The sequence below is a fragment of the Dorea sp. OM07-5 genome (assembly GCF_003481355.1).
Lineage (GTDB): Bacteria > Bacillota > Clostridia > Lachnospirales > Lachnospiraceae > Dorea_D > Dorea_D hominis.
Window position 1 is genome coordinate 117,249 of the sequence record NZ_QUKZ01000007.1, and the last position, 55,536, is coordinate 172,784.

The 55,536-nt window shown below is 43.6% G+C and carries 72 protein-coding genes (2 of these 72 running past the window's edge); 30 read left to right on the forward strand and 42 right to left on the reverse strand.

Annotated features, from left to right (window positions below):
- The 7 genes from DXC04_RS08595 to DXC04_RS08625 all read left to right on the forward strand — a co-directional run.
- Positions 1 to 2,134 carry the 3' portion of a VaFE repeat-containing surface-anchored protein gene (locus DXC04_RS08595; protein ID WP_243111593.1) on the forward strand. The gene continues 1,136 nt to the left of window position 1, outside the view, so 2,134 of the gene's 3,270 nt are visible here — the last part of the coding sequence; the start codon falls outside the window, past its left edge; it ends in the stop codon at positions 2,132 to 2,134.
- Between the two features lie 61 nt (positions 2,135 to 2,195).
- The gene (locus tag DXC04_RS08600; RefSeq protein WP_136017835.1) at positions 2,196 to 2,564 is read left to right on the forward strand and encodes a hypothetical protein; all 369 of its coding nucleotides are present in this window, start codon (positions 2,196 to 2,198) and stop codon (positions 2,562 to 2,564) included.
- A 62-nt stretch (positions 2,565 to 2,626) separates the two neighbouring features.
- Entirely contained in the window at positions 2,627 to 2,902 is a 276-nt protein-coding gene (locus DXC04_RS08605; protein WP_008373818.1) for a hypothetical protein, read from the forward strand.
- Between the two features lie 160 nt (positions 2,903 to 3,062).
- Positions 3,063 to 3,482 (forward strand): DUF3268 family zinc-finger domain-containing protein, encoded by a 420-nt coding sequence (locus DXC04_RS08610; protein WP_005333505.1) that lies wholly within the window; start codon positions 3,063 to 3,065, stop codon positions 3,480 to 3,482.
- Positions 3,483 to 3,495: 13 nt separating this feature from the next.
- Positions 3,496 to 4,083 (forward strand): sigma-70 family RNA polymerase sigma factor, encoded by a 588-nt coding sequence (locus DXC04_RS08615; protein ID WP_005333504.1) that lies wholly within the window; start codon positions 3,496 to 3,498, stop codon positions 4,081 to 4,083.
- A gap of 20 nt (positions 4,084 to 4,103) precedes the next feature.
- On the forward strand, positions 4,104 to 4,790 hold the full coding sequence (locus DXC04_RS08620) for a cell division protein (RefSeq protein ID WP_117718925.1): 687 nt from the start codon (positions 4,104 to 4,106) through the stop codon (positions 4,788 to 4,790).
- A gap of 13 nt (positions 4,791 to 4,803) precedes the next feature.
- The gene (locus DXC04_RS08625) at positions 4,804 to 5,250 is read left to right on the forward strand and encodes a hypothetical protein (protein WP_005333500.1); all 447 of its coding nucleotides are present in this window, start codon (positions 4,804 to 4,806) and stop codon (positions 5,248 to 5,250) included.
- A gap of 188 nt (positions 5,251 to 5,438) precedes the next feature.
- Here the strand turns inward: DXC04_RS08625 and DXC04_RS08630 are convergent, their stop codons facing one another.
- The 10 genes from DXC04_RS08630 to DXC04_RS08675 all read right to left on the reverse strand — a co-directional run bounded on the left by DXC04_RS08630 (position 5,439) and on the right by DXC04_RS08675 (position 11,784).
- Entirely contained in the window at positions 5,439 to 5,771 is a 333-nt protein-coding gene (locus tag DXC04_RS08630; RefSeq protein ID WP_005333498.1) for a DUF5301 domain-containing protein, read from the reverse strand.
- Entirely contained in the window at positions 5,728 to 6,564 is an 837-nt protein-coding gene (locus DXC04_RS08635) for an EcsC family protein (protein WP_005333496.1), read from the reverse strand. Before DXC04_RS08635 ends, DXC04_RS08630 begins: the two co-directional genes overlap by 44 nt.
- Before the next feature lies 1 nt (position 6,565).
- Positions 6,566 to 6,925 carry a YccF domain-containing protein gene (locus DXC04_RS08640; protein WP_005333494.1) on the reverse strand — a complete coding sequence of 120 codons (360 nt, stop codon included), beginning with the start codon at positions 6,923 to 6,925 and terminating at the stop codon, positions 6,566 to 6,568.
- Between the two features lie 3 nt (positions 6,926 to 6,928).
- Entirely contained in the window at positions 6,929 to 7,363 is a 435-nt protein-coding gene (locus tag DXC04_RS08645; RefSeq protein WP_005333491.1) for a hypothetical protein, read from the reverse strand.
- A 229-nt stretch (positions 7,364 to 7,592) separates the two neighbouring features.
- Complete coding sequence (locus DXC04_RS08650) at positions 7,593 to 7,925, reverse strand: hypothetical protein (RefSeq protein ID WP_005333489.1); 333 nt, start codon at positions 7,923 to 7,925, stop codon at positions 7,593 to 7,595.
- A gap of 3 nt (positions 7,926 to 7,928) precedes the next feature.
- Positions 7,929 to 8,219: a hypothetical protein gene (locus tag DXC04_RS08655; RefSeq protein ID WP_022415108.1), complete on the reverse strand. Its 291-nt coding sequence runs from the start codon at positions 8,217 to 8,219 to the stop codon at positions 7,929 to 7,931.
- A gap of 121 nt (positions 8,220 to 8,340) precedes the next feature.
- Positions 8,341 to 9,237: a sensor histidine kinase gene (locus DXC04_RS08660; RefSeq protein ID WP_005333486.1), complete on the reverse strand. Its 897-nt coding sequence runs from the start codon at positions 9,235 to 9,237 to the stop codon at positions 8,341 to 8,343.
- A complete protein-coding gene (locus tag DXC04_RS08665; RefSeq protein ID WP_005333484.1) occupies positions 9,238 to 10,089 on the reverse strand; it encodes an ABC transporter permease in 852 nt (283 codons plus the stop codon).
- On the reverse strand, positions 10,082 to 11,008 hold the full coding sequence (locus DXC04_RS08670) for an ABC transporter ATP-binding protein (RefSeq protein ID WP_008373911.1): 927 nt from the start codon (positions 11,006 to 11,008) through the stop codon (positions 10,082 to 10,084). The genes DXC04_RS08665 and DXC04_RS08670 overlap by 8 nt, the downstream gene beginning before the upstream one ends.
- A 77-nt stretch (positions 11,009 to 11,085) precedes the next feature.
- Positions 11,086 to 11,784 carry a response regulator transcription factor gene (locus tag DXC04_RS08675; RefSeq protein WP_005333481.1) on the reverse strand — a complete coding sequence of 233 codons (699 nt, stop codon included), beginning with the start codon at positions 11,782 to 11,784 and terminating at the stop codon, positions 11,086 to 11,088.
- A 325-nt stretch (positions 11,785 to 12,109) separates the two neighbouring features.
- On the opposite strand from DXC04_RS08675, the gene DXC04_RS08685 reads away from it, so the two are divergent.
- From DXC04_RS08685 to DXC04_RS08740, 12 genes are all read left to right on the forward strand, one after another.
- Positions 12,110 to 12,811, forward strand: a complete 702-nt coding sequence (locus DXC04_RS08685) for a single-stranded DNA-binding protein (RefSeq protein WP_005333477.1) — start codon at positions 12,110 to 12,112, stop codon at positions 12,809 to 12,811.
- A 141-nt stretch (positions 12,812 to 12,952) separates the two neighbouring features.
- Positions 12,953 to 13,729: a hypothetical protein gene (locus tag DXC04_RS08690; RefSeq protein WP_022415111.1), complete on the forward strand. Its 777-nt coding sequence runs from the start codon at positions 12,953 to 12,955 to the stop codon at positions 13,727 to 13,729.
- Between the two features lie 16 nt (positions 13,730 to 13,745).
- On the forward strand, positions 13,746 to 15,557 hold the full coding sequence (locus DXC04_RS08695; protein ID WP_055155796.1) for an AAA family ATPase: 1,812 nt from the start codon (positions 13,746 to 13,748) through the stop codon (positions 15,555 to 15,557).
- Positions 15,558 to 15,566: 9 nt separating this feature from the next.
- On the forward strand, positions 15,567 to 15,833 hold the full coding sequence (locus DXC04_RS08700) for a helix-turn-helix domain-containing protein (RefSeq protein ID WP_005333471.1): 267 nt from the start codon (positions 15,567 to 15,569) through the stop codon (positions 15,831 to 15,833).
- Positions 15,830 to 17,947, forward strand: a complete 2,118-nt coding sequence (locus DXC04_RS08705; RefSeq protein WP_005333469.1) for a vWA domain-containing protein — start codon at positions 15,830 to 15,832, stop codon at positions 17,945 to 17,947. The genes DXC04_RS08700 and DXC04_RS08705 overlap by 4 nt, the downstream gene beginning before the upstream one ends.
- Positions 17,948 to 17,963: 16 nt before the next feature.
- A complete protein-coding gene (locus DXC04_RS08710) occupies positions 17,964 to 18,650 on the forward strand; it encodes a hypothetical protein (protein WP_005333468.1) in 687 nt (228 codons plus the stop codon).
- A 62-nt stretch (positions 18,651 to 18,712) separates the two neighbouring features.
- Positions 18,713 to 19,231: an AbrB/MazE/SpoVT family DNA-binding domain-containing protein gene (locus DXC04_RS08715; RefSeq protein ID WP_117470410.1), complete on the forward strand. Its 519-nt coding sequence runs from the start codon at positions 18,713 to 18,715 to the stop codon at positions 19,229 to 19,231.
- A gap of 19 nt (positions 19,232 to 19,250) precedes the next feature.
- Positions 19,251 to 19,499, forward strand: a complete 249-nt coding sequence (locus tag DXC04_RS08720) for a hypothetical protein (protein WP_117718927.1) — start codon at positions 19,251 to 19,253, stop codon at positions 19,497 to 19,499.
- Between the two features lie 5 nt (positions 19,500 to 19,504).
- Positions 19,505 to 20,083 (forward strand): hypothetical protein, encoded by a 579-nt coding sequence (locus DXC04_RS08725; protein ID WP_117470479.1) that lies wholly within the window; start codon positions 19,505 to 19,507, stop codon positions 20,081 to 20,083.
- Positions 20,064 to 20,441 (forward strand): hypothetical protein, encoded by a 378-nt coding sequence (locus tag DXC04_RS08730; protein ID WP_117470412.1) that lies wholly within the window; start codon positions 20,064 to 20,066, stop codon positions 20,439 to 20,441. Before DXC04_RS08725 ends, DXC04_RS08730 begins: the two co-directional genes overlap by 20 nt.
- Positions 20,441 to 21,055: a hypothetical protein gene (locus DXC04_RS08735; RefSeq protein ID WP_117470413.1), complete on the forward strand. Its 615-nt coding sequence runs from the start codon at positions 20,441 to 20,443 to the stop codon at positions 21,053 to 21,055. Before DXC04_RS08730 ends, DXC04_RS08735 begins: the two co-directional genes overlap by 1 nt.
- 52 nt (positions 21,056 to 21,107) lie before the next feature.
- A complete protein-coding gene (locus DXC04_RS08740) occupies positions 21,108 to 21,392 on the forward strand; it encodes an elongation factor Ts (RefSeq protein ID WP_117470414.1) in 285 nt (94 codons plus the stop codon).
- 34 nt (positions 21,393 to 21,426) lie between these two features.
- Here DXC04_RS08740 and DXC04_RS08745 read toward each other — a convergent pair whose 3' ends face one another.
- From DXC04_RS08745 to DXC04_RS08805, 13 genes are all read right to left on the reverse strand, one after another.
- Complete coding sequence (locus tag DXC04_RS08745) at positions 21,427 to 21,747, reverse strand: winged helix-turn-helix domain-containing protein (protein WP_243111592.1); 321 nt, start codon at positions 21,745 to 21,747, stop codon at positions 21,427 to 21,429.
- A 143-nt stretch (positions 21,748 to 21,890) separates the two neighbouring features.
- Positions 21,891 to 22,763 (reverse strand): ABC transporter ATP-binding protein, encoded by an 873-nt coding sequence (locus DXC04_RS08750; RefSeq protein WP_117718928.1) that lies wholly within the window; start codon positions 22,761 to 22,763, stop codon positions 21,891 to 21,893.
- 4 nt (positions 22,764 to 22,767) lie between these two features.
- Positions 22,768 to 23,424, reverse strand: coding sequence for a hypothetical protein (locus DXC04_RS08755; protein WP_022415113.1), 657 nt, complete (start codon positions 23,422 to 23,424; stop codon positions 22,768 to 22,770).
- Entirely contained in the window at positions 23,421 to 24,485 is a 1,065-nt protein-coding gene (locus DXC04_RS08760) for an ABC transporter permease (protein ID WP_005333443.1), read from the reverse strand. Before DXC04_RS08760 ends, DXC04_RS08755 begins: the two co-directional genes overlap by 4 nt.
- Positions 24,486 to 24,555: 70 nt before the next feature.
- Complete coding sequence (locus tag DXC04_RS08765) at positions 24,556 to 25,758, reverse strand: HAMP domain-containing sensor histidine kinase (RefSeq protein WP_117718929.1); 1,203 nt, start codon at positions 25,756 to 25,758, stop codon at positions 24,556 to 24,558.
- Complete coding sequence (locus DXC04_RS08770; protein ID WP_023921570.1) at positions 25,746 to 26,420, reverse strand: response regulator transcription factor; 675 nt, start codon at positions 26,418 to 26,420, stop codon at positions 25,746 to 25,748. Before DXC04_RS08770 ends, DXC04_RS08765 begins: the two co-directional genes overlap by 13 nt.
- A gap of 94 nt (positions 26,421 to 26,514) precedes the next feature.
- A complete protein-coding gene (locus DXC04_RS08775; protein WP_226851781.1) occupies positions 26,515 to 26,832 on the reverse strand; it encodes a winged helix-turn-helix domain-containing protein in 318 nt (105 codons plus the stop codon).
- Between the two features lie 313 nt (positions 26,833 to 27,145).
- Complete coding sequence (locus DXC04_RS08780; protein WP_117718945.1) at positions 27,146 to 28,351, reverse strand: ABC transporter permease; 1,206 nt, start codon at positions 28,349 to 28,351, stop codon at positions 27,146 to 27,148.
- A complete protein-coding gene (locus DXC04_RS08785) occupies positions 28,335 to 29,225 on the reverse strand; it encodes an ABC transporter ATP-binding protein (RefSeq protein WP_008373946.1) in 891 nt (296 codons plus the stop codon). The genes DXC04_RS08780 and DXC04_RS08785 overlap by 17 nt, the downstream gene beginning before the upstream one ends.
- Entirely contained in the window at positions 29,209 to 29,973 is a 765-nt protein-coding gene (locus DXC04_RS08790; RefSeq protein WP_117718930.1) for a hypothetical protein, read from the reverse strand. The genes DXC04_RS08785 and DXC04_RS08790 overlap by 17 nt, the downstream gene beginning before the upstream one ends.
- The gene (locus DXC04_RS08795; RefSeq protein ID WP_117470420.1) at positions 29,970 to 30,485 is read right to left on the reverse strand and encodes an RNA polymerase sigma factor; all 516 of its coding nucleotides are present in this window, start codon (positions 30,483 to 30,485) and stop codon (positions 29,970 to 29,972) included. The genes DXC04_RS08790 and DXC04_RS08795 overlap by 4 nt, the downstream gene beginning before the upstream one ends.
- A 103-nt stretch (positions 30,486 to 30,588) precedes the next feature.
- Entirely contained in the window at positions 30,589 to 31,314 is a 726-nt protein-coding gene (locus DXC04_RS08800; RefSeq protein ID WP_008373954.1) for a M15 family metallopeptidase, read from the reverse strand.
- 73 nt (positions 31,315 to 31,387) lie between these two features.
- The gene (locus tag DXC04_RS08805; RefSeq protein ID WP_005333435.1) at positions 31,388 to 31,642 is read right to left on the reverse strand and encodes a hypothetical protein; all 255 of its coding nucleotides are present in this window, start codon (positions 31,640 to 31,642) and stop codon (positions 31,388 to 31,390) included.
- Between the two features lie 277 nt (positions 31,643 to 31,919).
- Between DXC04_RS08805 and ligA the strand changes: the two genes are divergently transcribed.
- The 4 genes from ligA (at position 31,920) to DXC04_RS08825 (ending at position 36,444) form a co-directional block, all read left to right on the forward strand.
- Positions 31,920 to 33,914 (forward strand): NAD-dependent DNA ligase LigA, encoded by a 1,995-nt coding sequence (gene ligA / locus DXC04_RS08810; RefSeq protein WP_117718931.1) that lies wholly within the window; start codon positions 31,920 to 31,922, stop codon positions 33,912 to 33,914.
- Between the two features lie 77 nt (positions 33,915 to 33,991).
- Positions 33,992 to 34,495, forward strand: a complete 504-nt coding sequence (locus DXC04_RS08815; RefSeq protein WP_199671947.1) for an NADAR family protein — start codon at positions 33,992 to 33,994, stop codon at positions 34,493 to 34,495.
- A gap of 21 nt (positions 34,496 to 34,516) precedes the next feature.
- Positions 34,517 to 34,990, forward strand: a complete 474-nt coding sequence (locus tag DXC04_RS08820) for an LPD11 domain-containing protein (RefSeq protein WP_117718933.1) — start codon at positions 34,517 to 34,519, stop codon at positions 34,988 to 34,990.
- An 89-nt stretch (positions 34,991 to 35,079) separates the two neighbouring features.
- Entirely contained in the window at positions 35,080 to 36,444 is a 1,365-nt protein-coding gene (locus DXC04_RS08825; protein ID WP_117470422.1) for an ATP-binding protein, read from the forward strand.
- Positions 36,445 to 36,504: 60 nt separating this feature from the next.
- Here DXC04_RS08825 and DXC04_RS08830 read toward each other — a convergent pair whose 3' ends face one another.
- The 6 genes from DXC04_RS08830 to DXC04_RS08855 form a co-directional block, all read right to left on the reverse strand.
- Positions 36,505 to 36,867, reverse strand: coding sequence for a type II toxin-antitoxin system HicB family antitoxin (locus DXC04_RS08830; protein ID WP_005333424.1), 363 nt, complete (start codon positions 36,865 to 36,867; stop codon positions 36,505 to 36,507).
- Positions 36,851 to 37,108, reverse strand: coding sequence for a type II toxin-antitoxin system HicA family toxin (locus DXC04_RS08835; protein ID WP_005333422.1), 258 nt, complete (start codon positions 37,106 to 37,108; stop codon positions 36,851 to 36,853). Before DXC04_RS08835 ends, DXC04_RS08830 begins: the two co-directional genes overlap by 17 nt.
- 2 nt (positions 37,109 to 37,110) lie before the next feature.
- A complete protein-coding gene (locus DXC04_RS08840; protein ID WP_117470423.1) occupies positions 37,111 to 37,467 on the reverse strand; it encodes a hypothetical protein in 357 nt (118 codons plus the stop codon).
- A gap of 9 nt (positions 37,468 to 37,476) precedes the next feature.
- The gene (locus tag DXC04_RS08845) at positions 37,477 to 37,698 is read right to left on the reverse strand and encodes a DUF5348 domain-containing protein (RefSeq protein WP_117470424.1); all 222 of its coding nucleotides are present in this window, start codon (positions 37,696 to 37,698) and stop codon (positions 37,477 to 37,479) included.
- A gap of 52 nt (positions 37,699 to 37,750) precedes the next feature.
- Positions 37,751 to 38,404 carry a recombinase family protein gene (locus tag DXC04_RS08850; protein ID WP_117537011.1) on the reverse strand — a complete coding sequence of 218 codons (654 nt, stop codon included), beginning with the start codon at positions 38,402 to 38,404 and terminating at the stop codon, positions 37,751 to 37,753.
- 239 nt (positions 38,405 to 38,643) lie between these two features.
- Positions 38,644 to 39,162 carry a nitroreductase family protein gene (locus tag DXC04_RS08855; protein ID WP_117470426.1) on the reverse strand — a complete coding sequence of 173 codons (519 nt, stop codon included), beginning with the start codon at positions 39,160 to 39,162 and terminating at the stop codon, positions 38,644 to 38,646.
- Positions 39,163 to 39,304: 142 nt separating this feature from the next.
- On the opposite strand from DXC04_RS08855, the gene DXC04_RS08860 reads away from it, so the two are divergent.
- Positions 39,305 to 39,655 (forward strand): winged helix-turn-helix transcriptional regulator, encoded by a 351-nt coding sequence (locus tag DXC04_RS08860; protein ID WP_330414900.1) that lies wholly within the window; start codon positions 39,305 to 39,307, stop codon positions 39,653 to 39,655.
- Between the two features lie 71 nt (positions 39,656 to 39,726).
- On the opposite strand, the gene DXC04_RS08865 is transcribed toward DXC04_RS08860, so the two are convergent.
- Entirely contained in the window at positions 39,727 to 39,915 is a 189-nt protein-coding gene (locus tag DXC04_RS08865) for a helix-turn-helix domain-containing protein (RefSeq protein WP_117718934.1), read from the reverse strand.
- Positions 39,915 to 40,355, reverse strand: coding sequence for a sigma factor-like helix-turn-helix DNA-binding protein (locus tag DXC04_RS08870; protein ID WP_023921559.1), 441 nt, complete (start codon positions 40,353 to 40,355; stop codon positions 39,915 to 39,917). Before DXC04_RS08870 ends, DXC04_RS08865 begins: the two co-directional genes overlap by 1 nt.
- 413 nt (positions 40,356 to 40,768) lie before the next feature.
- On the opposite strand from DXC04_RS08870, the gene DXC04_RS08875 reads away from it, so the two are divergent.
- Entirely contained in the window at positions 40,769 to 41,098 is a 330-nt protein-coding gene (locus DXC04_RS08875) for a helix-turn-helix transcriptional regulator (RefSeq protein ID WP_005333402.1), read from the forward strand.
- Between the two features lie 150 nt (positions 41,099 to 41,248).
- Here DXC04_RS08875 and DXC04_RS08880 read toward each other — a convergent pair whose 3' ends face one another.
- Complete coding sequence (locus tag DXC04_RS08880; RefSeq protein ID WP_005333400.1) at positions 41,249 to 41,620, reverse strand: hypothetical protein; 372 nt, start codon at positions 41,618 to 41,620, stop codon at positions 41,249 to 41,251.
- A gap of 4 nt (positions 41,621 to 41,624) precedes the next feature.
- Entirely contained in the window at positions 41,625 to 42,563 is a 939-nt protein-coding gene (locus tag DXC04_RS08885; protein WP_070097296.1) for a ParM/StbA family protein, read from the reverse strand.
- A 181-nt stretch (positions 42,564 to 42,744) separates the two neighbouring features.
- Between DXC04_RS08885 and DXC04_RS08890 the strand changes: the two genes are divergently transcribed.
- Entirely contained in the window at positions 42,745 to 43,089 is a 345-nt protein-coding gene (locus tag DXC04_RS08890; protein ID WP_008373991.1) for a MazG nucleotide pyrophosphohydrolase domain-containing protein, read from the forward strand.
- 18 nt (positions 43,090 to 43,107) lie between these two features.
- A complete protein-coding gene (locus tag DXC04_RS08895) occupies positions 43,108 to 43,581 on the forward strand; it encodes a hypothetical protein (RefSeq protein WP_226875173.1) in 474 nt (157 codons plus the stop codon).
- Positions 43,582 to 43,683: 102 nt separating this feature from the next.
- On the opposite strand, the gene DXC04_RS08900 is transcribed toward DXC04_RS08895, so the two are convergent.
- From DXC04_RS08900 to DXC04_RS08940, 8 genes are all read right to left on the reverse strand, one after another.
- Entirely contained in the window at positions 43,684 to 44,130 is a 447-nt protein-coding gene (locus DXC04_RS08900; protein ID WP_008373995.1) for a hypothetical protein, read from the reverse strand.
- Positions 44,131 to 44,162: 32 nt separating this feature from the next.
- Positions 44,163 to 44,945, reverse strand: coding sequence for a class B sortase (gene srtB / locus DXC04_RS08905; protein ID WP_055155758.1), 783 nt, complete (start codon positions 44,943 to 44,945; stop codon positions 44,163 to 44,165).
- On the reverse strand, positions 44,942 to 46,162 hold the full coding sequence (locus DXC04_RS08910) for a CHC2 zinc finger domain-containing protein (RefSeq protein WP_005333381.1): 1,221 nt from the start codon (positions 46,160 to 46,162) through the stop codon (positions 44,942 to 44,944). The genes srtB and DXC04_RS08910 overlap by 4 nt, the downstream gene beginning before the upstream one ends.
- A 54-nt stretch (positions 46,163 to 46,216) precedes the next feature.
- The gene (locus DXC04_RS08915) at positions 46,217 to 47,164 is read right to left on the reverse strand and encodes a hypothetical protein (RefSeq protein WP_005333375.1); all 948 of its coding nucleotides are present in this window, start codon (positions 47,162 to 47,164) and stop codon (positions 46,217 to 46,219) included.
- An 83-nt stretch (positions 47,165 to 47,247) separates the two neighbouring features.
- On the reverse strand, positions 47,248 to 49,485 hold the full coding sequence (recD2, locus tag DXC04_RS08920) for an SF1B family DNA helicase RecD2 (protein WP_117718935.1): 2,238 nt from the start codon (positions 49,483 to 49,485) through the stop codon (positions 47,248 to 47,250).
- 51 nt (positions 49,486 to 49,536) lie between these two features.
- Complete coding sequence (locus DXC04_RS08925; RefSeq protein WP_005333354.1) at positions 49,537 to 50,595, reverse strand: YqaJ viral recombinase family nuclease; 1,059 nt, start codon at positions 50,593 to 50,595, stop codon at positions 49,537 to 49,539.
- Positions 50,589 to 51,728, reverse strand: coding sequence for a hypothetical protein (locus tag DXC04_RS08930; RefSeq protein WP_005333353.1), 1,140 nt, complete (start codon positions 51,726 to 51,728; stop codon positions 50,589 to 50,591). The genes DXC04_RS08925 and DXC04_RS08930 overlap by 7 nt, the downstream gene beginning before the upstream one ends.
- 398 nt (positions 51,729 to 52,126) lie before the next feature.
- Positions 52,127 to 52,315: a 2-ketoisovalerate ferredoxin oxidoreductase gene (locus tag DXC04_RS08940; protein WP_425458801.1), complete on the reverse strand. Its 189-nt coding sequence runs from the start codon at positions 52,313 to 52,315 to the stop codon at positions 52,127 to 52,129.
- A gap of 192 nt (positions 52,316 to 52,507) precedes the next feature.
- On the opposite strand from DXC04_RS08940, the gene DXC04_RS08945 reads away from it, so the two are divergent.
- The 3 genes from DXC04_RS08945 to DXC04_RS08955 all read left to right on the forward strand — a co-directional run bounded on the left by DXC04_RS08945 (position 52,508) and on the right by DXC04_RS08955 (position 54,617).
- The gene (locus tag DXC04_RS08945) at positions 52,508 to 52,825 is read left to right on the forward strand and encodes a helix-turn-helix domain-containing protein (protein ID WP_005333350.1); all 318 of its coding nucleotides are present in this window, start codon (positions 52,508 to 52,510) and stop codon (positions 52,823 to 52,825) included.
- 381 nt (positions 52,826 to 53,206) lie between these two features.
- Positions 53,207 to 53,401 carry a DUF3173 domain-containing protein gene (locus tag DXC04_RS08950; RefSeq protein WP_005333349.1) on the forward strand — a complete coding sequence of 65 codons (195 nt, stop codon included), beginning with the start codon at positions 53,207 to 53,209 and terminating at the stop codon, positions 53,399 to 53,401.
- A gap of 34 nt (positions 53,402 to 53,435) precedes the next feature.
- Positions 53,436 to 54,617: a site-specific integrase gene (locus DXC04_RS08955; protein WP_005333347.1), complete on the forward strand. Its 1,182-nt coding sequence runs from the start codon at positions 53,436 to 53,438 to the stop codon at positions 54,615 to 54,617.
- 77 nt (positions 54,618 to 54,694) lie between these two features.
- On the opposite strand, the gene guaA is transcribed toward DXC04_RS08955, so the two are convergent.
- Positions 54,695 to 55,536 carry the 3' portion of a glutamine-hydrolyzing GMP synthase gene (gene guaA / locus DXC04_RS08960; protein WP_118660823.1) on the reverse strand. It continues 706 nt past the right edge of the window, so 842 of the gene's 1,548 nt are visible here — the last part of the coding sequence; the start codon falls outside the window, past its right edge; its stop codon occupies positions 54,695 to 54,697.

Below are 55,536 nucleotides of genomic sequence, written 5' to 3' on the forward strand. Positions count from 1 at the left end.
GCTCGGTACCATAACTGTACAGGAAAGCAAAGCCCCTGCCGGATACCAGCTCAATCCAACTGTCTTCGTACAGAAAATTACAGGTGACGGTAAGCAGGAAATGGTTTCGGTATACCAGTCTTCTACCATAGAAGAATCTGTCATCCGTGGCGGAGTGAAGATCCAGAAACGTGACAGCGAGACCGGAGAAGCAAAACCGCAGGGTTCTGCCACTTTGGAAGGTACTGTCTTTGCGATCACTACGTTAAATGAAAATCCGGTATTAGTAGACGGAACATCCTACACGAAAGATCAGGTTGTCCTTACACTTACTGCCGATAAATCCGGTTCTGCTGCAACTGCAAAAGATGCTCTCCCATTCGGACATTACCGTGTGGATGAAACAACTGCACCTTCCGGTTATCTGAACAGCGGAAAGATCTCTGTAGAATTTGACATCACAGAACAGGGAAAAATCGTGGAACTGACTGCAAAAGACAATTCCATCTCCAATCAGGTCATCCGCGGGGATCTGGAATTTGTCAAGATTGCTGACGGCAGCCAGAACCGTCTGGCAAATGTGCCATTTAAGATCACTTCCAAAACAACAGGCGAAAGCCATGTGATTGTGACAGATGCCAACGGTTATGCCAGCACTTCCTCCAAATGGAACAAACATACCGCAAATACCAACCGGGGTGAGTCTTCGGAAGACGGCATCTGGTTCGGCACCTCCAAACCGGATGATTCCAAAGGCGCTCTCATTTACGATACTTACACTCTGGCGGAACAGCGTTGTGATTCCAACAAAGGCATGGATCTTTTAACCTTTGAAGTCAAGGTTTATAAGGATTCTGTTCTGATACAGGTTGGAACTCTGACCGATGATGCCATTGAGATCGGCACGACTGCTCTGGATGCCGAGACCGGTACACACATGAGCCAGCCGGCAAAAGAAGTGACCATTGAAGACGTTGTGGAATACGAAGGACTGAAAAAGGGCCAGAAATACAAACTGACTGGAACCTTAATGGATAAAAAAACCGGGGAACCAATCCTTGTGGATGAAAAACCGGTGATTTCTGAAACTGAATTTACTGCAAAGAAATCCTCCGGCTCCGTCAAAGTAACCTTTACCTTTGATGCAACTTCCTTAAAGGGAAAAACAACCGTTGTCTTCGAGGAATTATATCAGGATGAGATGCAGCTTGCAGTCCATACCGACATCAACGATGAAGACCAGACCATCTATTTCCCGGAAATCAAGACTACTGCGAAAGATGCGGACACGAACTCCAATATTTCCTGTGCAAAGGAAGAAATCACGCTGGTGGATACGGTTTCCTTTAAGGGGCTGGTTCCTAACCAGAAATATGAAGTGACTGGAACTCTGATAGATAAAGAAACAAAGAAACCAGTCGAAGCAGACGGAAAACCGGTGACAGCAAAAGCATCCTTCAAGCCAAAAGAATCCGCTGGTACGGTAGATGTTACCTTTACCTTTGATGCCAGCTCCTTAAAAGGGAAAACGGTAGTTGTCTTTGAATCCCTGGCTTACAAAGACAAGGAAGTTGCCGTACACGCAGACATTGCAGATGAAGGACAGACTATTTACTTCCCGGAAATCAAAACCACAGCCAAAGACGGCAGTGACGGGGATCAGGATGTCTCTGCTTCCAAGGAAGCGACTATCGTAGATACGGTCACTTATCATGGTCTGATGCCTGGATCTGAGTACAAAGTCATCGGAACCCTGATGAATAAGGAAACCGGAGAGGCTTTGTTAAAAGACGGAAAACCAGTTACCGCTCAGGCAGAATTTAAAGCAGAAAAAGCTGGCGGCTCTGTGGAAGTTACCTTTACCTTCGACGCTTCTGCTCTTGCCGGACAGGATGTGGTTGTCTTTGAAAAGCTCTACTATACAGACGGAAAAACCGAGCATGAGATTGCTTCCCATGAGGATCTGAAGGATGAAGGTCAGACCGTACACATGACGGAGCTTCCGAAAGAACCGGAGACGCCTCCGGTAGCTCCGCCTGTAAAGACCGGCGATGAGACGCCGCTTCTCCTGTATGCCGGAATCGCCATAGCTGCACTTGCAGGTGCAAGTGTCCTGGGCATCGTTTACTTCAAACGCAAAAAGAAACATCAGTAACTCATAACGAAGACTCCTGCAGGCAGCTCCCACATGGAACTGCCTGCTTCTTTAGTAGGTGATGAATATGAAACACCCCCACTGCAAGACAGATGCCAAGCACATCCGTCATTTTCTGAACCTCTGTGAAGGGAACTGGCACTCCTGTATCTACGTCTGGTGCCGCACTTGTAACGCACAGGAAAGCTGTGAGAACTCTGGCTTTTTATTCCATCCGGATGAAACGGGAAGCCCCTGCATCCTCCCTCTTTCAGATGCAGCGCTTTTGTTTCCCCGGATACCGGAGCCAACCGAATGTACCGGAAGCATGAGCATTGCTGCTTTTACAGAGCTTTATCTGCCCTATCTGGCCGCTCAGAAGCTGCCTTTAAAGCCATGTCCCATTCCGGCACTGCTCCGGCTTCAGGAGAACCAGCAATATGACTGGTAACAAAAAGTTGCACTTTCAGGCTCTTATACGTACAGGATATGTAAAGAAAGGAGGCACTGCCTATGTTAAACGTAATTTCAATCATCCAATGTATCGATCAGGTCTTTACGAACCTGATATTTATTCCCATGATTTTTGTCCTGTATGTGAAATTCCGTCCGAAAAAGCCATGGACCAGAAGGCGCAGGAACACTTACCTGCTCTGTCTGGTACTGATCAGCTTATTCCTGCTACGGATTTTCTGTGAGAAGTTCATCTTTACACCGGTTAATTATCCACGTTTCACAGACAGCGGCTTATTCCCGCTCATCCGAGCAATTTTCTATCCCGGCATCTGAAAAATGGGGATTCGTGCCATTTAGTCCGAATCTGGGATCAGTATCCGCTTGCGTCCTATGGGAATTCATCACCTGCTTACTTACAATATAAGTATACAGTACGTACTGGTTATTCACGTACACGTTACGTATCGTGTATGTACAAGCGAGGTGAAAACAGATGAAGAAACCAAAAATCATCCGCTGCCCTTACTGCGGCGGAACAGCAATATTAAGAGATGCATCCTTTGTATATGGAACGCATTCTCATGGCGGACAGGTTTATGTCTGCTCCCACTATCCATCCTGCAATTCCTATGTCGGGGTACATCCGGGAACCAAGATACCAAAAGGAACGCTCGCCAACCGGGAGCTTCGTCAAAAGCGGATTCAGGCACATCGAATTTTCGATCAGATCTGGCAACAGGGCATCCTTTCCAAACCGGAAGCATATCGCTGGGTGGCAGATAAGTTCTGTCTGACAGATAAGCAGGCTCACATCGGACAGTTCAGCAACTATATGTGCGACCAGCTCATTCGGGAATCCGCAGATGTTTTAAAGAACAACCATATTCCCTTCCGCCTCCGGGCAGCCAGCTGAAAGGCGGTGATTGATGATGACCTTACCACTAAATAAAAAGCAAAAACAACTGGTGGAAAAATCCATGGATCTGGTTCCGATCATGATTCGTTCCATGACCCGCACCGCTGCCTATGTAACTGAGGAAGAACAACAGGAATTATGTCAGATTGGATATCTGGCTTTGTGCCGGTCGGCTGTCGGATTTGAGGAAGGAAGATCATTCCAGCCTTATGCCAAAACTATCATCCGTCATGCCATCTTTGACTACTGGCGGAAAATTGCCCGTGACCGCTCCATGCTCTGTTCTCTGGACGAAGCATCATCTGAAGATGAACATCTCCATTATCGTGATTTGTTTTCCTACGAGGATACACAAACAACTCACCCGGAAAAGGACACAAACCAGACCTTGCTTCTTGAGCATTTAACCCAGCTTGGCACCGGACAGTCCTCAACTATTCAGAAGGGAATTGTAGCCCTCTATCTGCAACAGCAGGGATATACCAGCTTTGACTTGGCAAAACACTACCAAGTACCAGCCAATCGTGTACGGGCATGGCAGAGCAAAGCACGGAAACTATTACAGCAGGATGATGCACTCTATGCACTTCTGACTTAACCTTGAAGGAGGGAACTTTTATGCTGACACTTTATACTGCTGTCGGAACCTTAAAATTTCAAAAAACGACAGGCGGAAAATCCATTCCTCTTGTAATCAACGATGGACAAGAATATGGACTATCGGATGACGAGCTGCTGCTCTGGAGCTGTCTTGCCTTCCAGATTCTGACGCTCCATGAACTCCAGGATGCCTATACCCTGCGCCAGATACAGAAAGAAGGTCCGAAAGGCTTATCCTTCCAACACTATCTGAACCGACTTTCCTTACGCGGTCTGGTTGTAAGCGGAATTGGACTGACAGGGGTGGATGCCTTATATCGCCTTCTCGGCATTCTGACCATTATTCCCTTGAAGGATACCTTTCCCATCCGGCTCTTTGGCTGCGTTCAGCTTTATCTGGAAGGAACTATTGGTGCAAAAGAGTTTGGCAGATATTTAAAGAAGAAACCCTCTTCACCGATGGAAGATACCATTCTGAAGCTGGCTGATAAGGTATCCCTCACGACCGCTGAGCTTGTCACAAGTATGGAGCAGGAAAAAGTAATCCACAACGAATCGGATATTATGGATGAGTTATACACAGAACCGGAGACAACTTACCAAACACTTGTGGATGATGTCCAGATTCACCATACCCAGTATCCAGTGCTGCAGGCTATTGCTAATTTGTACCTGAATAAACAAATCACATTTCATACATGTTAAAGGAAGGAACCTTATGCCAAAACCATTTTTCACAAAGCTGGTTGCCATCAGTGCAATCGGCTTTTTCTGTGTACTTTTTGGGTGCATCTTCGGGATCGCCACCCATGACCGGCTCTTTATCCTCATGAGCCTCCTCATCGGAATCTGCAGCATCTTGCGTGCACTCAGTTTCTACCACCTGATCCATACACATGCTTATCTGTCACTGGACGTAAGCTGCACGAAACGGGAACAGACACTCTTCGGGAAAAACCAGCAATATTGGTTTGCCAGTGATAACGGAAAGGAATACGCCTTCTCACTGGAAAAGAATATCAAACTCCTAGAGGGACATCGGTATCGGCTGTACTTCCGGAAACCACAGCAGGGAACAGGGCAATCGATGCCATGTGCCGGAGATATTCTCGGATATGAAGAACTCACCGATCAACTGCCGGAACTTCCGGATACATCCGTTTAGATAGAAAATGAGCCGCCCGTACTGCATCACCCCTACAGTTCTGGCGGCTCATTTTATTATAAATAACCTCTCTTATTTCTATCAAACAATAGTGTTTGTATCCGCTTCAATGCCATGAGCATTTGCTCCGGGAATGTCTTAGTTAAACTTGAAAGAATTAGATTTTCATTCTCATTACACAAATATTATTAGATAACCAATTCAGAAATATCAATGCTCGTTTTATAGTTTTGTTTTACTCCGCCAGGAGAAGTAATAAAAATCGTAGCATATTCCCCATTTTCATAAAGGGTAATTTCTTTTATATCTTTTTCTTCATCTTGGTTCGTAGTATCGCAATAAAATTTTATGGTATATTTAGGGTTCATACCTATGCTTTTTTCTGTCTCTTTCCATGATTTTATATTTAAAGCAGAAATAACCTTGTCTATATTATGCTTATCATCATACTTTACCAGCAATTCCTTATTTGCGGCATCATATATCTCTATAACTTTTACACCTTTTACATAATTGTCCATTCTCTGCCTTTTTCCGCCCCGCCAGATACCTGTGCCGGTATTTCAGCTCTGCATACTCTGTGATCCGTTTCATGTAGACTGCATCATAAGCTCCGCCTACAGCACCAACCACCGGAATTCCCTGTAAGAACTTCATATACAGAAGCTCTTTTGACAAAGCTCCCGCCGTTTGTTCGATCTGCTCCTTATCCTGATACTCTTCCGGCAGTATTCCGTTTCTGATAAATTCATTTACTTTCCCGTCAATCTCACAAAGTGTATCCCCATAGGATACTGCTCCCCGGATCAATAATAAGATAAAATATTTTTCTTCCCTGCTTTCATAGCTGTATCCATACTGCAGAGCAGTCTCATAAATATTCTTTAAAATCATCCCTGTAAATACCGGAATATCCGGCAGACCGATTCCCAATACGCCCATCCCGATTCCAGACACACCGGATAGCAGTAAATTCTTTGTTCCCGTATCTCTTGCCTTTTTAGAAAAAGAGCGGAGGGATTTGGAATTCTGCTTTACATCCGCCATATACTGCCGCACCTGATAATCCTGCTCCAGTTTTGTCCGCTGATACGTCTTTTCAATAACCCCGGTTCCTTTCTCGAAAATCAGAGCAAATGCCTTCGCAAAAGCGGTATCCAATGTTTTCTGAAGTTTCGGCGGTATCTTTTCCTCCAGTTTCTGATTCAGAATGCTCTCCCTTTTCTCTGAACGCTTCTGAAGGAATCTCTGCTCCTGTACTTCCAGCTTTTCCCACTCCTTCTGAAGCGGTGTCCTTTTATCAAATAATCGCATCTTAATACACCTCCGCACCAAACGGCATCAATGCCAGTTTCGCCAGTTTAAACTGCTGTAAACCAAACGGGATTCCGATAATCGTCACACATAAAGCTGTACCCAACGCCAGATGCTCCAGTGCAAGAGGCAGACCGGATACAATCAGCCAGATGATATTCAAAAGGAACGAACCAGCTCCGCCACCATACTGCACCTCTTTTCCAAAGGGGAAAAAACTAAGCGCCGCAAATTTAAAACACTGCATCCCCACCGGAATCCCCACAACGGTAATACACCAGAGACAACCTGCCAGACACCAGCTCAGCCCACTGACTGCGCCGCCAAACACAAACCACAACACATTTCCCAGGCATCCCATATGCTACACCTCCCCATTCATCCGATTTTTCACATCAGCAAGTATCTTTTCTATCCGGTTGATGGCATCATCCACCTGTTCTCTTGCATCTGCAATCTTGCTCTGCACCATATAATCTGCCACCAGCCCGTCCAGAAAGAAATCCGCAAAGGAAAGGAAGCTGCCGATTTCCATGCGCAGATCCAAGGAAACCTGCACATCTCTTAATTCTCTCTGAAAACGCTGAATATCGCTTTTCGCCTGTTCCATCAACGCAGCTGCGTCATTCATTTTAGAATGCTTCACAAAGTCACTGATAAAGCCTCCTCCAAGCATATCAAAAATGCCCCAGTTTCTCGCACTTCCCAACTTATCCCTTGCTGCGTAAAGGCTCTGAAGCGCCCGCTCCCCTGCCTGTACTGCTTCCTGCATTTCCCGTTTCATCATTTCGTTACTCATCGTTTATCCTCTCTTTCTTTTTAGCAGACTATTGCGGCAGATTTTCTATATTTCATAATAAAAAAAGACTCCTATCATGACCTCTGCCACAATAAAAGTCTTGCTATCTCATTTGCTACGGGTATCTCTCGATACCGGTTGTCGGTTACAAAACCACCTCTTTCAAGGCGTTCAGCTACTCCCTTTTTTGCTTGAGATGAATATAACATATTGGAAATAATTTGTCAAATCATGCATTTTTCTTTTCCAACCGTTCCGCTTCTCTGGCAAATACATGCGAGATATCAAACAGTTCCGGTACATCTGATATGGTACACACATTCACACAATAATTGAGCCATGGAAATTCTTTTGTCATCTGATAAATAACTGCCATGGCTTTTGCTTCTGACATTGCTTCCACCGAATGATATCCCGATCCCTGAATATGCTCAAATCCGTTTGCTTCAAAAAAGTCCCTTACATCCGCATATGCATTATGCCAGTCACCTTTCGGATAATATTCCTTTAGTGCTTGTGTATTCAGGTCAAAATTGATGCCTTTCCTCTGTAAGCTGTCCATCTGTTAGTTCCTTATAAAGTCTGTAATCAGGTTCTCCTTTTCTGTTCCGTTATACCAGAAACACTCTAACAAATTCTCTGCAATTCCTACGGAGTTTTTCAACTGAAAGATTGCTGCCCAGAATCTTCCATAGTCCTGCTTGCGTCCCCGGTCAAGATAAATCCTGCTTCCAAGGGCTTTGACTGCACAGCTTAAATCCTCCTGCTCAAAAATCTGATCTGCCTGTTCACACATCTGATTTACCGTTTCCGGAGCGAGCTTGCTTGTATCAAATTTAAGTTCTACTTTATACATTATACTCATCCTTTCATACAACAAATGACTGAGTGACTCTTCTCTTTCTACTGTAATTCTACCATGAAACCTATATAAAGTCATTCCCCATTTTCACTTGCTTTAATATAAATTTTTCCTTTTATTTTGGAAACACAATCTCCACACAGAACTCATTCCCTTCTATCCGGGCGCTGATTTTCCCATCCATACGAAGTACCAGCTCTTTCGCAATTGATAAGCCGAGACCGCTGGAAGTCTTACTGCGTGCTTCATCCGCTTTATAAAACCGTTCAAACACCTGATCTACATTTATTTTTTCCACATGACATACTTGATTTTTTATCTGTATCCGGATGTTGTTTTCAACTTCTTCCAGTGAAATACTGATTTTCTTCTCCCCGTGATCCAGTCCGTTTTTTATGATATTCTGAAAAATTCTCTGGATTCCCTGTTCATTTCCGTTCATAAACAGCAGTTTATCTGTAATCTGTATCTCCGGTTCAATTCCTCTGCCCGTCCATTCATCGTAGTAGGAAAATATGGTATCTTTCAAAATCTTGTTGATACAGCAGGATGACATTTCCAGATGAAAAGAATCGTTTTTAAGTTTTGTAAAAGTAAATAATTCTTCCAGCATTTCTTTCAGGCTGCCGATTCTCTCCTGTATGATCTTCATATACCGTCTCTGCTCTTCCTGGTCTTCACAGGTTTCCATTAACTGAAAATATCCGTCAAGGGATGTCAAAGGAGTACGGATATCATGTGAGAGATTTGTATATGTATCCGAAATCATCTCCTCTTTCTTCAAGTATTCCTTCTTTTCCCTTCGCTTCAGTTCCAGCCATTCGTTTAAAACATCTGCCAACTCACCAATGCCTCCAAAATCCATTTCTCTGGTAATCAGCATGTTGCTGTCGTGCTTCATCAGAAACGACAACTGGCGGCAGATGTCTTTCACCTGCCGCTGGTATTTCCAAAATAACATTCCTTGTACCAGTATCACTGCTATCAATAGCACGAACCCTAGTTTTATCATTTAGATATCTCTCTTTCTGAATACCCATGCTGTCAGTAATGTAACCACGATTCCGAACGCCGCCGCAATCACAACTGCCGTCAGGCATTCCTTATTGGTCGGTGACATGGATAAAAGTGCAATCTTTCCTGTCACTGTATATTTCAAAATCTGGAAATTCTCCACACCTGCCTTCTGGATCAAATGATTGATCACTCCGTATAAGACAATCATGGTATTCATGCACAGGCAGATAACAATCGTCATGCTGAACACGTTGCTGTTCAAAACCACCGCAATCGCCATACTGATTAGTACCAGTGCATAATGAAGCAAAATCTGAATACCAAAGTATCTCAGCAACTCGCTTCCATTCCCCCACTCCAGATATCCGAAGTACATCTGCTGTGCAATAATCTGAATGATGAAATAAAGCAGCATGGTAACAGTCGTATACACAAACAACACGGAAGCTTTGGAAAAGATCAGGTTTCTCCGGCTCCTTACCTGCCCGCCGATATTTTTAATATAACCGCTTCCTATATCTGCACTGGAAAACAGCACTGTAAAAATCACCAGAAACAACGCCACAAACTTCGCCTGCAGGTTTGCATATACCTGATCAAAGACCGTTACTTTTTCTCCCGGCTGTGTCGGCAGGAATACGGACATTCCCATATTGATGGTTTCTGGTTTCACTGTTTCTGCAATGTTTTCTGTCTGCTGTTGTTCCGCTTCCTTGTTCATCGTATCAATATCCAGTTTCGACATGGATGTGGAGAAGAATATAGCTGCCGCCATCACAATCCATACCACATACATACTTTTTGTCCGGACCATCCGGTACAGATCCATTTTTATCATATTAAGCATTTTGATTCCCTCCTGTCAGATTCAAGAAATAGGTTTCCAGTTCTTCACTGGTAATGGAAATTCCATTGACCAAAATTCCTGCTTTTGCCAGTTCCATATTGACATTGGCGCTTTCATTCAATCGTTCAAATATATGGATATGGCTCTTATCTGTAACCTGATAGTTGGTAAATCCCATTCTGTCCAGAATCGGGACTGCCTGCTCCGGATGGATTAACTCTATTTCAATCCGTTCACTGCAGCGTTTCATCAGTTCTTCGCTTGTCAGCTCCTGCAGAAGACTTCCATTATGGATAATTCCATAATCCGTTGCAATCTTAGATAATTCCTCTAAAATATGACTGGATATCAAAATCGTCATATTCCGTTCATCTCGCAGTCTCTGTATGGTATCACGCACCTCTGCAATTCCCTGGGGATCAAGCCCATTGATCGGTTCATCAAGGACCAGGAGATCCGGCTCCCCGACCAGTGCCAGCCCGATTCCGAGACGCTGCTTCATTCCAAGGGAAAAATGTTTCGTTTTTTTCTTTCCGACACCTTCCAGTCCGACCGTCTCTAAGATATCTTCGATGTATCCCTTTTTCCGAATACCAAACAATTCACATTTTATTTTCAGGTTTGTATATGCATTCATGTTGCCATACAGCCCCGGTGCTTCAATCAGACACCCCACACGAGAACGAATCCTCTCCAGTTCTTTTCCTTTACACCCGAACATCTCAATCTCTCCGGCTGTCGGTCTTGCAAGTCCACTGATCATCTTCAGGCAAGTCGTCTTTCCCGCACCGTTCCGTCCGATAAATCCATAGATAGCACCCTTTTTTATGTGAAGGTTTACTTTATCCACTGCCTTATGATGACCATACTGCTTCGTCAATCCATTTGTACTTAATAACAATTCACTCAATGCTTTCATCTCCTTTTCTTATCTGCTGTTATCATATCGGATAAATCCTAATCAAACGCAAATAAATAGTAAAAAAAGAGTAAAGATTAAGAATGCAGACGGTAGCCGATTCCCCATACGGTATCAATATATTCCTCCTGCGTTACTGCTTTTATCTTTTTCCGGATATTGCTGATATGTACATCCAGTGTCTTTGTCTCTCCCATATAGTGTTCATCCCACGCATATTCAAAAATCTCTTCTTTGCTGAAGACCTGTTTCGGATGCTCCAGTAAAAGCTCCAGAATTGCAAATTCCTGCTTTGTAATTTTGGGAAGCAGCACTCCGGCAATCCGGACTTCAAAGCGCTCACGGTCCAGTTCCAGGTTTTTATATGACACGCTTTTATGTTCCGGCTCCTGCTGCATATGGCGGAGCTGAACCTGAATCCGGGCAAGCACCTCCTGTATCTCAAACGGTTTTGTAATGTAATCATCTGCCCCACTGGTAAGAAGCCCGATTTTTTCATCCAATCCGTCTTTGGCTGTCAGGACAATAACCGGCGTATTGCCCTGTTTCCGAATCTGGGCAAGCACCTCTTCTCCTGAAATTCCCGGAAGCATCAGATCCAATAGAATCAAAGAAAAGCCCGCCTTATCCATCTGGAACAGCATCCTCGCTTCCGTCCCGGAAAAAGCCTGTACCGTCTCATACCCTGCTTTCTGTAATGCCGTATATAAAAGATTATTGATATCCGTATCGTCTTCTACAATCAGAATTCTGTTTTTCTGCTCCATTTTTCTCATCCTTCCATTTTCCGATTTAAACAATATTATATTGCACTTTTATAACTATGTCCAAAATTCTTTTGATATTATCCTTCCACCTCGTCTACATATGCTATATATAGTTCTAATTTTTTTGACATATGCTATATCTTGTGTTAATATAATCTTGTATTTAAGTTTTTGTGCTGTCCCGTCATGGGAGTCTGGACCATTCATCCAGAAGCATATGCAGTTTAAGTTTGGAAAATCGTGTCATTATACTGCCGTTTTATACGGTGCTATAATGGCACTTTTTTTATTTTAATCTATTTTAACGCCCAAAGAGGCAGAAAGGAGAATTTTTATGTCAGCAATTTTAACAATTTTAGGGAGGGCCACAAGAGATCCTGAGATGCAGCAAGGAAAAAATTCCGGTACGGAATATGTTTCTCTGGACATTGCAGTTTCACAGCGAGGCCAGGATGGAAAGGAAGAAACCATTTACTATCAGTGCTATTTTAACAAGTTCCTTGCAGAACGCTTAGCAAAAGCAGGCGTAAAGAAAGGAACCGGGCTGATGATCTATGGTGATCTGGAGCTTCATCCGTTCATTTATCAGAAAGGAAAGAATGCGGGGCAGGCAAATGCCGGTCCGAGGATCAATGTCAAGGACTGGCACTTTGTACCATCCAACCGTTCTGACAGCAATACCGGACATCCGGGTGCAAACCAGAACAGCCAGCCGAATGGTGGTGCGGCAACGCCCGGTGCAGCCGGCAATGGCAGCTACCCAATGCAGGGAAATCCCAATGGCAGCTACCAGAATCAGGCAATGCCTGGCGGCTATCCACAGCAGGGAATGGCTCCTGCTAACGGTGCCTACACGCCTCCTGCAAATGGCGGACAGTATCAGGCTCCGCCAAACGGAACCGGTCAGCCACAGAGCAGCTACCCGCCGCAGGGCAGTTATACCGGAATGCCAAATTACGGAGGTATGCCGGGCAGTCAGCCAACTGACGGCTTTCAAAATGTGCCGGAACAGATGGCATCCCAGTTGCCCTATTAACTCTCAAGGAACCCTATGTTGAGGAATTGCATTTATCATCTTTGTGATGATGCAGTTCCTCTTTTTCATGTCCGGAAGCGGCGATTTCCCATCCAGCTTCCGGGCTTGTCTAAGAATCATGAATCAGAAAGGAATCAGCTCATGAAAAAATCAAATCGAAAAAAATTCTTACAGTTTGTCGTGCTTGTACTGTTTCTTGCAGCACTTTTCGTACCACAGGATGCCAACCGGCTTCTGATTGCAGGCATTGCCCTGATCGGTATCGGAGTCACGCTGTTCAGTTATCTTCTCCCGCTTTTCACGGAACGCCTGAAAAACAGGGAGCATAAGCTACGAAAACGCCCAGAAAGAACTCGTCATCTGGAAGGAACACCTGATCTGGAAACCATTCTCTGGAGACAGATCAAATTCCAGATTACCGGAAAGCTCAAGGAAGCCTTCCCGGATGCCACATGGGATTTTGTGAAAGAACCACCGCTCTCCCAGATACTGGATGGGGAACCATTACGGATTCGCACACGGAATACCGGAAGTTATAATTTTGCGGAAATTCTCATGGATGCCCGTGGCAGTCTGACGCTTCAGATGATGACCATTGAATCCTTACATAAAAAGGAACCGTCAGAAGGAAATCCGGATTCCAGACCAGCCGTTAATCCCAAATCATGGTATTCCCTGATTGGGAAACCGCTACTGATGGAATTGGTCGGTGACTTACAGGCAAGGGGCTATGAAAAGCTGTTTATCAACGAGCAGGGAGATGTCTATATTCTGAACGGCACTGAACCGGAAGTCCGGGGAAAGCTGGAACATTTCCCGCCCAAAGATTACTGGGGCGAATTGACGGAGATTTTTACTGAAGATGAATTGACCACAGAAGAGACCGAGCAGGCACTGGAACTGTCCTGGATCTCATAAGAAGGAGGAACGAATCATGGCAAATAACATCGTAGCAACCTGGGGGTTCAAACGCAAACTCCCGGAACCATTTGAGGATTATACGGACCATGCAATCTTTGATGACATTGCATCCAAATACTGTACTCAGCCACGGAAAAAATCCACGCTTCATGCAGCTACCCTGCGGGCAGTCCTTGCTTATCTGGAGCTGGAAAACCCGGTTGGCAGTACCCCGCCGGAAAAGCTTGGGGCGGTCGGTACCCAATCCAACAATTTTGTTGTGGCGGAATATCCGAGCAAAACCGGTGATCTTCAGGTGGTTGTCTACAACCAGCTAAACGGAAAGTTTTACGGAGGCTGCTATACTCCTCCGCCGGATGTGGAAAGCACACCGGAAAAATACGAATTTAAAGACTCCAAACAGTCCGGTGCGGCTCTGCTGTTCGCACTGATGCCGGTTTTTCTGGCAGATGAAGAGTGTAATGAAAAGTATCAGGAATTAAAAGCGCACCGGGACAACGGTTATCCCGATCTGGACGCCGCTGCGGAAACAGCAGCCGTTCTCTGCGACAACATTTACCGGAGAACCCGCTATGCATCAGGTCTCCCGACCGGTGGTGTTAAGATTGACCTTCCGGCAAACGGCGTATTGTCGCTGATCAAACCGTTAAATATCCAGAAGGGGGTCTATGCACCAACCGAAGTGCTCCATGGAGACTTTCAGGTGTTACGTCCAGGAAGTGGATTTAAGAAAGCACAGGCAGCCATTTCCAGAGATGATTTTGTTGGGAAATTTATCCTGACCGCATCCCGAAGGCTGTCTCCGGAAGAGGAGGTATCTGTTCCGACATTGGCAGAGTGGTACATCATCCCTCCGGAAATCAAACGGATCTGCGAACACGCAAAACTGACAACGGATACCACACAGCCGATGCGGAATTTTCTTTTACGGGGACCGGCAGGTACCGGAAAGACCGAAGGAGCCAAAGCCATTGCTTCCGCACTTCACCTTCCTTACCGCTGCATTACCTGTTCCGCAAATACAGAGGTATTCGACCTTTTAGGTCAGATTCTTCCGGATGTGGACGGAAAACGCACCCGGCTTCAGCGGCAGTACCCGTCTTTTCAGGAAATCCAGTTAGATCCCTCCGGTGCCTATCAGAAGCTGACCGGAAACTATGATGAAGAAATTTCTGCCGAGGACACCTACCAGAAGCTGATCGATACAATTTTTGATGAAATGCACAGCTATTATAAGGAACACACCTCCGGACAGAACTTCCAGTATGTGGATACGCCTCTAGTCGAAGCCATCCGCTATGGGTATATTCTTGAGATACAGGAGCCTACGGTCATTGCTAATCCCGGTGTACTGGTTGGACTTAACTCCCTTTTAGACCGCTGTAACAGCGTATATCTTCCAAACGGAGAAACCATCCACCGTCATCCGGATACGACCATCGTAATCACCACAAACAATGACTATGCAGGCTGTAAACAGATGAACCAGTCTGTCATTTCCCGAATGAACCTTGTGATTGATCTGGATGAACCGGATGAGGATACACAGGTAGAACGTGCCATGGCTGTTACCGGATGCAAGGATGCAAAAACGGTACGTCTGATGACACGCATTGTCAAATCCATGGCTGTCTACTGCCGGGAAAATCTCATTACAGATGGCTGCTGTGGCATGAGGGAGCTGATTTCCTGGGTGCAGTCCTACATGGTCTGCGGGGATATCCGGGAATCGGCCCGTTACACGGTGCTTGCCTCTGCCTCTGCCGATGCTGAGAACCGTACGGAAGTGGAAGAAAGCTGTCTGGATACTGTGCTTGCTGCGTAGGACACGCCTATGAGAAAAGCAGCACTCACAGAAGCCCAGATCCGAAAGCATCTGGCAGATAATCTGTCTTATCTCCGGCAAGCCAAAACACCGAAGTTATCACAAAAGGCAGTTGCCAGAATCTTAAATCTTCCCCCGAAAACCATTATGAATTATGAAAATGCAAACTCCTCCCCGATGGCTTATGCCGTCCTTCGCCTTGCTGTGTATTACGGCTGCACGATGGAGGAACTGCTGACAAAAAATCTAAGAAAAGAAAGGAAGAATATCACGTGAATCACAGCCAAAGAAATTTAAAGAAACTAATCCGGGCAAAAGAGGATTCCATTGCGGATGAGGAGTTATTCCTCTCCGCTGCCTATCAGAAGTACCAGACCTCCCTTGCCAGAGCCGTTACCGGACGTTACCGGTATGGACTGCAGGTACTGCTGGACTGGGACATTTCCGAACAGGCAGGCGTTGCATATACCGACAATTATAAGGTACATCTCAACGCAGCGAACCCGATCACCCAGTCTTTCCCCACCCGTTTCTTACGTTCCCAGAGCCTGACAGGGCTCACCGGGCATGAAGTGGGGCACTTACTCTATTCTGATTTCACAGCCCACGCTGTTCATCTGAGGAGTCTGGAAAACGGTTCCTTCTATCCGAAGGAGCCGGAGCTATCCCTTCCAGCTTATCAGACAGCACTGGAGGAGATCAAAGAAGTGTTAGAAGAAAAGGACAAAGCCGGATGCCTGACACTGGCACGATGCGCCGCAACTTTTCAAAACATTCTGGAAGACATCCATATTGAAGACCGTATGTGTGAGGAATTCCACGGCACCTTCCGACAGGGGATTGAACTCAATAACCTGCGTATGTCCGAACAGATTCCTTCCATACAGGAACAAATTGACAAAGAATACCAGCCATTTTCCATCATTGCCAACCTGATCCTTTCCTATTGCCGGACCGGAAACATCAACAATCCCACCGGCTATCAGGGGGATTATCTGGATACCATTTCCGATTGTACCGATCTTCTGGATACAGCAATGGAATCGGAAAAAGGCACTGACCGGATGCTGGTTTCCAATGCGCTCTTAGCCCTGACCTGGAACTATATCCAGCCGCTCATCGAAAAAACACGGGAGGAATTGGAAATGCATGGCGAGGATTCCGCTGCCGATGCTCTGGAAGATCTTCTAGGGGATGAAGTCAGCAGCGGCGCTCCTCTTCCGACCGGAAAAAGCGGTGCCATTCCAAAGAATATCAAACCAGCTTCCCCAAAAGGAAGCGGGAATGATGAGGGCAATGCTCCTTCCGGTCCACGTACCAAAGAGGATGCTATAGAGGAAGCCAAACAGGTGCTTTCGGAAGAAGGCGGGCGCATCGCTCTTACAAAGACCAATACCATTCTGGATGAAAACAACCCCGGCGTCACTTATGTCAGTCAGTATCAGGGCAGCGGCTATGAGCATGCTGCAGAGGATCTGTTCCGGATCTTGAACGATGTGGCTGCAGAAAAGGTGCAGGAAGACTGTCAGACGGAACTGACCGAGGAACTGCAGAAAACAGCCAATGATATTCATTACGGCAATGCCCATGCAGGCATCCATGTTACCATCCATCGCCTGACCAGTGTTTCCGATTACCTGAAGAATGAATACCAGACAGTTGCTCCCCCGCTCCTGCGGGCTTCCAAAAAGCTGCAAAGCACCATCCTGCCGCTTTTGAAAGAAGAACAGCAAGGCGGAAAGCAGAAGAATCTCCTGTTTGGAAAACGTCTGGACTCCCATGCTCTCTATAAGACAGACGGAACCATCTTTACCAGAACCAGACTTCCAGGAGAGGAAAAACGTCTGGCTGTTGCCCTCCTGATTGACGAGAGTGGTTCGATGGGTTGGGGTGACCGGATGACACATGCAAGAAAGACTGCCATTGTCCTTTATGATTTCTGTAAAAGCCTCGGTATCCCTATCACCATTTACGGGCATTCCACGGATGCAGGCGGCGTTGCTCTTTACTCCTATGCAGAATTTGATTCTGTGGACAATGAGGACTGTTACCGGCTGATGGATATGTGCGACCGCAACGGGAACCGGGACGGCGCAGCTCTCCGCTTCGTAGCAGAGCATTTGTGCACACGCCCGGAGCTTCAGAAGCTGCTGATCCTGATTTCTGACGGTCAGCCAGCCGATTACGGCTACAGCGGAACGGAAGCAGAGGCAGATCTGCGGGGCATCAAGAAAGAATACGAAAAACGGGATGTCATCCTGTTTGCGGCTGCCATTGGTGACGATAAGGAAAATATCCGCAGGATTTACAAGGACGGATTCCTGGATATCACGAAACTGGAAGAGCTTCCAAAGAATATGGCACAGCTTGTCAAACAGCATCTCAAATAAAGGAAGGTGAATACTCATGAATGAAACTTATCAAAACCGGATTACCGACCAGATCTGCAAGATCCAGAATGACCGGGCACTCATTGCCTTTTATGACCGGCTCCGCTACGCACCACTCGGCAACTATGCACAGCTACATGCCAAAGGGGAATATCAGGAAAACGGGCATAAAGTACATTCTTTAATCTGCATCACCATTCAGGATTATTCCAACGGTACCGGAGACCGGAATATCATCACCCGTTTCAACCTGGCACCGGAACAGATCCAGTTCCTCTTAACCCGGATCACTTCCGGTTTTCAGGAATTTGAATGGAGCCAGAGCAAGATCTACGGCAATCCCGATCAGAACGGTTATTCCACAGCCCAGATGTTTTATATCTCCAGACATCCCTATGATTCCAAAGGGCAGCCTATGAAAAGCCCATGGAAAATCCAGATTGTAAATGGGAAAGGCATCAAAGCACAGAATAAGAACGGTGGTTCCTACATGCAGCCACGCAGCTTCCAGTCCGAAAAGACGACAGCCATCCAGCTTACCGACATGGATCTGTTCACGCTTCTGAAGCGGACGGATTCCTATATTTCCAACTGGGAAACGGTGATTGCTGCATCACTGATCAATAACGGGAAACGGATGCTGGCAGACCAGCAGAACAGTCAAATGCAACAGACAGCACAGGCTCCGCCTTACGCTGCCTAAATTTTCAGAAGAGAAGCGGTACTTTGCTGCTTCTCCTCTTTTTAAGAAAGGAGACTTTAGTTATGAATATTACACTCATCCGGACTATGGACTCTCAGGGGCGTATCGTCATCCCTGCAGAAATCCGGAAACAAATGAAGCTATCAGACGGCGATGCACTGGAATTAGAAAATGTGGGCACGGAGCTACTTTTACGAAAATGTCCCGCTCGCCTAAATGGAAAAGAAGAAATGTCTTCCTATCTTTCCGTCCTCTATAGTGTCATCCACTGTGGTATCGCAATTTGCAGTGAGAATCACATCCTCGTATCTGCGGGCATCTATCTTCCGGAAGGCACTCCCGTTACAGAAGAACTCGCCGAATTGGTTGTGGGCGGCCAGGAACAGATCTTTGCTGAGAACTGCCCTGTCTACCCGGTATCCAACGCCCGTCAGCCGGTTTGTGCTTTTTTCCCGATTTTAAGGGAATGCAAAGAACCGCTGGCACTTCTTCTCTGTTCCAGAACCGGACAGCACTTATCCGAGATGGAATTGGGATGCGCCAAACTGGTCGCTGCCGTAATTGCAAACAAAATTAAGTAAGGAAAGGAGCGTGAAATCAATGAAGAATACAAATATAACCTTACACACCACCCAAAAGAAAGAATATGTCCTCACCGGAATCCTGTCCCTGCCCCTCCATCTGGGAGAACGGGCGTGGATCTATAGTTATAACCAGACCTTTGCTACCAGTCCGGTGCAGAGTATTCTGGAAGTATCCGAAAACGGTGTGGTATTTGAGACCTGCAACAGTATTTACCGTCTCAGCTACACCCGTGTTCCGATGGAGATGGAGGCGATGTGTGCTTGACAAGAATGGAAGAACTGGAGAGCTGCCTTTCGGGGCTCCTCTCCACCTTAAAGAAGAACCGGGAACATGTGCCTCTGGAAGTGCTGAAGACACAGTATAAGCAGCCGTATGAAGAACTGGTCAGAAACATCAACCTGACCGCTTCTGCCTATGCGAAATCTGTACTGCTCCACCGGCTGGTCCTGAATCCGGATGCGGATGTAGCGGAACAATGTGCCGTCATCAACCAGATGATACAAACTTCCGGGATGCTGAAGAAAATCAGCTCCTGCATGTCCAAAACCTATGATGTAGGACAGATGTATCCTCTGATACTGGAACTACGCCATATGGTCGAACAGGCACTCTGGCCCTACGTGAATCAGGCTACCTGTCTAGTCGCAGATCTGGATGATATAGAAAAAGAACCGATTCTTTATAACCTTTTGACACACGCAGTTTATGAAAATGATACCTGGATTCATCGGGAGATTGACCTACACTGGAAACTGCTGGTACATCTTACTCCCGAACAAAGAGAATCCGTACCACCAGTCAATTATAGTATGAATGGAGGAATTTACCATGAAAGAACAATCATCTAATCCTTGCAAGAAAGTCTCATTTATTTTGACTTATGACCAGTTTGAAGCTGCCTATAACATCTACCGGGAACAATTTATTTCCTGTGACTTCATCCGCCGCTCCTTGGAACGTCTGGAGGAAGGAATCGGACTTTGCAACCTTCCATATGAAACGCTGCATGATGATCCAAACCTTCTTCATGAAGCATACCTGCAGTTTCTCCGACTGGAAGACTGCAATGTAGCTTACAATGACACGCTGGATCAGGTGATTGATGCAATCGAACAACGGCTTGCCACTGGCACCTTATCCCCTGTAAACCTTACGGTTTCCAACCAGAATATGGGTGAAACTTTTGGAACGGAGGTGGATGTGTAATGGCAAATATCTGCTGTGATGATGTAATCTTTTATACAGAAGGAAATCCGGAAGGACTATATGACTTGTGGGAGGATCTGGAAACCTACATCATTCTGAACCAGAATCCTGATTTATGCTGGATTGGCAATTTATTTTCCCACAAGAAAATAGATTCCACCGGAATATCTCTTCGTGGAAATGTCAGCTACATGGAATGGAATGATACGTATATTCTGTTGTCCTTATCAACTGCCTGGTCACCGCTTTACGAATCATATCAGGCAATCGCTGCAGCATATCATCTTTCCTTTGTGATGCAGAGCATGGAGCCTGGAGAACGGATCTACTACAACACAGATGCCGCTCACATTTTCTTTCCTGACCGGTACTGTATCCGCTTATATGAGGAAAGCCTGGTAACTCCATCCGGTATCATCATCGGGGAAAAACTGGAAGACGGAGAACCGTTTGCATCCGAACAGGATGTAATAAATCGGTTTCGGGACTGCGGATATCCGGCAGACACACTAAAAGAATTACGACTTATGCTGGATGAGGATGACATCACCATATTCGAATTTACAAATCCTTATCTTAGCAAGCATACAGAAATCGGAGGAAAATGTGCATGAAACTTTATATCTTAACCAGTTACAACATTATCAGATTTGAAGGAGGAACACCATGACTGATTTGGAACTGGATGTCTGGGATGCATGGCTCAGGGAACGTCAGGAACATCTGGAAGAAACTCTGTCCAATATCTCACCATCGGAAGAACCCTGCCGATATTACCTGCTGACCGGATATCTTCAGGGAATGATCGAAGCCCTTACCATGCTTACAACTGTCGAGGATGGGAAACGCTTCAAGATCAAACTGGAACACTTTCGCCAGAAGCTGCTCCTCTCCGGAGATTACGATGCTGCCGGTAATTATAAACAGGCAACAAAAGAATCTGTTGTTTAAAGACTTCGAGCCGCCCATTTCTGGACGGCTCTTTTTATGCCCGGAACCGGTAGCCTACACCACGTATCGTTTCTATGTAGTGCGGTTCTTCCGGATTTTCTTCTATTTTCTTTCTCAGATTCTTGACTAACCCATAGACACGGTTATCCACTTCTGACTCCGCATCCTCATAAATATGCTGGTAAATCTGTTCTTTTGTAAATACCCAATTGGGGGATGAGACCAGATAAAAAAGCAGGTCATATTCGTATTTGGTAAGATCTATGCGCTTTCCTACCCTTGTCACTTTTCGCTGAAGCTGATCTATTTCTAAATCTCGGAATACTAGCTGCTGTTGCTTTTCAATCTCAACCACCTCTATCGCTCCTTCACAAGCCAGCACAGATTTAATCTTATACAGAATTTCCTCCTCGGAATCAGAAATGGTAAGGATCATCACTTTCCCATGACATCACCTACTTTTCTTAGCATTTTGCTTTCACTCCTCATTAACAATGTTTATCGATTGGTTACATAGATATATGCATCTTCCAAAGTTACGTCACACGCTATACATCCAGTTTCTAACGGCATATTCTCCCCTAACAGTCTTAATCTAATTCCTTCCTCCGTATACTGCTTACTGGAAATATGATATTTTCTTTCTAATTCTCTTGCAAGGCTTTCGTCTTCTGTACAGCATTCCCATACATGCCCTCTTGCCTTATTCAATAATTCCCTCATTGTTCCTGTATACAGGAATCTGCCTTTTTTCATAACCGCAAGCTGATTACAGGTTGCCATCAGATCCTCCACCACATGCGTTGAAAATAATACGGTGCGTTCTTCTGCAAAATCTACCAGTAAATTACGGATACGGATGCGTTCCTCCGGATCGAGCCCTGTTGTTGGTTCATCCACAATTAAAAAATCCGGCTCATGGAGTAATGCCTGCACTAATCCGACTCTTCGCTTCATTCCACCTGAAAGCTGCCGCATTTTCTTTTTCTGATGGTCTGCAAGACTGGTCTTCTCCAGATAGTAATCAATCCTTTTCTTGCTTTCTCTTTTCTCAATTCCAGCCAGATCTCCCATATACTCCAGACATTCTCGAACAGTCAAAGACGGATACAGATCAATTTCCTGTGGCAGATACCCAATCTTTTTCTGTATCTTTTCGTAATTTGCTTCGCAATATAGCGTACCATCTAACAGAACTTTTCCACTTGTGGGTGCAAGCACCGTTGTAAGCACCCGCATCAACGTTGTTTTTCCTGCACCATTTTCACCTAACAGACCAAATATCCCATGTGAGATTTCCAGATCCACATGATCTACCGCTGTCACTCCATTTTTAAATGTTACTGTTAAATCGTCTATTCTTATACTCATAATCTTACCCTCTCTTCTTTAATATCTTAGGAACAAATGCAAGCATCATCCCCGCAAATACCACGCACAGCACCTTCCCGCCAAGCCATCTCCACTCTGTCAGCTTACCGAAATCACAAGTTCCGTAGGAAAATGGTCCCCAGTTTTTCAAAAACTGAGTTGCCTTTCCGGAAATAGAGAAAAACCAGAAAAGCAGCACGACACCCATACCAATCCATCTGTTTCGAACCAGATTGCTGACAGTTACGGAAAGCACACTCCAAAACAAAACAGTTCCGGGAATCGCAATACAATAAATTCCAAACAAGGCACCGCCATCTAATTCTTCTGTCAGATTCACCGGTTTCTGCCAATAAAAGAGTCCATATGCCAACAAACTGATTCCAATCAGATAAGCTACCTGCACAAATAGTCTTTTATAAACTACTCCTGCCTGCTTTTTTAGATTATAAAGGCAGAATACTTCCGAGCGTTTGCTCTGCACTTCCACCAGATAAGTATCTGCACAGAAAACGACTGCCAGAAGCGAAACAGCTCTTTCTACTGCCTGCCCGATTTCATTCGCATATACAACAGGCTGGATTGCACTCAATATCACAACAAAAGCGATTGAATATGCAATTTTATAATATGGCATACATATTTTTACTTCTTTCTTCAATATACTCTCCTCCTTTTCCACATCCACACCGCTATAAACATGAGCAGTATGGATGCTGCCACAAGAAGCAGTTGATTGAGATATACCTGATGTGGCAATTCCGTTTCAAAAAAATTCCCCGGAAATCGAACCATAATAGAGAATGGTCTTGCATGACACTGTCCTTTGCTATCCCATGTCAGCATATTAGAATAAATGATATAAAGAACCAGCGCCGGAACCGCTGGAAGCGGATTCTTAAACAGCAGCGCTGTAACCGCATACACACAGCAGATCATCAGGATGTTCGGCAGGACATACAGGATCGAATTCTGAACAAAATCCAGTATGTTCATAGCAAATCCTGATTTTACTGCCGTGGCGTAACACAAAATGATAAATACGATATTCATAATGACCAGTGCCGCCGTCATAATGAGAAATCCACTGCTTATTTTCCCGGCAATATATTGAAAAGCCGTCATCGGTTTGGTGTGCAGCAATTCATAAGTATTTTTCCTCATATCCTGGAAAAATAAAAACGCCAGCAGAACCGTTGCAAAGAATGCCATATGCAGGCTTGCAAAATCTGTAAATTTTCTTCCGAAATAATAGGAGAATGGATGTTTCTCAAGATTTTCTCTGATATACCGGTTGACTTCCTCCGGGCTTCCCTGATACCATGAAACGTCCTCATACACATAATTGGCACCATTAAAGTGGTATTCCGTTTTCAGATACTGACACGCCTCCGTAATCTTCATCTGTTTCATCTCAGATATCACTGCCTCCGCCTCTACTTCCGACATGCCAAACCCATTCTCTGTGTCCTGAAGTATCTTTACAATCTCTTTCTCCCACAGTTCTCTCTCCTTATCCGGTGTTGCCGGAATACATCCCTCCATAACATCCCCATCGGAGGCCATTTTTACCTTCCTGAAGGTTTCATCCGACTTCACGTAATGAATGGACAGATAGGGTGCAAGTGTCTGGTACATACTGATTAAAACAACAATCAAACCGATCCAGAATATCGGATTTTTAAGATAATTTTTCAGATTCCTTTTTATGATTGCTTTCATAAGTCATCCCGCCTTTCTTTTTTCTACAAACAGCATAGCCTACAAATCACAACAAAAAAACAACAGCCATTTATTTCTGCTGTTGTTCTTCTAATACATAATTTTTAAACACTGCCTCAACTTCCGCACCGCCATCTGCTACATTTTTTATCAGCAGTTTCCCACCATGCCGTTCGCAGTAGATACGGCTGATATACATACCCATTCCAAAATGCTTTAAGTCATCCTGTGGATTCTCATGATAAAACGCCTGTGTCACCCTGTCGATATTTTCCTGAAATCCAATTCCGTCATCCCTGATACTCATTTTCAGATATTGGGGTGTCACTGTCAGCTTCAGCCTAACTTCCTGATTGGCATAGCGGAATGCATTGGACAACAGATTATCCGCTACTTCCATGATGATTTCCGCATCTGCGACCAGAGTTTCCGACTCTCCCACTGCCGTTACCGTGAAGTCCTTTTCTGATTTTTCTTCCATGACTTCTGCCAGCGTTTTTATCTGGCTGATCAACTGCCGGATATCCACCACGGAACAGTTTAATTCCCGTTCTTCCAGTTTCGTCATCTTCCGCATACCATCAATAAAATGGTTCATCCGTTCAATCTGAAGCATACCGCCCCTTAACATCTCCATCATTTTCTCTTGATCAAGCATATCTTCCGGAACAAATTCCAAAAGCATTTCCTGATATCCCCGCATGATTGCAAGCGGCGAGCGGATATCATGGGCAATCGCTGCACGCAGTACCCGCTCATCTTCGATCATCTGCCAAAGTCTACGGTTATTTTCTTCCAACTGCCCACGCATCCTTTCAAATTCCCTGCACAGCATCCCCATCTCGTCCTCGTTCTCATAAGCCATATGAAAATCCAGATCTTCCTCCGCAATCATCTGTGATGCCATCTTCAGTTCCTGAATCGGTCTCTTTAATTTATTTTTGTAAAACAGGCTGACCGCAATTCCACATCCGGCAAAAGAAAAAATCAATACTCCGTACGTCTGAAGGAAATCACAGGTTTCTGAAATATGCCAGTCCATTCTGCTCATTTTACTCTGATTCGGTCTCGGTACCACTACCTCAAAATTTTCATTGCGGTCATTCATTGCCTGATAATACTCGTCCTGATCCACGTACTTCCACCAGACCTCCTCCTGTATCTGCCCGGCAATCTCAATAATTGACACAGAAAGAAAAAAAGTGACAATCAAGCTGAGTATCGTATATAAAACCATTGTCTTTTTCAAGGATAAATTTCTTATCTTTTCCATCGATACCCCATCCCCCATACTGTCTCAATGTATTCTGTCTGCGTATATTCCGCCAGTTTCTTTCTCACTCTCCGGATCAGTTCCGTAACAACACGGCTGTCACCTTCCGCATCATAACCACACACCTTTTCGTATATCCGCTCCCTGTCAAAAACCTGTCCTGGATTCATGGACAAAAACTCAATGATTGCATATTCCAGCTTCGTAAGCTCCAAATCATTTTCACCGATCTGAACCCTCTTTGCTCCATAATCAATACTGAGGTCTCCGTGGAATCTGTATTCAGACTTCCCTTTATGACGCTCCTCACGCTTCAAATGTGCAATAATACGAGCATCCAGTTCTTTCAGACTAAACGGCTTCAGTATATAGTCATCCCCACCGGATAAAAGCCCGTTTACCCTGTCCTGCTCCTCCACTTTTGCCGTCAGGAAGATAATGGGACAAGTTACTTTGCCCCGGATACGTCTGCATACTTCTAATCCGTCTATTTTAGGCATATTGATGTCCAGCAAGATAATATCCGGTTTCTTATGGATTTTTTCCAAAGCATCTGTGCCATCTTCTGCCATCATTACATCATATCGTTTGATTTCAAAATAGTTCTTTAACATCTTTAATAATTCGATGTCATCATCCACGATCAAAATTCTATATGCCACTTTTATCACCTCGTTTTATCAGTATACAACGAAAAAAACAATAAATAAACAACAAGAGAAACACTTCGAGCCGCCCATTGCCGGACGGCTCCTTTTATGCCCGAAAGCGATAACCAACACCACGTATCGTTTCTATGTAGTGCGGTGTTTCCGGATTTTCTTCTATTTTCTTTCTCAAGTTCTTAATCAGACCGTAAATTCGGTTATTCACTTCTGACTCCGCTTCCTCATAGATATGCTGATAGATCTGTTCTTTCGTGAATACCCGATTAGGAGATAACGCAAGATATAGAAGCAGATCATATTCATGTCGGGTAAGCCCCACTGTCTTATCTTCTCTGATTACACAACGCTGAAGCTGGTCTATTTCCAGACTTGGGAATCTCAACTTTTGAATGTTTACATTATCCATAAACTCTACTGTGTTTTCACAGACTAGAACCGATTTAATCTTATTCAGAATTTCTTCCTCGGAATCAGAAAACGTAAGAATCATTACTTTCCCATGGTATCACCTGCTTTTCAACCCTTCCTGATCTTTTTCAAATATCCGGAAATAGTTTATAAACATATCCCGAACGAGTTCACGTGATGTCATTTAATTTCTCTTTTATATAAAGAGGCACAATTACGCAATTTATCAGTAGCCCTCTTTTTTATCCGGATCATGAAATTTCTGCAGTAACAGCCGAAAGTTTCAATAGCTTTATCAGACGTTCGTAATACTATTTCTTCTTTAACCCATATCGACTATAACCTATATATATTAAAGGCAACAGTACAATAAATAATAAGATGTACAGAAACATCAATAACGAAATCTGACGAAATACAAACGAACCAATCTGAAAAAGAATCGGCGTCCTCACTGCATTAAAAATATTAGTCAATACAGTTGGCAGCAAATTGAAAAAAGCATCAAATGCCGGTAATACTCTTGCGATAAACGACATCATACAAAGCAGGAAAAACGGGATACAAATCGCCAGATTCGGTGTATGCATCTTAACTGTCACCAGCATAGTCAACGCAGCACAAAACATTGTCACGATATACCCGCCCACAAGTATCAGCAAATAATATTCTCCATATGTCATAACATAAATACTGTATGGATCATCAATCTGATACGGCGTGAAAAATCCGCTTGTTCCCATTACTGCAAATGAGATAAGAGACAATACCCCCACTCCGATCCAATAGGTAACCGTTGACACAAGTATTCCCGCAAAAATCTTGTTTTTTATTGCCTTCGTTCTTCCATATTTAGTGGCAAAAAAAACATCCTCTGTTCCCGGGCGGAACTCTCCGGAAAATATACCAGCTACCAAAAAACCTATGATCACTGCCATTAACAGTACATAAGTTTGTGCGTACATTGTCATCGTAGTCCAGGAATCTTTTGCTTCGAACATAAAAGGTATTTCTATCTTTTTATAAACGCTTTCCAGATAACTTCTCTTTTCAGGTGTAGTACCATACTCTTCCACTATTTTCTTCATATTGTCCTGATAGATTGTATAGATATTCTGTAGCTGTTCATCTGAAAGCTGATATACTACACTTTCATTCCATTCTGAATCTGGAGTCATTATGCCAATTACAAAACTATAAATATCATAATATGACTGTACTGTTTTTCCATATTCTGTATTTGGTATTTCATCCGGATATTTGGCAGATATCGTCTTGTAATCATTTATTACTTCGGAAATTTTCTCCGCTGTAAGTTCCCCTTTCCATTGATTGATATTTTCAGCCAGAAGCCGTCCCGATTCAATCCCAGTGTGATTTTGCCCCTCTTCATCCACATAGCGCATACTTCCGATTGCCATACCGGAATAAATAATCGTCACCACAAGCACTGCCGCAAGCAAAACCTGATTAACCCGCTTAGAAAAGATCTTTTTCAACTCATATTTGAACATCATCTTTATCACCTGCCTTTTCTCCAAAATACAGAAGAAATGCATCCTCCAGTGTTGTCTCCACCTGTACTGCATTCCTTGCCGGCGGCGTCTTTGAAAGGACTCTTAGTTCCACTCCGTCGGCAACTGTCCTTACATTTCCAGTCAGATATTTCTTCATATAATTATTCAGTTCCCTTTTAGGAACAGTACAATTCCATACTGACATATCCATAGACAAAATAATCTCATCCGATGTTCCTGTATAGAAAAATTTTCCTTCTTTCATCAATATGATTTCATTTGCCACGTATTCGACATCTGACACAATGTGGGTAGACAGCAGGACAAGGCGGTCTTCCGACAATTCACTGACCAGATTTCGGAACCGGATTCTCTCATTCGGATCAAGACCGGCGGTTGGCTCATCCAATACTAATATCCGCGGATCATTCAACATCGCCTGAGCAATTCCGACTCTCCGGATCATTCCCCCTGATAAAGTGCGCATCTTTTTTTTTCGCTTTTCAGCCATCCCGACCTGCTCTAGCAGTTTTAAAGCCCTTTTCTTTGCCACGATGGGACGGAGTCCTTTGATGGATGCAATATACATCATGTAGTCATACACTGAAAGATCCGGATAAAACCCGTAATTCTGCGGCAGATAACCGAGTATCCCTCTATAAGATGCTCCCAAACTGAAGATATCCTTTCCATTCCACAAGATTTCTCCGCTTGTCGGATTTATCGCTGTACACAGCATCCGCATCAAAGTGGTTTTCCCCGCTCCGTTTACTCCCAATAACCCATATACACCTTTCTCCATAGAATGTGTTACGTGATCTACTGCATGTACATCTCCATAAGCTTTTGTTACATTTTTAAATTGCAGTTCCACTCGACTTCACCTCCCAGTTTATTTCGCAGTTACATTGCGATTTGTGAACACAAAAGATCAGATAACCAAACGATATGATCAGCAAGCCAACCCAGATCGGTACCGAAATTTTCTGATAAATAGAATCTGTGGACACAATCAGCGTCCAAATCAGTATGCAGGATATACTTAGAAAAACAGCAATATGCTCCATATCATTCCATTTGCTATACAATAGTCGGAAACAGATACAACAGGAAACATTAAGCGGCACTAGAAAATCTACGATGATCCGGTATGCCGAAATCTGTAGTGTATAAACTGAAATACTGAAAAAAGCTGTAATCATAACCAGATCCACTGCTGCAAATAGCAATGTCCTTGCAGCACAGATCTGGCGCAGTGAATAGAATGCCGTTTTTTCGATCTCGACTGCAGAAAATCTCCGGTTCTTCCAGATTTCAGGTACGATCATCACAGAAAACATCACCGACATAGCCCCCAGTGTCCGCTCTGTATTTGCTCCTCCATCTGAGTCCGCCAGCAGAATCCAAAGCAGAAACAGGATTCCTCCCTGCAGGGCCCACCATCTTTTCTTGATAAATTTGAACTGCTCAAATAAAAATTCGAAATATGACGCCCGTCTGTTATCCTGACGGCTCACAATGTCTGAACACCGTTCCATTACTGTGCAAACTGCCGTTTCCTGTATATATTCCTTCTGTATCAAGGATTTATACTCCTTGATTTTTCTCTGATACTGCTTCAATCTCTTCCCTCCTCCAACTGTTTTGACAGTAATTCTTTTGCTTTCGAAACACGATATTTTACAAGTGATAATTTTATATGTAATAAATCAGAAATTTCTTTTTGTTTTAACCCCTGAAAGAAAAACAAGATTGCCGTCTCTTTTATTTCTTCCGGAAGCAGATCCAACGCCCGTTCTACATCAAGCCGGATTTCTATTTCTGTCAGATTATCCTTTTCTATATCCGGCAACTGATCCAATAATATTTCCTTCTTTTTTTTATAGTAGTTTTTAATGATATTTCCCGCTATGCTGTATAGATAGCTCTTCGCCTTTCCTATTTCAGCTCCGCTCATCAGCGCTCCGAAAAACCTCACAAAAGTTTCTTGTACCATATCTTCTGCACATTCTTGATTGTGGATGTGCAGAAAGCAATATTGATAGATAAAAGAATAATATTTTTCAACAAACTGATTACCTGCATGGTTGTTGCCGTTTCTGATTTTCTGTAGTAATAAGAAGTCAGAAGTCATCTCATTCCTCCTTCCTCATTTGCCCCCTATATTTTACCCTCCTATATACTAAGACACCTAACAAGCATAAAAAGTTAGTTAAAGATAAATTATTTTTTAATTTTTATTTTAGAGTCTCGATATACTCCTCCAGACACAATCCTTTTTTCTGCATTTCCAGGGCAGCATCCACCCCTACATACCTATAATGCCAGGGTTCATTGTTCACTCCTGTAATTTCTATCTTATTATCAGGATACCTTTTAATAAAACCATATTTATATGCATTATTGGCAAGCCATGTATAAACAGCATCCGAAGAACACTTGGACGTATCCGCATTGATATCAACGGCTATCCCAAGTTCATGCTCACTTGTTCCAGGTTCGGCAACATATTCTTTCGCAAGTTTTTTTGCCTCCCCACGTGAATAGCCTTCATCCTGATACTGCTGAATTCTCTCATTCATAATATCTTTCTGATCCTGAGTTGTCCTGTACCCTTCCCTTACAAATAATTCAAGTCCCTCCGCTCTGGCATCATCAAACATCTGCTGAAGCTGAGGATAGATTCTCGAATCCACTTTTTCTCCGTTTGATAATTCTGTGAGTTCTACCTCATAATTACGGGGAACACAATAATCGTCATTTACAAGAATCAAGTTCCATCCAAAAGAAGTATCAGCTTCCCTTCTAAATAGATTGAAACTGTTAATCATCGGAATTTCACCCTGAATCGCCATATACGAAACAGCCCGCAAAAGCACAAATCCCAATATAAACACTAAAGCAACCACAGCGATTTGCTTCAAAAGTCTCTTTCGCCTGGTATACCGTTTATAACTTCTCATGTTTATCACCTTCAATCTGCTTTCAAATTTAATAATCTATATTTTATGACAATTCAGCATATAGAAAAGTTAGTTATTCGTGAAAATTATTTTTAAATTTAGAACTTGCATAACCACTACGATGTAAAAACAGTTTAGAGGCATTTATGACAGAGATTGATTTTATCTGGTTTTCGACTTTCTCCACGAAAGTGGCAAAAAATACCTGGCTACGAATTCCTTCGCTTAGGGCAAATCTGAAATCCTGAACGCTTTTATTCCTGTAGCCGACAAATTTGTCATCAACATAAGGCAAAAGCTTCATTGAGGAATCTATTTCATTTGACATATACTACATCTAGTGTTATACTGTTCTTATATCAATTATTTGTGTCAATCTGGAAAGGATTTATCACACGCAGTTTAGGTTTGAAACGTAGTCAGGAGTTTTCCTATGCCCAACAAGCAGCAGGGACTTCTGGCTTTTTTTATTTTGCAGGAAACTGCATCTATTTTGAGAATGAACATAAGCGTCATTCTCTTTTTTTATGCCTGAACGCAGGGAAAGGAGGATTACGGAAACAAATGATTCCGGAACTGGCACGCCACAAAAGAAAGGAGACTCTATGTCAGTCAAAAGAATTAAGAATCTTGTAAAACAACTCAATGAATACCGTCATGCCTACTACAATCAGGATGCCCCTCTGGTATCTGATGCCGAGTATGACCGACTCTTTGACGAACTGAAGGAACTGGAGGAACAGACTGGTTTCATCCTGTCAAATTCTCCGACACAGACGGTTGGATATTATCCGGTCAGTGAACTTGCCAAAGTCACCCATCCGATTCCACTGCTCTCGCTTGAGAAAACAAAACTGATTTCAGAGCTTTTAGATTTCATGAAAGGACAGGAAGTTCTCTTTATGCTGAAACTGGACGGTTTGACTACCAAACTCATTTACGAAGATGGCAGACTGATTCAGGCTTCTACCCGTGGAGATGGTGAAGTGGGGGAAGATATTACACACAATATCCCGGCATTTTTAAATGTACCGCTTACCATTCCACACAAAGAACGTCTGGTCATTACCGGTGAGTCTTTTATACCAACCAATGATTTTGAACGTCTGAAAGATACTCTGCGTGATGGAAATGGAAAACCTTATAAAAACGGACGTAATTTTGCTTCCGGATCAGTACGAAGTCTTGATCCGAAGAACTGTATCGGACGTTGTGTTCGCTTTCTTCCGTTCAATGTATTAGAAGGAATGGAGGATGTTCCCTTCCCGGACAGCAGAGCCTGCAAATTAGAAGGTTTAACACACCTGGGCTTTGGTTACTGCCCGTTTTTCTCAATTTCAGGAACCGGACTTTCAAAAGAATATGCGGAGAAATTCATTCAGGAATTGGTATCCACAGCAGCAAATTTACATCTTCCTATCGATGGCATTGTCATGATTTTTGACAGTCTCAGCTACTCCAAAAGCTGCGGAAAAACCGGACACCACTATAAGGACGGCCTCGCCTATAAGTTTGAGGATGACACCTATGAGACAGTCCTGCGAGAAATTGAATGGACTCCAACCCGTTTTGGCGAGATTGCTCCGGTCGGCATCTTCGATACCGTGGAGATTGACGGCTGCGATGTTTCCAGAGCTTCCCTTCATAATCTGACCTTTATCAAAAATCTGGAGCTTGTACCCGGATGCCGGATTCTTGTTTCCAAACGAAACATGATCATCCCACATATAGAGGATAATCTGGATCGCGGAAGGTATACCGACATCACGCCTCCGGTCTGCCCCTGCTGTGGTTCCAAAACCAGAACCTACAGCCGTAAGACCAGCGACGGTCGCACCGTAGAAACTCTGCATTGTGATAATCCGCAGTGCGACAGCCAGATTACAAGAAGGTTTGTCCATTTTGCCAGCAAGAAGGCAATGAACATCGAAGGACTGTCAGAAGCCACTTTGGAAAAATTCCTGAATCTGGGCTATCTGCACTCTTTTCAGGACATCTATCATCTGGAGGAACACCGGGAAGAAATTGTGGCACTGGACGGATATGGTGAGAAATCTTTCGACCGCTTATGGGAATCCATCAACGCCAGCCGGAGGACCAGCTTTGTCCGCTATCTGGTTTCCATGGATATTCCTATGATTGGCAGAACCAAAAGCCGGATTCTGGACAACGTATTTTCCGGAGAATTAGCTGCATTTGAACAGGCGGCTGTCGGAGATTACGACTTCACTCAGTTAGAGGATTTTGGCGAAATCTTAAATCACAACATCCATTCCTGGTTTGCAGATGAAGCAAATCTTGATTTATGGAAAAACTTACAGAACGAATTCACATTTGAACAAAGAAAGGAAGAGCCCATTATGACAAAAGAAAACAAATTTACAGGATGTACCATCGTAGCAACAGGGAAACTGGAGCATTTTACCAGAGACGGTATCAACGATAAGATTCTGGAGCTTGGTGCCAAACCTGGCAGCTCTGTAACAAAGAAAACCGATTACCTGATCTGCGGGGAAAAAGCCGGCAGCAAACTGGCAAAAGCCCAGAGCCTTGGTATTCCAATTCTTACAGAAGCTGAATTTCTGGAGATGATTGCATAACCATCTCTGCAATAGATGAGAATTATTTTGAGGTGCAGCTGCAAGGCTGCACCTCTTTTACAAAGGAGGAATTTATAATGAATCAAACAAATACAAGCAAGCGCATCCCTACACAGATCAATGAATTTCGGGGAGATTATGCTTTTCTAAGCAATTTCTATCCGGCACCAATCTCTTACATGGGACAAACCTATGCAAACAATGAAGCTGCTTTTCAGGCGCAGAAAACACTCTCTGCGAGAGAGCAACGCAAATTCTGTATTTTTCGGATGCATAATCCTTCTGATGCAAAGAAACTCGGCAGAGATCTTACATTACGCCCGGACTGGGAAAAAGTGAAAGTCCGGTTCATGTATGAAATCTGCATGTGCAAATTCATGCAGAACCCGGAACTCCGGGACAAACTTCTTGCAACCGGAGAGTCCACACTTGTTGAAGGAAACAACTGGGGTGACTATTTCTGGGGCAAAGTCAATAACTGCGGAGAAAACCAGTTAGGAATCATCCTGATGGATGTACGTGCGAAGCTGCAGTGGAATGCAGAAACAGCGCCCAATAATATACCTCAATGTCTGCAATAAAGGAAAGGATGGTCTAATAGAATGAATGAAAATGCAAAAACAAAATTAGTGCTTGAGTATACTGGCATGGATGATTTTTCCTGTCCGGTATATAAGGACCAATTCGAAAAGTTGTGGAAGGATATTGACCTTGGCAAAGGGGCTGAACCGAATCTTTATTCTTTATCTTTTAACCATATTGATGGAGAACCTTCCCATCCCATACAGCAGGAGTACACATTTCATCCGGCTCCGTATCAAAGAAGTTCCTATGAATTCGAGTACCGGATGTTAAGTAAATTACAGTCTGACTGTGAATACTATCTGGGCTACGGAAATCGCAGTCCGTCTATCCTATGCAATCATAGCGTTCAAAACCATATTGCTCGTATGAAAGAATTATGGAATGGTTTTCCCACAAATCAGAAACCGGAATGGCTGACCTGGGAACAGCTTCTTCAGTACGAAAAAGTAATGACAGAAACCGGAATACCCGTGAAGAACTGCTCAGACTAGACAATTCATCATTTATCAGAAATTACCCTCTATATTATCCATTCATATTTTGATATAATAGGAACAGTTGAAAGAAAGGAGCATTTCCCATGTATCTGAAAAGAAAAGTTTACGATCAGCTTCTGGATTGGAAAAACGATACCGTCCACAGCACCTTGGAAGTGAATGGTGCCAGACAGGTCGGAAAAACATATATTATCAATAAATTTGCGGATGAGAACTTCAGGCACAAGATCTACATTAACCTGTTTGATTTGTCCGGCAAACAATTTATGGAATGTTACAAAAAAGCCACAGACTGGACTCCCGGTACAAAACGACCGGAGCAGCCGCTTCACGATGCTTTTAAACTCTTCGATCCGGATTTTGAAGATACCAACGATACAGTCATCATTATTGATGAAATTCAGGAATCCTCAGAGATATTCAACCGTATCCGAGAATTTACCCGCTATTTTCAAGCGCATTTCATTGTAACTGGAAGTTATCTGGGACGTGTACTGGAACCGGAATTCAAATTCTCCAGTGGAGATATTACCAGTATCCGTATTTATACCCTTTCCTTTAAAGAGTTTTTGGAAGCATTGGATGACCAGCTTTTTCAGAAATATCTATCACTTCCACTGGATCATGCAGATGACACCGTACCGGAACTATATGACGAATTAAAGAATGTTTACGACATCTATAGACAGATTGGCGGCTATCCAAAGGTTGTGGAAACATACCTTAACACAAAAGACGTGGAAGCAGCTCAAAAAGAGCTTGTTAGAATCATCCGCATTTTCTTAAACGAATCTATGCGGTACTTTGATGACATCACAGATATTAGTGTTTTTACCAACATCTTTTTAAGCATCTGCCGTATTCTGCTTCGTGAAAAGAAAGGATTAGATGAGGACAGTATAAGTGAAGAACTGCAAAAGCTCGTTACAAAGAATTACTCCAGTAATCTTTCTAAAGCAACCTGCTATCGTGCTATCAACTGGCTTTATCATTCTGGAATCATCGGTTTCTGTGGCAAAATCACAGAACTGGACATCCTGAATTTCAAACCGGGAAGCCGCTGCTTCTTCATGGATCTTGGAGTTGCATATTATTATCTCTCCAGAACTGGTGCTACTGTATCAACTATGGATGGCTCATTGAACGAAAACTATGTTTACATTAACTTGTCCAAACGCCAGGAATTCCCGGAAGAAATTATCTTTGAGACACCGGCTTTTGCTACTTATAAAGGTGGTGAAATTGATTTTGTAGCTCAGACATTGAAAACTCACATCCGCTATCTGATTGAAGTTAAAGCCGGTAAGGGAACTGCATCTACTGCCTTGAAGGCATTGGAACAGGGGAAGGCCCACAAACTATTGTATTTAAAAGGTGATACCAAAGGCGGAACCGCTGGGAATGTACAAACACTTCCCCTATACCTGCTGGAGCAATATCATTTTTAATCTATAAAAGACTTCGAGCCGCCCATCCGGACGGCTCTTTTCATCTATATTCTTGTATATTTATTTTACTAACAGCGCATCATTCTTTGAAAGAAGATATATACAGTATTGATTCATACTGATGCCTTCTTTTTTTGAGTGTTCCGCCAGATCCCGGTGTAAGCTGCGTGGCATCCTTATTTTAAACTGTCCCGAATACTCTTCCAGGCTTCCCGGTTCGTGAATCTCAATCCCTTCTTCCAGTGCAGCTTCTAACCATGCTTTTTTTGCATCCGCTGCATTTTCAACTGCCCTTTCTATCGTCTCTCCACAGGTGATGCATCCCGGCAGTTCCGGATAAGAAACCACAAATCCACCTTCATCCTTATCTTCCACAATTTCCATGCGATAGGACATTGCCAAATAATCATTCAGTGTCTTCATCGTTTTTCGCCTCACTTTCTACAATCTGCTTTACCATTTCAACATAAATTTTCTTGATTGGTTCGTGTTTCGGTATTGTTATCGGCTGGCATCCCGCTTTACGGAATGTATAATGGCTGCTCCCACTTCTCGGAGCATTTATCTCATATCCATAACTTTCTAATACTTTTCTTAATTCATCAAAACGAAGGTCTTTCGATAATGAGCAAATTCTTGTCAATAGTTTATCCCATTTCGACATCTTTAATGCCTCCTATCTATAGTATATGTGGTGTCATATATGGTGTCAATCTGTTTTTCATCTTTCTTGGTCAAATAAGGCTGCAGCTCTTTCTTAGCATCCGCTACAAATGCTTCTTTCCTCGCACTTACCATATATATCTTCCAGAGCATCAAATGCAGGATTTCCGCATCCACCACACTGCATTTCTTTTGAACCATGCGGATAAACGGGCAGATTACTGTATCTGACAGCTTTTCTCCTTTAAGCAGCAGCTCCCCATCCGTTCCATATACTTCATACAGACATTCCAGAATACTCCTCAGATCTGTCACAAATCGGAAGGCGGGCTTTACATATTTCTTTTTGGCTTCCATCATCTATCTCCTCTACATCCGAACAGTCAGCCCGCCGAGGCGTGTCTTCGGAAGTCCCACAAGATACCAGTCCTCGTCCATTTCAATCCGAACCGGAATCCATACATCCCTTACCTCCACATCAAAGCATTCTCCACAATGCAGTCCCCCATAATAGGATTCAATACCAAACCGGATATCATATCTTCCCATAGACGGATCATAAATCAAAGTACCTATTCTTTTTTCACTCATATTGCTTTCCTCCTGAAATTCTTTGTTCTATATAAGTAATATGGCTTTCATTCTAGGTATTGGAAAGTTCCGGATATTTTTCATAAAAAGTTTTACGATACCGGTAAAAGGTAGAGTGTGTCATTCCCAGACTCTTCCGAAGCTGTGTCGGTGTCATTTTTCCGGAAATAACGCTCTGGAAGTTCTCGTCAAAGGTTTCCTGCTTCATCACGCATGGTCTTCCATAATCATCCCATTCGCCCCGCAATTTCTTCGCTTCTATCCCTTCCCGCTGTCGCTTCTCCTTTTTCTCCAGCTCTGCCTGCGCCATAGAAGCATAAAGTTCCAACATCATGTTATTGATTGTTTCCAGCATCATCCTTGCCATAGCGTTGTCCATCACAGATAAATCCATGAGCGTAGTCGGAAGTTCCAAAACCATGAGCCGCACTCCCATTTCTTTTAACCGTTGAATCTGTTGCATCGTATCCCGCTTATTTCTTCCCAGCCTGTCTAATTCTGTGATAATCAAAATATCTCCCGGCCGCAGGACATCCTCCACTAAAACGGTATATCTCGGACGATTAAAATTCTTCCCTGTCTCCTGATCCGTAAAAATATTCGTAAGTGCCATCTCATGCTCGTTACAGTACCGCTCAATTTCCTGTATGCCACGATCAAGATGCTGCTCCTTTGTACTGGTGCGGTGATATCCATATATCTGCATCCACATTTCTCCTTTCCCTGTCCCAAAATATCCACACTTTTGTTGGCATATCTCAAAACTGTGTGTGTAACCTTTTTGAGATATAATCCCCCTTTCCGGAACGTACTTCTAAAATGTGTACATTTTGGGATATGTTTCTTTTCTATTTCTGTACGTACCAGAGCCGAAAAGTGCAACAAATATGACAAAAAACTCCCAGAGGATGTTACTCCCCTGAGAGTGATGTATAAAATATATCTTTACAATGTTTCCATGGAAACCAGTTCTTCCACTGAAATCCGACTCTGGCCGTGTCTTTCCGGATCAGCTCCAGTCTCATCCGAATATCCGATTACCAAAATATTGATTGGTTCCAAATTTTCCGGCAGATGAAATTTCTTTTTGATTACATCCGGTTTAAAATAGCAAACCCAAACACTACCTAATCCCAGTTCTGTTGCCTGAAGCATCATGTGATCTGTCAGTATAGCAGCATCAATATCTCCTGTCTGCTTTTTATCGAATGGTCTTGTCCATGCCCTGTTATGATCGGCACAAACGATAATTGCCAATGGTGCTCCGTAAATATTCGCTCCTTCTCCGATTTTTGCAAGACCTTCCTCACTCTGCACTACAAGCAAATGAACCGGCTGCTGATTTGCTGCTGTTGGTGCCACATGTGCCGCCTCAATAATTTTCTCTAATTTCTCTGGTTCTACTTTCTGTTCCATATAGCTCCGGACAGAATATCTCTTTTTTGCAATTTCAATAAAATCCATGGTTGTCAATCCTTCCTTTTTCTTTTATGATTACGATATATCGATCAACAATTTGATTGTATCACGATTGGATTGTCCTGCAAGACTGCACTTTCCGGAAAGATACTTTCCAAAATGATACTACCTGAAGGGAGACATGATCATGAAACAGACCACATCCTTTAACTGCCCTGTGGAAGCAACGCTTTCCCTGATTGGCGGAAAATACAAGCCTTTAATTCTCTGGCATCTCATTAACCACCCACTGCATTATATGGAATTACAGCGGCTGATTCCCAGTGCAACCCCGAAAATGCTTTCTCAGCAGCTTCGGGATCTGGAAAACTCTGGGATGCTTCGCAGAGAGGTCATTCCAGAAAAGCCACCGAGAACTCTTTACTCCTTAACTGCTTTTGGCGAAAGTATTATTCCTGTTTTGGAGTCGATGTGTGATTGGGGAAAGGGTTATCTGGATGGACTGGACGTACAGACTCCTTGTTGTTCAGGCAACTAAAGAATCACCCTTCTTTTCTCACGGTTTCAATATATTATCCGCCCGGCAGTTTCCCGCCGGGCTTATCCATTCTATTCCAATATTTGGAATCTCTGGATACACTGAAGCAATGTACTTACCAGTTCCTGATACAGATCTTCATCAAATCTGCCATTCACAATCGCATTCTTAATTAAAAGCGGCTTATATATCTCTAAAATCTTCAGTACCGCATCTGCATTTCCTTCTTTTGCCTTTAAAAGTAATCGTTCAAAATTCATTAGTTTTCACCTCCCATCACCTTGCGGATCTTCCGGATTGCATAATAATAAATACCCTTGCATCGCTCCTCTGATAACCCGTTTAGCCTGCTCATTTCCTCAAAAGTACGTTCTTCAAACACATGCTGGTAAATCAGCTTCCGTTCTTCATCCCGCAGCGTATGAAGCGCTTTCATCAGTCTTTCATCTGACATCTTATTCCATTCTGGATATTTCCCCTGTGCCTCCTGCAATAAAAGCTGCTCCCTCGTTTGGTTCTCCAGCAATTCTTCGATTACAATTCTTGCCTCCATCTGTCCAATATCCTCCAACAGTTCTTCTGCATCAGCCATCTGGATTTTCTTCTCCAGATAATCATGTCGTTTTCCACGGACAAACTGTATCAGATATGCTGTAAAGTGATTTTGTATCTTTGATCCTGTATATGTTTTTTTGTTCATTTGTTTTATCCTCCGAAATTTTTTATCACGTTCCAAAAAATTCCGAGGATGGCGGTGAGCGGCAACAAAACGTGACACTGCCTTCATTTTTTCGAAAAAAAGAAAGGCTGGACCACTCTATTCGTAGTCCAGCCGATACTTCTCTTTCTATGTAATTGTGTAGGATATGCGATGATAGTATCTCATATACTGCATATTCTAACTTCTCTCCGACACATTGTATGGATAAGATTTTTTTAACAGATTCAGTTCCTCTTTGGCTTTTATCTTATGCTGTCCATTCATGTCTGTCGTACTTACTTCCATGTTTCTCTATTTGTGCATGTGTTATCCTGCTTATCATAACGCACTTTAACGCATTTCGTATAGTGTTAATCTACGATAAAATATATGCATTAAGTGAGGTGATATAGATGGTGAAAAAATTATTGGGAGATGCAGTCAGGGAAGAACGTCTCCGCCGCAATCTTTCGCAAAACAGCCTTGCGGAACAGGCAAAGATTTCTTTACGGACTGTCTCTGATATTGAAAACTATATTGGCAATCCACAGTTGGAAACACTTTATGCCTTGGCAACTTACTTACATATTTCCATAGATGCTATATTTTCTAACCAGAAAACGAACCCGGATTCTACCATGCAGCAAATCATGGCAGAACTAAATTCCTGCCCGGAGGAGCAGAAACAGCTTGCCCTTTCTACACTGCGTGGACTTCTGGATGGATTCAAGAACCTAAGTTAAGGCTCTCCCGTATCCTTCATCATCTACACATTATACAAAGACAATCTGTGAGTAATCTATGAATAGTCTGTGAGTTTTCTGTCTATTCCCATTCTGATACAAAGAACAGGAGAGTACACTGCCATAAGCATGTGTATCTCTCCTGCTTTTTTATGCCCTGCGAAATGCACTGATAGCATCCACTACATTCTGTCTCATAGTCTGATCCATCCGCAGCGGTTCTTCTTCCATCAAATCAACTTCTGTGGGCATTTCTCTATTTATCTTAGAAACGTCCTGCCCTTCCAATACCTTTCTTACTTCTTCCCGGATGATTTGCTGCATCATTGGCCGGAGCATATCCGGTTCCATGCTTATACTGCCATTACCTGTCTCATCCGTTCTTCCCGTATATGCCAGAATTGCCGCAACGATCAGTTTTGCTTTTTTCTCTGTCGTATTCAGAAGTTCTGTCACATACACGTGATCTGGATCCGACTTATCAAAACCAATAGTGAATACAAACGGATTTTTCTTTCCCATAAAATCACACTCCAGCCTGTGTCATGCGATACAAAAGATCATATCCATCGGCATTTGCTTTCATATCCCGGATAAAGGTATGTTTTCCCAACCGGTCTGCCTGCTCCAGAAATCGTTCCAGAAGCACTGCTCCGCCGCCGATAAACACCGTATAAGTAGATTTTGTATCAATGCCCCGCTCTCGGATGCTGTTCAGAAGATCGGTAACAAAATTCTGAACCATGGTTTCTACTGCCTGTACAACAGCTTCCTCATAATACTGCGTTTTTCCCTTGATGATACTGTCGATATCTGCCTCCTCCAGAAGCATGTCATATTCACTGTTAATACTGGAAATGATATCGTTATACATGGTAATCACACCTTTTTCCAGAGAATCACAATAATCCATATCCGGTCTGCCACTTCTCATCAGAAGATAATCAGAAGTAAATCCGCCAATATCAATCCCTACGACTTTCGGAATCTCACGGATTTCCATCATCCTCGTCATCATGGCTGCATAATCCTGCGGAAACGCCATTACATTCTGTATACAGAGGTGATAGACTTTATCGTTGAAGCACAGTTCCTGCACCTTCCCGTCCCCTTTGAAATAGCGTTCATATCTCTCACAAAGCTCTGCAAAATGCTTCGGCGGAAGCCCAATCGGAAGTTCCACCTGAATGACATCCTCCGGCTGGATCTGGCTTTTCTGCTCCAGCTCCATTGCAATGGCAAATAAGGTCAGAATCCAGAATCGGTTCCGGCTGTCCTGCGTCTTGTCTCTCTGGTACGGAATCCGCTTCTCACTAAGGGTATAATACTTTCCCTGATATTTCAGATACTTCTCTCCCCTGGCAGGCTTTTTGTCCTGTTCTGTCAGTCCAGTGGTAAATACAAAATTACAGGTTTTCATGTTCCGGTTCCCGTGATCCACGGCTACTCTTAATTTTTTTATCATGCTACATTCACTCCTTTGTACTTGATACTTATTCTGTACGTAGGAGATACTTAAAGTGCAACTTTTTAAAAACTATTTCCATAATTTTTCTTCCTGTATACTTCCATATCGTTGATATCATTGGTAAAACACAGTATAATGAACATATTATCAAATATGAATTTGCGGAGGAAAAGATACTGTGAAAATTACAATAGAGGAACTGCAAGAATACTTATTCGACCATTATAAAAATGGTGGGATTGACCAAAGCCTGTTTATGAAACTCGTAGAAGAAATAGGTGAAGTGGCAGAAGTACTAAATAAAAAGGCAGGTAGAAAATCTGTTGGTCAAGAGGATTTACAAACCCAATTAGGTAACGAATTAGCCGATGTGGTACACTACACTATTGCGATTGCTGCATTAAATGGAATTGATATGAATGATATTATACTCTCTAAGGATAAGGATGCATCCATAAAGTATAATCACAGAATAAATTTAGAGCAGTTTGTAATGGAACGCAGAACGAAAGATAACGACTAACAGTTCCAGTTGTTCAGGATGAATGACAGAGCAAAAAAATATGAATTTGAAGAGGTAGTGATTATGAAAAGATTGATAGCAATGGTTCTTTGTCTTTTATTTGTTATATCTTTAGCTGGTTGTGGAAAAGGAAATACAAAAAATTTAGTTATTGATTATGGGACATCATCTATATACACAAAAGATGACATGGATGAAGCTATTGATGTTATAAAGAAACAATTTAGTTCTTTTGAGGGGTGTGAATTGCACAGCCTATCTTATACATCTGATGATGCGTGCAATAATGAGGATAATATTGCCTGGATGAATGAATTGGAGGAAGCAAATGACAATAAAGAGAGTTTCACACAATGTATTTCGTTTGATAGTAGTTTCAGGTCACCTAAAAATGGAGGTGGAGCGTGGAACGCTAATGAAGAATACACATGGTCATGGTGGTTGGCGCGTAGCGAAGGCGGAACGTGGAAATTAATGACTTGGGGATATTAACGGTCGGTTCCTAAGTAACAAATAACAGTTTGTCTAAGAAAAAAAGATACCAACCATTCTCAAAAATGCTTAGTATCTTTTTTCTTTTGTTCTGTCATTGTCCTATGCTGAAAGCTTTTCCACCAATTCCGGCAGGCACTTCTCAAATAATTCCCGATATCTTCGATACCCTTCATCCCGGAGTGGACCTTGCAGTGATGTCAGAGACCAAAGGAGAAGCTCTTCCTCTTCCACAGCATACGGAGAGGTATAGACAAATTTTTTCCCGTCAAAATGCGGTTTTGATAACTTCAGTATTTCCGTAATCTCTCCTTTTGTTTCCGCCTGCATAATCATTTCCACTTTCTTCCGATGGAACTCGCAGACGATGCTCTCCAGAAATCCCTGCTTCAGATAAAATTCCGCCCTTCTATAAAGTTTTACAAGAGCCTCCACTCTTTCATCAAATAACTTGTCCTTTTCACTGACTATCATCTGTGCCAGTGCGTTTGCATGTTCCATAACCAATGCTGTTCCCATTACATTTCCTCCCATAATAAAAGCTGGCATAAGAAATTTCTTCTCACACCAGCACGATTCTTTTATTCCTCTGTGATGATCTCACTGCTTAATTTTCCATGTACCAGATAGCGATAATTCCGTCTGGAATTGACACAGGTAGACAGCGTAACTATCCGATCCATTGCCGACAGCTCGGTGCCGGTATCATAATCCCTATAAGAAGACACCGTATCCAGAAACGTCTGAAAATCTTCCGCTTCCGGGAAATGATACCTATATCCCTCACTTCCGGTTCTTCCCGCATAGCAGGAAAAGATACGATACTTGAGGATCTTGTCCGGCAAATAGAGATAAAACTCCGGATGTTGTTCAAATAGCTCTTTGTCTTGGTACTTATCCAGAGTTCCGAACATGCTCCCGTTTTTCATATTATGCCCGTACACGATCGTATTCTGATCCGTAAAGTCCGGCTGATTATGGCAGTCCACAAAGATGCTCCCGTTGATATTGGATTCTCCCGAAAAAAGGTGATGAAGATAATATGCATTATCTTTCCCCTGTACCACCGGATAACTAATATCCAGTGCCGGAATCTGAATCCACGCTATGACATCCGGATTAACCGCTTTTAAACCTGCAAAATCAATTTCTAGATACCTATTCTTAGGTTCCTCCTTTTCTTTCTCAGACTCCGGTGATTCTTCTTCCTCTGGTTCCTGAACATATTCCTGCAGTTTCTCGTAACTTACGTCCCCTTTCTGATACTTCAGATAAGCACCAAAGAGTTTTCCTGCCGCTGCGAGAAAAACAAGCAACAGGCAGATAATGAGTCCTGCAAGAACCGTATTTCCTTTTTTTCTCATGATTGTTCTCCTTTCGGAAGAGCCGAAGTCTGTGCCCCGGTTCCTTCCTTCTGTTTGATGGCGGCTAAATAGTCATCAATCCCCTTGTGTTTCCCGTTCCACTCCCCGCTCTCGTCCATATCCCAGACCATCCGGTTCATCGGCAGGGAAAGCTCCCGGCAGATTTCATAGACCTTATTGCAGCCGTTCTGGATAATCCTCCGTTTCTCCGCCTTATGCTGGCAGATAACAGGGGAACGCTCAAAACAGACCGCACACTTACTGTCATGCTTATTGCAGGCTACTTTCATCTTCTTATCCATGTCATACGCCTCCAAAAGCTGTTTCATCCCATATCCTTTCATCCGCTCCAGCACCGGTTTCAGATTCCGGTACTGGTTCACTCCGGCAACGCACACAAAGGTAGCGCCGGACAGATAATGGGCTATGGTCCCTTTTAAGGCTCCTTCGGTCAGATAGACACGTTCTGCGGCAAGATCACCGATCACATGTACCGGACTTCCGGAGGAAACTCCCTGGTCATAATTGACACTGGACAGCCAGATATATTTTTTCGTGTCAGTCACATGATCTACCCGGATCTGAAAACCCTGGATGAACCCGTCCAAAGAAACTATGGGAATCAGGATTCCTGAGTTTTCTGCTTTGAAGTTAATCGTCCAGTTTCCGTCTGTATCCCGGTAGAATCCCGGCACGCCTTTCACCATATATCCTTCTTCTGCCAGCCTTTTGACCAGCTTCTTCATTCCAAACAGCGGGACACTCCGGTAACGCTGTGCTTCGATCTGTTCCGGTTTTAATCCTCGTCTTTGCAGATCCTCCTGATGCTTCCTGTTAAGCGTGAGCATGGACAGCATTCTCTGATACGTCCGGTGGATTTCCTCTATGGGTGCAAGCTCTGCCGTTGCCTTTTCTTCCTGTACCGGCGTTGCTTTGATATAATCCGTCCGGTATTCTCCTTTTCCTAATGCTTCCCGGATCTGCTGATTTGCTTCGGAGAGTGTAACATTGTGCAAATCCGCATAAAGCTTCAGCATCCCCCCGGACGCATCACAGCGGTTGCACCGGAATACATTCTTTTCCACATTGATATTCAGTTTTCCATGCGTCTCTCCACAAAACGGGCAGTCATAATAGTTTCCCCGCCGCTTTCTGAGATGCAGCACCTGCACCACATCCAGTATTCCATAATCAAACCCAGACATATCATAATACATCCCGGTCTCTTCCTCCTTTCCCCCGCAGAAAAAAGCTCTCTGCGGGGTTCTTCCTTAACCAGCCATCGGCATTGCTTTTTGTAAAATTACCTTTGCTGCCGCCGGAACCAGATTGTTCGGTCCGGAATATTGCTCGGCAAACCACTGGATCGTTGACGGGCTTTCAACTGCCACCTGTCCCATGGTCTTTCCGCCGTATTTTCCCTTTCCCGGAATCACAGTCCCGACTGCCATTTCATAGTTCATGTGTTTCATCAGTTCTTCTACCGGAAGGGACGTATCCAGATTCTGTAATGCTCCCTGCAGCATCTGTCCGGTCTTTGGCGGCGTAGAGGCAGCCGGAGCGGAACCGTAGCCAGGCATTTGTCCACTGCCATGGTAAATGGTGCTTCCCGCCGCCTGTGCCTGCTGATAGAACTGATTCATCATCTGCTGGCCTGCATATTCCGGCTGACCTGGCATCTCTCCATAAGTTGGCATAGGGGCATTTGGCATGACACCCGAATCCGGCATGGCTGCATTTTCCATGGCACCTGAATCCGGCATCTGTGGATTCTGATATGGAATTCCGGCATCTACCTGTGCAGGATCATTTTCCTCTCCCACATCCGCAAACTGCACACCATATCCGGCATCCGATAATGCCCTTCCTACGGCTGCTGTTTCTGCCATTTCCAGAAATTTGTCTCCAAACTTCGGGTCATCGCTCCGGAATTTCTGCGAAAAGGAATTGGCTACATAATTGTCTTCCTGATCACATTTATCCAGATAGATACGTGCTTCCACAACTGCCATGTTCTCTGTGAAAGTGATAATCCGGCTGATGATCTTTCCTGCCGGATTGACCAGACGAAACCATAGCTTCCGGTATTTCACATCCAGATAAAGCTGCTCCTCCTGCCCTTCTTCTCCAATCTTTCTTGCCAGTTCCATCGGATGGAAGCCATCCACACGGTTCAAAGCGGCAACTGCCTCTGATTTCTTATACAATAATTCTTTCATTCTCTGCTCCTTTCATTTAGAAAAGCAGACGTTCCCCTATATAAGAGTAATAGTCCGCTTATTTCAAAAATTGAAAAATATTTTTAAACAACAAGTTTTAACTGCTCCATTTCCGGTTTCTGTTCACTCTGATACTGATCGTAATACTGTACGATCCGCTCACTCAGAATGGTGTTCCTTGTCCCGCTGTCATCCGTATGGATTGCCTGACAGACTGCAGCCCATTCCCCTACCAGATAAACCTTGCTTTTCGCTCTGGTCACTCCGGTATAGAGAATATTGCGCTTCAGCATCATATAAAAGGCTTTTACCCAAGGGATGATGACAACCGGACATTCGGAACCCTGTGCCTTATGGATGGTTGTTGCGTTAGCATGTTCGATCATTTCCATCTGGTCAGCTTCATATTGCACCTGCCGCCCATCCGGGAATCCGATCACTGCCCTGGCATTTCCATCCTCATCCGTGATACAGTCCAGTATCCTGCCCAGATCGCCGTTACTCGCCATCTCGGTATTTTTATTCTGTAAAATCTTATCGCCAACCCGGAACACCTGACTGCCGATATGCAGTTCCTTCTTCCCTGCGATTGGCGGATTTACAAAATCCTCCAGAGATTTGTTCAATTCATCCACTCCGGCAGCACTGCGTTTCCGATACGGAGTCAGGATCTGTACCTGATCCATGCCGTTTTTTGCAATCTCGTCCAGATAAATCCTCCGGACAATCTCTGCCGCTTCATCTGCTCCTTTACAGGCAATGAACTGAAAATCCTCCCCAAAGCTCAGATTAGTCTTATTCTCCTGCATCAGTTTTGCATTATAAGGTATGCTGCTCAAAGCGCCCTGCCGGTAAACCAGATCCAGTACCGTGACCGGAATCAGCCCGCAGGCAATCAGTTGCCGGAACACATCCCCGGCTCCTACGGATGGAAGCTGGTTCTTATCCCCGACTAAAAGGACTCTGGCATGTCTGCTAACCCGCCGGAAAAATTCATAGGCAAGATGCATGTCCACCATGGACACCTCATCTACATTTAGAAATCCGGCAGACAGGTACTCAAAATCCGGTTCAAAATCCGTATCATCTCCCAAAAGCCCCAGGGCCAGATGCATCGTGGATGCATTTTCACAGCCGGTACTCTCCACCATACGTCTTGCCGCACGTCCGGTCGGAGCCATAAGCTGTACCTCTGACCTGCATAACGCCTGATGGATATAGAGAATCACCTTGAGAACCGTTGTCTTTCCGGTTCCGGGACCTCCGGTAATAATACTGATGGGATGTGCAAACACCATCCGCACTGCCTGTTTCTGTGTTTCTGACAGCGTGATCCCCAGTGTCTTCTGTGCCTTTTCCAGCTCCGGTTCAATGGACAGCAAAACCGGCTTCTCCAAAAGCCGTCTGGCTATCATGGAAGCGGTCTGTGTTTCTTCTTCATACTGCCGGATAGAATAGATCCGTTCTTCCTCCACAACAATGCTTTTTTGCAGCACCAGCCGGTAAAGCACCTGACTGACATCCTGCTCCGATACTGCCATGACCTGCAGATCCCGGTTCAGCATTTCCAGTGCTTCCCTGATAACCTCCTGACGCTGCTTAAACAGATGTCCTTCTTTCATTGCCTGATTCATGATATGTCCGATGCACCCGGATATCCGCATGGGATCATTGAGTGCACAGCAGCACTGTCTTCCGATCGCATCCACAGCCAGAAACCCGAAGCCTTTGACTGCACTCAGCATGTAAGGGCGGTGCCGGATAATATCCACCGATTCATTTCCGAATTTCTTCAGAATCATATTCACTTTTTTGGGTGTTACCTTAAAAGGCGCCAGAAACGTCATCAGTTCCCGGAACACCTGGTTTTTTCCATAGGACTCCACAATAGCAGCCAGCTTCTTCTCGGAAATTCCACGGATCTTCAAGAGTTCCTGCGGGTTGTTTTCCATGATTTCCAGTGTCTGAAGCCCAAACTTCCGGAAAATAGTATCTGCCATCTTGGGACCGATACCTTTGATTGCACCGGAAGAAAGGTATCCTAAGATACCCTCCTTTGTCCGTGGTACAACCTCCATGAAATTTTCCACCTGATACTGAGTTCCATGCTCTCCGCTCTCCCATCTGCCTTCCATCTCAAGCTCAATCTCGTCTGTAAGCGGAAGACCGAATCCAATCGCTGAGAAGCCGATGATATTCCGGGATGCCAGATATTTGTCTCTGGCTGACAGGGGGACAGACGTATCCTGTGTGGTGAATATGGCAATCGTATACCCATTCTCCTCATTCTGGAAAATCTTATGTTTAAATCTGCACCTCATTGTTTATATCCCTCCAGCTTTTTATCCGCATCCGTTCATTTGGTTTTCTCATTACGCCGCCTCCTTCTTAATTCGGAAAGTACGGCTCTCCGTTGTTTTTGTATATTCCTCATAGATATCCGGATGCTGGTTTTTCAGCTTCTCCATCTGGTCTTTCCCAACCGAAGTACGTCTGGTCGGATTATAGGTAATACGGTAACGGTTCGTACCGTCCTCCAGCACTGCCTTGCAGCCCTGCCCCAGCTGTTCCACAAAAGGAACACTGATTGCCCGCTGTTCTGCTTCGATTTCCTTTTTCCGTTTTTCCAACTGTGACTTTTCCTCCGAAAGGGTAAGATACTTCTCAAGATTTTTTGATTCCAGACCGGAAAGCACAATTTCCGGAATAGATTTGTCTGCAAAACCACCATAATTACGGATATTTGCCAGAACCAGATCGGAATTCCCGTTATGCGGCGGTACTACATTTTTCAATACATGTTCCTGCCAGAAATACGTTTCCTGATCAATGATGTCTTCTTCCTCAATCAGATCACGCTCAATGGTGCGATACACAAACTCATTCTCGTTATTTCCATACAGGCATGCGATAAAGGCTTTCTGCATATTCATCACAGACAGATAATGCCTTACCTGCAGCACATAATGAGCTGGAATACCCTCATCAGCCCACTTATCTTTCGCATTATAATTGCAGGTTTTACATTCCAGAATCGCAAATGTCCCATCCGGCATACGAACAAAAAAATCCACATCTGCAAGCATGAACGGATATAATGGATGCCGGAACATGACACGTACCGGAAATACTTCCAGTCCGGTCTTTTTGGAAAAGATTTCTGCCACCAGATCTTCCAGCCGGTGTCCGACTTCCTTGGCAACCCAGTTGCTTTCCTCTTCCTCCTGAATGACCGGCTGCACACCTGTTTTGTTGTAAAACAGATCCCGGATAGTGGCAAATGGAGAGATCCCCATGATTGCCGCTACATCACTGCCGCCGATTCCTTTTTTGCGGTATTCCAACCAGTCTTCTCTTGACAGGTTACTGATATCCACAACCTTTTCCGGTGTATACTCTGCTTTGTTATTCATTCCAATTCCTCCTAACATTTGACTGCTCCATAAACGTCATATTTTTTCCAGTCTTTTATAAGCGCCTTCGTAATATCCTCCTCCAGCTTCAGGATGCCCTGTCCGGACATTCCTTCACAGGCTGCAAAAAAGGAGGCTTCATTCATGGCATAATAAAGATCATGTGCCGTACAGGCACCTTCCCCGTTCTGGGATACAAATAGCTCCACCACCTCATTCCGGATCTTCTGTTTAATGCCAAGTTCCTTCATCAGCAGCTTCAGGCAGTTCACCGGATTACGGATCTCAATGTCCATAAGCTGAGTAAGATTCTTCATCGCATCCACATAGCGGGCGCATACCTGCTCCAGATTTTTCCGGAAGTCCAGAATCGTTGCCCCTTTATCGTGAGCCAGCTTGATTGGACTTCCCAGACTGATAACGCCGTTTGGTCCGTCTGTCAAAAGCATCGGATACAGATTTGCACCGCTCGCTGCCACGTCAGATGTGGTAAAACGAAGTGCCGGTGACAGGATCTTCTCATCCATTCCGTGTGCATCCAGTGCTTTTCGGTAAGTATCCAGAAGTTCCTGACTTCCTCCGAGCTTCCACATGGCAGATACAATGGAATGGTCATAGATACCAGAGCCCTCCATGTAAACACTGCCTTTGAAATTCAGATTCAGATATTCGCAGGTTGTCTCAAACATGGCTTTCATATCAAGGATGCAATAATCATGTTTATCCCCGCCATGTACTGCGGAAACCTTTCCGTCCGCAATCTTAATCAGGGCATCCCCTTTTGCAACCCGCAGGCAGTAATTGACTACCTTCGCATATGTTGCCTTATCCAGCTTGCGAAGCCCGTCTCCATTGACACCTGCGCGGCTTAAAATGGTGCGGATGGCACAGTCACGTACCGGATAGGATTCTCCTCTCATTTTCAGTACAAGCTGCGTATTCTTCTCTGTATCCTCCAAAATTTCTTCCATGGATGCATCTGCCGCATCCAGATTTTGAGCCTCCTTTTCCAGTGGTGCCAGCCGTAACGTATTCGTTGGCTTTCTGATCCATTTGGCATTTCTTCCTCTCTCTGCCAGAAACTCCAGCAGATCTTTTACTTCTGCAAAGGATCTCTCAAATCCATCTGCATACACTCTTGCTTCATTCATGTTCTTATTCCACCTTTCTTAAAATAATATTTATCCATCAACAGCCGAAGCTGGTTGTGGCATGCAACTATGCCGAAACCTAAATGTAAGCACAAAAAAAGAATGAAAAGAGAGTCTTTTCTCTGTTCATTCTTAAAAGTCTGGTTTCTTCCTGAAAAAACAAAAGTGCCACGCAGCCAAAAAAGGCATACCGTGACACTCACTACAAACATAAACTACTTATGCCAGGAATCAGCTCCTGCTGTTTCCTGTAAGTTTGGAGATTCTTATGAATCCCGAAACTCCCCAAAAAGGGTGTGCATAAAATAAACTATATCAGTATACTAGCACAAGATATTCCTCATGTCAATTCAGGCTTATACTATATATAGTGTTTATATTTGTTCAAAATACTACATCTATTTTTCTACTACGAATTCAATCTTCTCTTTCAGATACTCCCGGCAGCCAAACCGAACCGTTCCACACTGCTTTGACTCCTCTTTCGCCTTTTCATTACAGCAGTCCAAGTAGGGACAATCGTTACATTGATTCCGCAGTGCTTCCTTCGCCCATTCAATTTCCTGCTCATTTCCTATAATCCGCACAGACATCCACTTCCTTTGCTATCATCATACCCCAAAATCCATTTTCTATCATCCATAATTTCTTTTTTTGTATCATTTTAGTAAATTACGGTTATATTACGGAATAATCACTATATTTCAAATATATCTCTATTTTATTCCGTAATTTGCTGTAAGTAAATAGTTTAAAATGTGGAAGAGAGGTGTAAATGTATGGATAAAAACTTTATTGGAGAACGCATCAGCGAACTGCGTTTAAAGAAAAATGTATCTGAATATCAGATGAGTCTGGATCTTGGCAAAAATAAAAGCTACATCCAGTCCCTCACTTCCGGACGTTCTCTGCCTACCATGCAGAGCTTTCTGGATATCTGTGACTATCTGGAAGTCACTCCTCAACAGTTCTTCGATTCAGAGCTGCACAATCTTCCTCTGATTGACAAAGCAACTGATCTGATGAAACAACTCGATGACGAGGATATGCTTGCGCTCATTTCCATGCTGAATCGTCTGGCTCTAAAACGCAAATAGATTTCCGTAGCTGCCAAATCAAGGCAGCTTTTATTTTTATCATTTTTTCTCAAAATTTTTCAATCTTAAAGAAAAGTCCCCTATTCCTTAATTGAATGGGTAATATATCCATTCGCCGTACCTTGAAAACAAAAGAAATCTTTCGGGAGATTGATATAGGTGACTGCAGATAGTTTGCATCTTCGCACGCCTGCAGCTTAATAGTTACAAAGTAACACCGTTTTACGTGGCCGGAACGGGCATAGGAACTGGCTTCTGAAAGAATAACATAGACTTTTGGGATTTTAGCTTATAGCGCTTTTATTAGAGAACTTTTACTCAAAATTTGATATAATAATAGACAGGTATCAAGTTGATTCCCTGTCTGTGGAAAGGAGATTCATGATAACTGTAACAAAAAGGGATTTGATTGAATTAGGCTACGGTCCTTCCTTTGCTGCTGATATTATAAAAAAAGCAAAGGAACTTATGGTAGAAAAGGGGCATACCTATTATCAATCCAGAAAATTAGACAGGGTTCCAAAAGAAGCCGTTGAAGAATTATTAGGGATTACTTTGCCCGATAAGCAAGAATGATCGTGCTTTTTGCATTTTAGTAAGGAGTGAAATCATGGCAAAAGATCCAATTAAAAAAGCAGAAAACGGCACTTATTATTTTCGAGCCAATCTCGGATATCATCCTGTAACCGGAAAACAGATTCAAAAATACCGCAGCGGATTCTCAACAAAAAAAGAAGCCCGTGCCGAGTATTCCAAATTGATTCTTGCATCAACGGAAGAATTAGCTGATAAGAAGGAAGACATTACCTTCAAAAAGTTTATTGAAGAAATCTATCTTCCGTGGTACAAAACTCAGGTGAAAGAAAGTACCTACAAGAATCGTTACTCGACCATTCAAAAACACTTTGCCTATTTCTACAAGAAGAAAGTGTCCGAAATAGAAGCGATAAATGTACAGACCTGGCAGCTCAAGTTGGCAAAACAATTCAGTCCAAACTATGTACGCATTGTTCAGGGAATGTTATGTTTAGCTTTTGACCGGGCGATTATCCTCGGACTTGCAAAGAAGAATCCTGCCCGCATGATCGGCAATATCAAATCTAAAAAAGTAAAGATCGACTTCTGGACTTTGGAGGAGTTTCAGAAGGTAATATCCCTGCTGTACAAAGGTGACTACTACGAGCACTATCTCTTCATCTCGTTCTGGCTTTTATTTATGACTGGAATGCGTATTGGAGAGGCTGCCGCCTTACAGTGGGATGATATTGATTTTGAAACAGGTATGCTGATTATTAGTAAAACACTGTACTATAAAACAATGAATGACTACAAATTCGTTGAACCTAAGACGCAGGCAAGCAACCGTACCATTTATATTGATGCTGATACCATCAAGGAATTACAAGAATGGAAGGCGGTTCAGGCAAAGGTTTTACCAAATTGTGGATTCGTCCTGAGTTATAACAGTACACCCACCAGCAAAACAACACTTCCAAGAGCATTGGAGAAATTGGCAAATTTAGCTGGTGTTCACAGAATCAAAATTCATGCCCTGAGACATTCGCATGCTTCCCTGCTTATCAGCATGGGCGAAAATCCACTGCTGATTAAAGAGCGTCTTGGACATGAAAAAATACAGACGACACTAGGAACTTATGGTCATCTGTATCCAAACACCAATATTGAGATTGCAAAGAAGCTGACCGGGGTTCTCAGCTACCAGTCAGCTTCTCAAAGTATTGCTAATTATACCAGTAATCAGCATACTGCAATGTATCACAAAGAAATATAAAAATGCAATGATAATGCAATTTCAAACACCCAAAGCCGCAAAGCCCCGTGGTTACGGGCTTTGTAGCCCAGCGTCAACTATTCAAACTCAATCGTTCCAGGCGGCTTACTCGTCAGATCATACATTACTCTGTTGACACCTGTTACCTCATTAATAATTCGGTTCATTACCTTATTCAATACTTCATAAGGAACTTCGGCTGCTTCTGCTGTCATAAAGTCGATCGTATTAACCGCACGAAGTGCAACTGCATAATCATATGTTCTAAAATCGCCCATAACTCCTACACTTCGCATATTTGTAAGTGCTGCAAAATACTGTCCGACTGTCTTGTTCATTCCGGCTTTGTCCATCTCCTCACGGTAAATAGCATCTGCATCCTGAACAATCTTAACTTTCTTTTCCGTTATTTCGCCGATGATACGGATTCCAAGTCCCGGTCCCGGGAATGGCTGACGGAATACCAATCTCTCCGGAATACCAAGCTCCAGTCCTGCTTTACGTACTTCATCCTTGAACAGATCACGAAGTGGCTCAATGATTTCTTTGAAATCTACATAATCCGGAAGTCCACCAACATTATGGTGAGACTTAATCACTGCAGATTCTCCACCCAGACCACTTTCTACAACGTCCGGATAAATCGTTCCCTGCACAAGGAAATCTACTGCCCCGATTTTCTTTGCTTCTTCTTCAAATACACGGATAAATTCTTCTCCGATGATCTTTCTCTTCTTCTCTGGTTCTGTTACTCCGGCAAGTTTATTATAAAATCTCTGCTGTGCATTCACACGAATAAAGTTCAGATCATAAGAACCTTCCGGTCCGAATACAGCTTCAACTTCATCCCCTTCATTCTTCCTCAAAAGACCGTGATCTACAAATACACATGTCAGCTGATCACCTACTGCTTTGGAAA

Coding starts and splice junctions, on each gene's coding strand:
- DXC04_RS08600 (WP_136017835.1), top strand. CDS start 2,196: ATGAATATGAAACACCCCCACTGCAAGACAGATGCCAAGCACATCCGT.
- DXC04_RS08630 (WP_005333498.1), bottom strand. CDS start 5,771: ATGGACAATTATGTAAAAGGTGTAAAAGTTATAGAGATATATGATGCC.
- DXC04_RS08685 (WP_005333477.1), top strand. CDS start 12,110: ATGTCAGCAATTTTAACAATTTTAGGGAGGGCCACAAGAGATCCTGAG.
- DXC04_RS08895 (WP_226875173.1), top strand. CDS start 43,108: ATGAATGACAGAGCAAAAAAATATGAATTTGAAGAGGTAGTGATTATG.
- DXC04_RS08760 (WP_005333443.1), bottom strand. CDS start 24,485: ATGAAAGCAATCATAAAAAGGAATCTGAAAAATTATCTTAAAAATCCG.
- DXC04_RS08615 (WP_005333504.1), top strand. CDS start 3,496: ATGATGACCTTACCACTAAATAAAAAGCAAAAACAACTGGTGGAAAAA.
- DXC04_RS08715 (WP_117470410.1), top strand. CDS start 18,713: ATGAATATTACACTCATCCGGACTATGGACTCTCAGGGGCGTATCGTC.
- srtB (WP_055155758.1), bottom strand. CDS start 44,945: ATGAGAAAAAAAGGAAATACGGTTCTTGCAGGACTCATTATCTGCCTG.
- DXC04_RS08690 (WP_022415111.1), top strand. CDS start 12,953: ATGAAAAAATCAAATCGAAAAAAATTCTTACAGTTTGTCGTGCTTGTA.
- DXC04_RS08915 (WP_005333375.1), bottom strand. CDS start 47,164: ATGAAAGAATTATTGTATAAGAAATCAGAGGCAGTTGCCGCTTTGAAC.
- DXC04_RS08605 (WP_008373818.1), top strand. CDS start 2,627: ATGTTAAACGTAATTTCAATCATCCAATGTATCGATCAGGTCTTTACG.
- DXC04_RS08850 (WP_117537011.1), bottom strand. CDS start 38,404: ATGCAGATATATGGATATCACCGCACCAGTACAAAGGAGCAGCATCTT.
- DXC04_RS08750 (WP_117718928.1), bottom strand. CDS start 22,763: ATGAGTATAAGAATAGACGATTTAACAGTAACATTTAAAAATGGAGTG.
- DXC04_RS08655 (WP_022415108.1), bottom strand. CDS start 8,219: ATGTATAAAGTAGAACTTAAATTTGATACAAGCAAGCTCGCTCCGGAA.
- DXC04_RS08845 (WP_117470424.1), bottom strand. CDS start 37,698: ATGAGTGAAAAAAGAATAGGTACTTTGATTTATGATCCGTCTATGGGA.
- DXC04_RS08660 (WP_005333486.1), bottom strand. CDS start 9,237: ATGATAAAACTAGGGTTCGTGCTATTGATAGCAGTGATACTGGTACAA.
- DXC04_RS08740 (WP_117470414.1), top strand. CDS start 21,108: ATGACTGATTTGGAACTGGATGTCTGGGATGCATGGCTCAGGGAACGT.
- DXC04_RS08875 (WP_005333402.1), top strand. CDS start 40,769: ATGGTGAAAAAATTATTGGGAGATGCAGTCAGGGAAGAACGTCTCCGC.
- DXC04_RS08645 (WP_005333491.1), bottom strand. CDS start 7,363: ATGAGTAACGAAATGATGAAACGGGAAATGCAGGAAGCAGTACAGGCA.
- DXC04_RS08610 (WP_005333505.1), top strand. CDS start 3,063: ATGAAGAAACCAAAAATCATCCGCTGCCCTTACTGCGGCGGAACAGCA.
- DXC04_RS08805 (WP_005333435.1), bottom strand. CDS start 31,642: ATGTCAAATGAAATAGATTCCTCAATGAAGCTTTTGCCTTATGTTGAT.
- DXC04_RS08860 (WP_330414900.1), top strand. CDS start 39,305: ATGAAACAGACCACATCCTTTAACTGCCCTGTGGAAGCAACGCTTTCC.
- DXC04_RS08780 (WP_117718945.1), bottom strand. CDS start 28,351: ATGATGTTCAAATATGAGTTGAAAAAGATCTTTTCTAAGCGGGTTAAT.
- DXC04_RS08640 (WP_005333494.1), bottom strand. CDS start 6,925: ATGGGATGCCTGGGAAATGTGTTGTGGTTTGTGTTTGGCGGCGCAGTC.
- DXC04_RS08930 (WP_005333353.1), bottom strand. CDS start 51,728: ATGAATGAAGCAAGAGTGTATGCAGATGGATTTGAGAGATCCTTTGCA.
- DXC04_RS08800 (WP_008373954.1), bottom strand. CDS start 31,314: ATGAGAAGTTATAAACGGTATACCAGGCGAAAGAGACTTTTGAAGCAA.
- DXC04_RS08825 (WP_117470422.1), top strand. CDS start 35,080: ATGTATCTGAAAAGAAAAGTTTACGATCAGCTTCTGGATTGGAAAAAC.
- DXC04_RS08910 (WP_005333381.1), bottom strand. CDS start 46,162: ATGTATTATGATATGTCTGGGTTTGATTATGGAATACTGGATGTGGTG.
- ligA (WP_117718931.1), top strand. CDS start 31,920: ATGTCAGTCAAAAGAATTAAGAATCTTGTAAAACAACTCAATGAATAC.
- DXC04_RS08665 (WP_005333484.1), bottom strand. CDS start 10,089: ATGCTTAATATGATAAAAATGGATCTGTACCGGATGGTCCGGACAAAA.
- DXC04_RS08885 (WP_070097296.1), bottom strand. CDS start 42,563: ATGATAAAAAAATTAAGAGTAGCCGTGGATCACGGGAACCGGAACATG.
- DXC04_RS08945 (WP_005333350.1), top strand. CDS start 52,508: ATGGATAAAAACTTTATTGGAGAACGCATCAGCGAACTGCGTTTAAAG.
- DXC04_RS08670 (WP_008373911.1), bottom strand. CDS start 11,008: ATGAAAGCATTGAGTGAATTGTTATTAAGTACAAATGGATTGACGAAG.
- DXC04_RS08900 (WP_008373995.1), bottom strand. CDS start 44,130: ATGCCAGCTTTTATTATGGGAGGAAATGTAATGGGAACAGCATTGGTT.
- DXC04_RS08765 (WP_117718929.1), bottom strand. CDS start 25,758: ATGGAAAAGATAAGAAATTTATCCTTGAAAAAGACAATGGTTTTATAT.
- DXC04_RS08840 (WP_117470423.1), bottom strand. CDS start 37,467: ATGATGGAAGCCAAAAAGAAATATGTAAAGCCCGCCTTCCGATTTGTG.
- DXC04_RS08620 (WP_117718925.1), top strand. CDS start 4,104: ATGCTGACACTTTATACTGCTGTCGGAACCTTAAAATTTCAAAAAACG.
- DXC04_RS08735 (WP_117470413.1), top strand. CDS start 20,441: ATGGCAAATATCTGCTGTGATGATGTAATCTTTTATACAGAAGGAAAT.
- DXC04_RS08730 (WP_117470412.1), top strand. CDS start 20,064: ATGAAAGAACAATCATCTAATCCTTGCAAGAAAGTCTCATTTATTTTG.
- recD2 (WP_117718935.1), bottom strand. CDS start 49,485: ATGAGGTGCAGATTTAAACATAAGATTTTCCAGAATGAGGAGAATGGG.
- DXC04_RS08820 (WP_117718933.1), top strand. CDS start 34,517: ATGAATGAAAATGCAAAAACAAAATTAGTGCTTGAGTATACTGGCATG.
- DXC04_RS08775 (WP_226851781.1), bottom strand. CDS start 26,832: ATGGATAATGTAAACATTCAAAAGTTGAGATTCCCAAGTCTGGAAATA.
- DXC04_RS08815 (WP_199671947.1), top strand. CDS start 33,992: ATGAATCAAACAAATACAAGCAAGCGCATCCCTACACAGATCAATGAA.
- DXC04_RS08720 (WP_117718927.1), top strand. CDS start 19,251: ATGAAGAATACAAATATAACCTTACACACCACCCAAAAGAAAGAATAT.
- DXC04_RS08700 (WP_005333471.1), top strand. CDS start 15,567: ATGAGAAAAGCAGCACTCACAGAAGCCCAGATCCGAAAGCATCTGGCA.
- DXC04_RS08955 (WP_005333347.1), top strand. CDS start 53,436: ATGGCAAAAGATCCAATTAAAAAAGCAGAAAACGGCACTTATTATTTT.
- DXC04_RS08795 (WP_117470420.1), bottom strand. CDS start 30,485: ATGACTTCTGACTTCTTATTACTACAGAAAATCAGAAACGGCAACAAC.
- DXC04_RS08650 (WP_005333489.1), bottom strand. CDS start 7,925: ATGGACAGCTTACAGAGGAAAGGCATCAATTTTGACCTGAATACACAA.
- DXC04_RS08710 (WP_005333468.1), top strand. CDS start 17,964: ATGAATGAAACTTATCAAAACCGGATTACCGACCAGATCTGCAAGATC.
- DXC04_RS08950 (WP_005333349.1), top strand. CDS start 53,207: ATGATAACTGTAACAAAAAGGGATTTGATTGAATTAGGCTACGGTCCT.
- DXC04_RS08725 (WP_117470479.1), top strand. CDS start 19,505: ATGGAAGAACTGGAGAGCTGCCTTTCGGGGCTCCTCTCCACCTTAAAG.
- DXC04_RS08855 (WP_117470426.1), bottom strand. CDS start 39,162: ATGGATTTTATTGAAATTGCAAAAAAGAGATATTCTGTCCGGAGCTAT.
- DXC04_RS08880 (WP_005333400.1), bottom strand. CDS start 41,620: ATGGGAAAGAAAAATCCGTTTGTATTCACTATTGGTTTTGATAAGTCG.
- DXC04_RS08925 (WP_005333354.1), bottom strand. CDS start 50,595: ATGTTAGGAGGAATTGGAATGAATAACAAAGCAGAGTATACACCGGAA.
- DXC04_RS08835 (WP_005333422.1), bottom strand. CDS start 37,108: ATGTCGAAATGGGATAAACTATTGACAAGAATTTGCTCATTATCGAAA.
- DXC04_RS08830 (WP_005333424.1), bottom strand. CDS start 36,867: ATGAAGACACTGAATGATTATTTGGCAATGTCCTATCGCATGGAAATT.
- DXC04_RS08635 (WP_005333496.1), bottom strand. CDS start 6,564: ATGCGATTATTTGATAAAAGGACACCGCTTCAGAAGGAGTGGGAAAAG.
- DXC04_RS08870 (WP_023921559.1), bottom strand. CDS start 40,355: ATGAACAAAAAAACATATACAGGATCAAAGATACAAAATCACTTTACA.
- DXC04_RS08695 (WP_055155796.1), top strand. CDS start 13,746: ATGGCAAATAACATCGTAGCAACCTGGGGGTTCAAACGCAAACTCCCG.
- DXC04_RS08625 (WP_005333500.1), top strand. CDS start 4,804: ATGCCAAAACCATTTTTCACAAAGCTGGTTGCCATCAGTGCAATCGGC.
- DXC04_RS08865 (WP_117718934.1), bottom strand. CDS start 39,915: ATGAATTTTGAACGATTACTTTTAAAGGCAAAAGAAGGAAATGCAGAT.
- DXC04_RS08675 (WP_005333481.1), bottom strand. CDS start 11,784: ATGAGAAAAATGGAGCAGAAAAACAGAATTCTGATTGTAGAAGACGAT.